General features: G+C 56.7%; 54 protein-coding genes (2 of these 54 only partly in view). 35 read left to right on the top strand and 19 right to left on the bottom strand.

Features of this window, described 5'->3' with window-relative positions:
• The 23 genes from ACIROW_RS11275 to ACIROW_RS11165 all read left to right on the top strand — a co-directional run.
• Positions 1 to 302, top strand: the final stretch of a protein-coding gene (locus tag ACIROW_RS11275) for a nucleotidyltransferase family protein (protein WP_402275298.1). Its footprint begins 793 nt before the window's first position; only the last 302 of its 1,095 coding nucleotides appear in the window; its start codon lies off the left edge, out of view; its stop codon occupies positions 300 to 302.
• Positions 299 to 1,015, top strand: a complete 717-nt coding sequence (locus ACIROW_RS11270; RefSeq protein ID WP_402275296.1) for an acylneuraminate cytidylyltransferase family protein — start codon at positions 299 to 301, stop codon at positions 1,013 to 1,015. The genes ACIROW_RS11275 and ACIROW_RS11270 overlap by 4 nt, the downstream gene beginning before the upstream one ends.
• Positions 1,012 to 2,013, top strand: coding sequence for a Gfo/Idh/MocA family protein (locus ACIROW_RS11265; protein ID WP_402275293.1), 1,002 nt, complete (start codon positions 1,012 to 1,014; stop codon positions 2,011 to 2,013). The genes ACIROW_RS11270 and ACIROW_RS11265 overlap by 4 nt, the downstream gene beginning before the upstream one ends.
• Positions 2,010 to 3,302, top strand: a complete 1,293-nt coding sequence (locus tag ACIROW_RS11260) for a glutamate-1-semialdehyde 2,1-aminomutase (RefSeq protein WP_402275290.1) — start codon at positions 2,010 to 2,012, stop codon at positions 3,300 to 3,302. Before ACIROW_RS11265 ends, ACIROW_RS11260 begins: the two co-directional genes overlap by 4 nt.
• 46 nt (positions 3,303 to 3,348) lie before the next feature.
• Positions 3,349 to 4,149, top strand: coding sequence for an SDR family oxidoreductase (locus ACIROW_RS11255; RefSeq protein ID WP_402275287.1), 801 nt, complete (start codon positions 3,349 to 3,351; stop codon positions 4,147 to 4,149).
• 9 nt (positions 4,150 to 4,158) lie between these two features.
• Positions 4,159 to 5,451, top strand: coding sequence for a hypothetical protein (locus ACIROW_RS11250; RefSeq protein WP_402275284.1), 1,293 nt, complete (start codon positions 4,159 to 4,161; stop codon positions 5,449 to 5,451).
• Positions 5,429 to 6,034: a class I SAM-dependent methyltransferase gene (locus ACIROW_RS11245; protein ID WP_402275281.1), complete on the top strand. Its 606-nt coding sequence runs from the start codon at positions 5,429 to 5,431 to the stop codon at positions 6,032 to 6,034. The genes ACIROW_RS11250 and ACIROW_RS11245 overlap by 23 nt, the downstream gene beginning before the upstream one ends.
• Before the next feature lie 7 nt (positions 6,035 to 6,041).
• Entirely contained in the window at positions 6,042 to 7,007 is a 966-nt protein-coding gene (locus ACIROW_RS11240; RefSeq protein WP_402275278.1) for an NAD-dependent epimerase/dehydratase family protein, read from the top strand.
• 2 nt (positions 7,008 to 7,009) lie between these two features.
• Entirely contained in the window at positions 7,010 to 8,266 is a 1,257-nt protein-coding gene (locus tag ACIROW_RS11235; RefSeq protein WP_402275275.1) for a glycosyltransferase family 4 protein, read from the top strand.
• On the top strand, positions 8,263 to 9,045 hold the full coding sequence (gene rfbF, locus ACIROW_RS11230) for a glucose-1-phosphate cytidylyltransferase (RefSeq protein WP_402275272.1): 783 nt from the start codon (positions 8,263 to 8,265) through the stop codon (positions 9,043 to 9,045). Before ACIROW_RS11235 ends, rfbF begins: the two co-directional genes overlap by 4 nt.
• Entirely contained in the window at positions 9,039 to 10,112 is a 1,074-nt protein-coding gene (gene rfbG / locus ACIROW_RS11225; protein ID WP_402275270.1) for a CDP-glucose 4,6-dehydratase, read from the top strand. Before rfbF ends, rfbG begins: the two co-directional genes overlap by 7 nt.
• Positions 10,109 to 10,558: a dTDP-4-dehydrorhamnose 3,5-epimerase family protein gene (locus ACIROW_RS11220; RefSeq protein ID WP_402275268.1), complete on the top strand. Its 450-nt coding sequence runs from the start codon at positions 10,109 to 10,111 to the stop codon at positions 10,556 to 10,558. The genes rfbG and ACIROW_RS11220 overlap by 4 nt, the downstream gene beginning before the upstream one ends.
• Positions 10,559 to 10,701: 143 nt before the next feature.
• Positions 10,702 to 11,661 (top strand): SDR family oxidoreductase, encoded by a 960-nt coding sequence (locus ACIROW_RS11215; protein WP_402275265.1) that lies wholly within the window; start codon positions 10,702 to 10,704, stop codon positions 11,659 to 11,661.
• Positions 11,658 to 12,554 (top strand): glycosyltransferase family 2 protein, encoded by an 897-nt coding sequence (locus ACIROW_RS11210; RefSeq protein ID WP_402275263.1) that lies wholly within the window; start codon positions 11,658 to 11,660, stop codon positions 12,552 to 12,554. The genes ACIROW_RS11215 and ACIROW_RS11210 overlap by 4 nt, the downstream gene beginning before the upstream one ends.
• 2 nt (positions 12,555 to 12,556) lie before the next feature.
• Positions 12,557 to 13,972 carry a hypothetical protein gene (locus ACIROW_RS11205; protein WP_402275261.1) on the top strand — a complete coding sequence of 472 codons (1,416 nt, stop codon included), beginning with the start codon at positions 12,557 to 12,559 and terminating at the stop codon, positions 13,970 to 13,972.
• On the top strand, positions 13,969 to 15,018 hold the full coding sequence (locus ACIROW_RS11200) for a glycosyltransferase (RefSeq protein WP_402275259.1): 1,050 nt from the start codon (positions 13,969 to 13,971) through the stop codon (positions 15,016 to 15,018). The genes ACIROW_RS11205 and ACIROW_RS11200 overlap by 4 nt, the downstream gene beginning before the upstream one ends.
• 8 nt (positions 15,019 to 15,026) lie before the next feature.
• Positions 15,027 to 16,244: a glycosyltransferase family 4 protein gene (locus ACIROW_RS11195; protein WP_402275955.1), complete on the top strand. Its 1,218-nt coding sequence runs from the start codon at positions 15,027 to 15,029 to the stop codon at positions 16,242 to 16,244.
• Positions 16,241 to 17,095, top strand: coding sequence for a dTDP-4-dehydrorhamnose reductase family protein (locus ACIROW_RS11190; RefSeq protein WP_402275256.1), 855 nt, complete (start codon positions 16,241 to 16,243; stop codon positions 17,093 to 17,095). Before ACIROW_RS11195 ends, ACIROW_RS11190 begins: the two co-directional genes overlap by 4 nt.
• Positions 17,096 to 17,103: 8 nt before the next feature.
• Positions 17,104 to 18,114 (top strand): polysaccharide biosynthesis protein, encoded by a 1,011-nt coding sequence (locus tag ACIROW_RS11185; protein WP_402275254.1) that lies wholly within the window; start codon positions 17,104 to 17,106, stop codon positions 18,112 to 18,114.
• On the top strand, positions 18,107 to 19,234 hold the full coding sequence (gene wecB / locus ACIROW_RS11180; protein ID WP_402275252.1) for a non-hydrolyzing UDP-N-acetylglucosamine 2-epimerase: 1,128 nt from the start codon (positions 18,107 to 18,109) through the stop codon (positions 19,232 to 19,234). Before ACIROW_RS11185 ends, wecB begins: the two co-directional genes overlap by 8 nt.
• Before the next feature lie 7 nt (positions 19,235 to 19,241).
• Positions 19,242 to 20,192: a UDP-glucose 4-epimerase family protein gene (locus tag ACIROW_RS11175; RefSeq protein ID WP_402275953.1), complete on the top strand. Its 951-nt coding sequence runs from the start codon at positions 19,242 to 19,244 to the stop codon at positions 20,190 to 20,192.
• Positions 20,189 to 20,749, top strand: coding sequence for a sugar transferase (locus tag ACIROW_RS11170; RefSeq protein WP_402275250.1), 561 nt, complete (start codon positions 20,189 to 20,191; stop codon positions 20,747 to 20,749). The genes ACIROW_RS11175 and ACIROW_RS11170 overlap by 4 nt, the downstream gene beginning before the upstream one ends.
• 42 nt (positions 20,750 to 20,791) lie before the next feature.
• A complete protein-coding gene (locus ACIROW_RS11165; protein ID WP_402275249.1) occupies positions 20,792 to 22,744 on the top strand; it encodes a polysaccharide biosynthesis protein in 1,953 nt (650 codons plus the stop codon).
• A gap of 344 nt (positions 22,745 to 23,088) precedes the next feature.
• Here the strand turns inward: ACIROW_RS11165 and ACIROW_RS11160 are convergent, their stop codons facing one another.
• Complete coding sequence (locus tag ACIROW_RS11160) at positions 23,089 to 23,682, bottom strand: formyltransferase family protein (protein WP_402275247.1); 594 nt, start codon at positions 23,680 to 23,682, stop codon at positions 23,089 to 23,091.
• Between the two features lie 3 nt (positions 23,683 to 23,685).
• Between ACIROW_RS11160 and ACIROW_RS11155 the strand changes: the two genes are divergently transcribed.
• On the top strand, positions 23,686 to 24,270 hold the full coding sequence (locus tag ACIROW_RS11155; RefSeq protein WP_402275245.1) for a YdcF family protein: 585 nt from the start codon (positions 23,686 to 23,688) through the stop codon (positions 24,268 to 24,270).
• A gap of 180 nt (positions 24,271 to 24,450) precedes the next feature.
• Here the strand turns inward: ACIROW_RS11155 and ACIROW_RS11150 are convergent, their stop codons facing one another.
• The 4 genes from ACIROW_RS11150 to ACIROW_RS11135 all read right to left on the bottom strand — a co-directional run bounded on the left by ACIROW_RS11150 (position 24,451) and on the right by ACIROW_RS11135 (position 31,295).
• Positions 24,451 to 25,272, bottom strand: a complete 822-nt coding sequence (locus ACIROW_RS11150) for a 2OG-Fe(II) oxygenase (RefSeq protein ID WP_402275242.1) — start codon at positions 25,270 to 25,272, stop codon at positions 24,451 to 24,453.
• Between the two features lie 182 nt (positions 25,273 to 25,454).
• Positions 25,455 to 26,903 (bottom strand): efflux transporter outer membrane subunit, encoded by a 1,449-nt coding sequence (locus ACIROW_RS11145; RefSeq protein ID WP_402275239.1) that lies wholly within the window; start codon positions 26,901 to 26,903, stop codon positions 25,455 to 25,457.
• On the bottom strand, positions 26,896 to 30,042 hold the full coding sequence (locus ACIROW_RS11140; RefSeq protein ID WP_402275237.1) for an efflux RND transporter permease subunit: 3,147 nt from the start codon (positions 30,040 to 30,042) through the stop codon (positions 26,896 to 26,898). Before ACIROW_RS11140 ends, ACIROW_RS11145 begins: the two co-directional genes overlap by 8 nt.
• Positions 30,043 to 30,053: 11 nt before the next feature.
• Complete coding sequence (locus ACIROW_RS11135; protein WP_402275235.1) at positions 30,054 to 31,295, bottom strand: efflux RND transporter periplasmic adaptor subunit; 1,242 nt, start codon at positions 31,293 to 31,295, stop codon at positions 30,054 to 30,056.
• A 509-nt stretch (positions 31,296 to 31,804) separates the two neighbouring features.
• Between ACIROW_RS11135 and ACIROW_RS11130 the strand changes: the two genes are divergently transcribed.
• A complete protein-coding gene (locus ACIROW_RS11130) occupies positions 31,805 to 32,437 on the top strand; it encodes a TetR family transcriptional regulator (protein WP_402275233.1) in 633 nt (210 codons plus the stop codon).
• 18 nt (positions 32,438 to 32,455) lie between these two features.
• Here ACIROW_RS11130 and ACIROW_RS11125 read toward each other — a convergent pair whose 3' ends face one another.
• The 6 genes from ACIROW_RS11125 to ACIROW_RS11100 all read right to left on the bottom strand — a co-directional run bounded on the left by ACIROW_RS11125 (position 32,456) and on the right by ACIROW_RS11100 (position 40,093).
• Positions 32,456 to 33,763, bottom strand: coding sequence for a TolC family outer membrane protein (locus tag ACIROW_RS11125; protein WP_402275231.1), 1,308 nt, complete (start codon positions 33,761 to 33,763; stop codon positions 32,456 to 32,458).
• Between the two features lie 149 nt (positions 33,764 to 33,912).
• The gene (locus ACIROW_RS11120; RefSeq protein ID WP_116436498.1) at positions 33,913 to 34,236 is read right to left on the bottom strand and encodes a rhodanese-like domain-containing protein; all 324 of its coding nucleotides are present in this window, start codon (positions 34,234 to 34,236) and stop codon (positions 33,913 to 33,915) included.
• Between the two features lie 9 nt (positions 34,237 to 34,245).
• Entirely contained in the window at positions 34,246 to 34,893 is a 648-nt protein-coding gene (locus tag ACIROW_RS11115; RefSeq protein ID WP_402275229.1) for a protein-L-isoaspartate O-methyltransferase, read from the bottom strand.
• A gap of 152 nt (positions 34,894 to 35,045) precedes the next feature.
• Positions 35,046 to 38,261: an efflux RND transporter permease subunit gene (locus tag ACIROW_RS11110; protein WP_402275227.1), complete on the bottom strand. Its 3,216-nt coding sequence runs from the start codon at positions 38,259 to 38,261 to the stop codon at positions 35,046 to 35,048.
• 3 nt (positions 38,262 to 38,264) lie between these two features.
• Positions 38,265 to 39,407, bottom strand: a complete 1,143-nt coding sequence (locus ACIROW_RS11105) for an efflux RND transporter periplasmic adaptor subunit (protein ID WP_402275225.1) — start codon at positions 39,405 to 39,407, stop codon at positions 38,265 to 38,267.
• Positions 39,407 to 40,093 carry a TetR/AcrR family transcriptional regulator gene (locus ACIROW_RS11100; RefSeq protein WP_402275223.1) on the bottom strand — a complete coding sequence of 229 codons (687 nt, stop codon included), beginning with the start codon at positions 40,091 to 40,093 and terminating at the stop codon, positions 39,407 to 39,409. Before ACIROW_RS11100 ends, ACIROW_RS11105 begins: the two co-directional genes overlap by 1 nt.
• Positions 40,094 to 40,431: 338 nt before the next feature.
• Between ACIROW_RS11100 and ACIROW_RS11095 the strand changes: the two genes are divergently transcribed.
• Entirely contained in the window at positions 40,432 to 41,103 is a 672-nt protein-coding gene (locus ACIROW_RS11095) for a hypothetical protein (RefSeq protein ID WP_402275221.1), read from the top strand.
• A 68-nt stretch (positions 41,104 to 41,171) separates the two neighbouring features.
• Here the strand turns inward: ACIROW_RS11095 and ACIROW_RS11090 are convergent, their stop codons facing one another.
• Positions 41,172 to 42,026: an IclR family transcriptional regulator gene (locus ACIROW_RS11090; RefSeq protein ID WP_402275218.1), complete on the bottom strand. Its 855-nt coding sequence runs from the start codon at positions 42,024 to 42,026 to the stop codon at positions 41,172 to 41,174.
• 130 nt (positions 42,027 to 42,156) lie between these two features.
• Complete coding sequence (locus ACIROW_RS11085) at positions 42,157 to 43,287, bottom strand: porin (protein WP_402275216.1); 1,131 nt, start codon at positions 43,285 to 43,287, stop codon at positions 42,157 to 42,159.
• Between the two features lie 524 nt (positions 43,288 to 43,811).
• Between ACIROW_RS11085 and ACIROW_RS11080 the strand changes: the two genes are divergently transcribed.
• From ACIROW_RS11080 to ACIROW_RS11050, 7 genes are all read left to right on the top strand, one after another.
• Positions 43,812 to 45,089, top strand: coding sequence for an L-fuconate dehydratase (locus ACIROW_RS11080; protein WP_402275214.1), 1,278 nt, complete (start codon positions 43,812 to 43,814; stop codon positions 45,087 to 45,089).
• A gap of 53 nt (positions 45,090 to 45,142) precedes the next feature.
• Positions 45,143 to 45,919: an SDR family oxidoreductase gene (locus ACIROW_RS11075; RefSeq protein ID WP_402275212.1), complete on the top strand. Its 777-nt coding sequence runs from the start codon at positions 45,143 to 45,145 to the stop codon at positions 45,917 to 45,919.
• 10 nt (positions 45,920 to 45,929) lie between these two features.
• Positions 45,930 to 46,268 (top strand): L-rhamnose mutarotase, encoded by a 339-nt coding sequence (locus tag ACIROW_RS11070; RefSeq protein ID WP_402275210.1) that lies wholly within the window; start codon positions 45,930 to 45,932, stop codon positions 46,266 to 46,268.
• 46 nt (positions 46,269 to 46,314) lie between these two features.
• Positions 46,315 to 47,883: a sugar ABC transporter ATP-binding protein gene (locus ACIROW_RS11065; RefSeq protein ID WP_402275208.1), complete on the top strand. Its 1,569-nt coding sequence runs from the start codon at positions 46,315 to 46,317 to the stop codon at positions 47,881 to 47,883.
• Positions 47,884 to 47,936: 53 nt separating this feature from the next.
• Entirely contained in the window at positions 47,937 to 48,947 is a 1,011-nt protein-coding gene (locus tag ACIROW_RS11060) for an ABC transporter permease (protein WP_402275951.1), read from the top strand.
• Positions 48,948 to 49,008: 61 nt separating this feature from the next.
• A complete protein-coding gene (locus ACIROW_RS11055; RefSeq protein ID WP_402275206.1) occupies positions 49,009 to 49,950 on the top strand; it encodes an ABC transporter substrate-binding protein in 942 nt (313 codons plus the stop codon).
• 104 nt (positions 49,951 to 50,054) lie between these two features.
• The gene (locus tag ACIROW_RS11050) at positions 50,055 to 50,942 is read left to right on the top strand and encodes an amidohydrolase family protein (protein ID WP_402275203.1); all 888 of its coding nucleotides are present in this window, start codon (positions 50,055 to 50,057) and stop codon (positions 50,940 to 50,942) included.
• Between the two features lie 16 nt (positions 50,943 to 50,958).
• Here the strand turns inward: ACIROW_RS11050 and ACIROW_RS11045 are convergent, their stop codons facing one another.
• Complete coding sequence (locus tag ACIROW_RS11045) at positions 50,959 to 51,297, bottom strand: hypothetical protein (RefSeq protein WP_402275200.1); 339 nt, start codon at positions 51,295 to 51,297, stop codon at positions 50,959 to 50,961.
• Positions 51,298 to 51,543: 246 nt separating this feature from the next.
• On the opposite strand from ACIROW_RS11045, the gene ACIROW_RS11040 reads away from it, so the two are divergent.
• Together ACIROW_RS11040 and ACIROW_RS11035 are read left to right on the top strand one after the other, a co-directional pair.
• Positions 51,544 to 51,897 (top strand): DUF3088 domain-containing protein, encoded by a 354-nt coding sequence (locus ACIROW_RS11040; protein ID WP_402275197.1) that lies wholly within the window; start codon positions 51,544 to 51,546, stop codon positions 51,895 to 51,897.
• A 70-nt stretch (positions 51,898 to 51,967) separates the two neighbouring features.
• Positions 51,968 to 53,317: an LLM class flavin-dependent oxidoreductase gene (locus tag ACIROW_RS11035; protein ID WP_402275194.1), complete on the top strand. Its 1,350-nt coding sequence runs from the start codon at positions 51,968 to 51,970 to the stop codon at positions 53,315 to 53,317.
• 12 nt (positions 53,318 to 53,329) lie between these two features.
• Here ACIROW_RS11035 and ACIROW_RS11030 read toward each other — a convergent pair whose 3' ends face one another.
• From ACIROW_RS11030 to ACIROW_RS11010, 5 genes are all read right to left on the bottom strand, one after another.
• Positions 53,330 to 53,986, bottom strand: a complete 657-nt coding sequence (locus ACIROW_RS11030) for a methionine ABC transporter permease (protein ID WP_116436482.1) — start codon at positions 53,984 to 53,986, stop codon at positions 53,330 to 53,332.
• Positions 53,967 to 55,139: a methionine ABC transporter ATP-binding protein gene (locus tag ACIROW_RS11025; RefSeq protein WP_402275949.1), complete on the bottom strand. Its 1,173-nt coding sequence runs from the start codon at positions 55,137 to 55,139 to the stop codon at positions 53,967 to 53,969. The genes ACIROW_RS11030 and ACIROW_RS11025 overlap by 20 nt, the downstream gene beginning before the upstream one ends.
• A gap of 2 nt (positions 55,140 to 55,141) precedes the next feature.
• Positions 55,142 to 55,900 carry a MetQ/NlpA family ABC transporter substrate-binding protein gene (locus tag ACIROW_RS11020; RefSeq protein WP_402275946.1) on the bottom strand — a complete coding sequence of 253 codons (759 nt, stop codon included), beginning with the start codon at positions 55,898 to 55,900 and terminating at the stop codon, positions 55,142 to 55,144.
• 117 nt (positions 55,901 to 56,017) lie between these two features.
• Positions 56,018 to 56,848: a MetQ/NlpA family ABC transporter substrate-binding protein gene (locus ACIROW_RS11015; RefSeq protein WP_402275191.1), complete on the bottom strand. Its 831-nt coding sequence runs from the start codon at positions 56,846 to 56,848 to the stop codon at positions 56,018 to 56,020.
• Positions 56,841 to 57,671, bottom strand: the 3' portion of a protein-coding gene (locus ACIROW_RS11010) for an acyl-CoA dehydrogenase family protein (RefSeq protein ID WP_402275189.1). The gene runs 387 nt beyond the window's last position; the window shows 831 of its 1,218 coding nt (coding positions 388-1,218); its start codon lies beyond the right edge, outside the window; the stop codon is at positions 56,841 to 56,843. The genes ACIROW_RS11015 and ACIROW_RS11010 overlap by 8 nt, the downstream gene beginning before the upstream one ends.

The following is a 57,671-nucleotide window of genomic DNA, read 5'->3' as shown; positions in this document are numbered from 1 at the left end:
ACGAGTGGCAGCATCCGTTTGGCGTAGTGCAAACTCAAGGTGTAGATATTGTCGGATTTGAGGAAAAACCGATTGCACGTACGCATATAAATGCGGGGGTCTATGCTCTCGATCCGCAGGCTCTGGAGGTACTCGATGCAGAACGGCGCTGTGACATGCCGACGCTGTTCGAAAGGCTTCAGAAGCTCAAGCAACGTACTGTCGCTTACCCGATGCACGAACCTTGGCTGGATGTCGGAAGGCCCCTTGACCTCCAACGCGCCAACAATGATTTCAGTACGACTCTAAAGGATGCCAATTGATCAATGGAAAAGCCGTTGTAGGAATCATTGCTGCGCGTGGCGGGAGCAAAGGGTTGCCGGGAAAGAATTGGCGCGAGATTTGTGGCAAGCCGCTGATCGCCTGGACTATCGAGAAGGCACTTAAATCGAGATACCTTGACGTGGTGATGGTGAGTACGGATAGCGAGGAAATCGCAGCGATTGCGGTCCAATATGGTGCCCAGGTTCCATTTCTGAGACCGCCTGAATTGGCCACGGATATGGCAAGTTCATATGACGTGATCCGGCATGTGCTAGCGCACTACGAGCAAGAAGGCGGGCGACAGTTCGGGTACACGATGCTGCTCGAACCTACCTCGCCATTGCGGGAAGATGACGATATCGACAAAGTCATTGAGGCGCTTGATGATAACAGCGAGGTCTTTGACTCCATAGTAACGCTGGGAGCAGTCGGAGAGCATCCTTCCATCATCAAACGATTTGCGGGGAGTGAAGTCGTGCCGTTTTGCCCTGAGCTAAAACAAACCACCCGCCGTCAAGATAATGAGACCGCTTACTTTCCTTTCGGCGTCGCCTATCTGGCCAAAACACCGGTGTTGTTAAGCGAAAATACGTTCTACACAAAGCGGTGCATGGGATTTGAAATCAAGCGTTATCAAAACTACGAGATTGATGATATTTACGATTTCCTTTGTGTAGAAACCATCATGAAACAGGAGTGGAAATTGAAATGAGATTTCTTGTCATTGGTCTGGGCTCAATGGGAAAACGTCGGGTCAGAAACTTACAAGCTTTGGGATATCGGGACGTTGCCGGATTTGACTTACGTGCGGATCGCCGTGAAGAAGCCAGAGTCAAATATGGAATTACGGTTTATGAGGATGTTGAGCAAGGGATTTCAGGGCATCGACCGGACGCGCTTGTGATCTCAACGTCGCCAGCACATCACATGACCTATGCTTGGCGCGGTCTTGATCTCTCCCTGCCTTGTTTCATAGAAGCTTCAGTGGTGGATGCAGACAGGATCTTGGCGTTATCCGAGGCCGCTGAAAAAAAGAACGTAGTTTTTGCGCCGTCCTGCACAATGCGCTATTTTCCCGGTCCGAAGCTCGTGAAGCGTTTGCTCGCAGAGCGGGTGATCGGTAAGCCTTTGAGCGTTCATTATCACACCGGCCAATATCTTCCTGATTGGCATCCATGGGAGAAAATTGAGGATTTCTATGTGTCGGATCGTGCCACTGGCGGTTGCCGCGAAATTGTTCCGTTTGAACTTACGTGGCTGGATGACGTATTTGGGGACTCGGAAGCGCTGGCTTGCGTGAAGGGTAAGCTGACGGACATGCCGGCAGATATCGACGACATCTACTATTGTTTGTTGCGTTATCCGGGTGGCGTGCTCGCCAACGTGACAGTGGATGTTATTTCTCGCCCGGTAGCTACCCGAGAATTAAGAATTCTGGGTAGCGCAGGTGAGCTGGTCATGAGCGCCGATGATAATTGCGTGCGCTACACCTCAGGCCTCAACACTGAGTGGACCAAAATAGATCTCGGCGGGGGGACGGTAGAAAGTGGCTATATCAATCCGGAAGAGCCGTATATCGCAGAAATGTCGGATTTCATCACGTCTGTGCGCGAAGCCGATCAGAGCCTGTTTCCTAACTCACTGAAAGATGACTGGCGTGTGTTGCAAACACTTTATTCTCTTGAAAAACTTGCCGAGACTGTAAATTGAACTATCAAGATAGATTGCTAAAAGCGATTCCGGGCGGTGCACATACATATTCGCGCGGATTCGATCAATACCCGGCCAATGCTCCGCAAATTCTGGTTGGCGGGAAGGCTGCGTACATTCACGACCCTGACGGGCGGAGATTTTTGGACTACGGAATGGCCTTGCGCGCGGTCAATCTTGGCTATGCGGAAGATGAGGTCGACAACGCTGCCATTGCGCAGATCCGCAATGGCAACAATCTGACGCGCCCTTCGATGGTCGAACTGGAGGCCGCAGAACTTCTGGTTGATCTGATCGATTCGGTCGATATGGTCAAGTTCACCAAAAATGGCTCCACTTCGGTCTCTGCGGCGGTAAAGTTGGCTCGCGCTTATACCGGCCGTGAGTTGGTTGCTCGATGCAGTGAGCATCCGTTCTTTTCATTTGACGATTGGTTCATCGGATCAACTCCGCTTACGCGGGGTATCACTCAGGACACCATCGAACAAACGAAGATGTTTCGTTACAACGATATCGCATCATTGGAAGCGTTGATTTCTCAATATCCTGGAAAATTGGCTTGCGTGGTGTTGGAGCCCGCCGCCACACAGGAACCGGAAGATGGATTCCTGAGCAAGGTCCAGGCGTTGTGCAACAAGCACGGCATCGTTTTCATTCTTGACGAGATGATTACGGGTTTTCGCTGGCACATGAAGGGCGCGCAGCATATGTATGGCGTCACCCCCGATCTGTGTACGTTCGGTAAGGCGATGGCAAACGGCTTCTCGGTTTCTTGTATCGCAGGTCGTCGTGAAATCATGGAACTCGGTGCTATCGAATTCGAAGGGCGCGAGCGTGTGTTCCTTCTATCGACCACGCATGGCGCTGAAATGGCCGGGTTGGGAGCGTTTATCGCAACGATGAATTTCATGAAGCGTGAAAACGTAGTCAAGCATCTCTGGGACTACGGACGCAAGTTGATTGATCTGATGCAGACCAAAGCCCGGGAGCATCAGGTTGAGCAGAGTTTTACCGCAGGTGGTATCGCGTGCTCTCCTTACTACCTGACGCGTGATGCGGCGGGAGAAAACTCTCTCGCTTTGCGTACTTTGTTTTCCCAGGAAATGATCAAGAACGGTGTTCTGATGCCGTGGATCGCATTGTCGTATCGCCATGGGGAGACTGAACTGAAGCTGACCGAACAGGCACTGGATAAGACATTGCCGGTTTATCGACGCGCGCTCGAAGAGGGGGTCGAAAAATATCTGGTGGGCCCTGCAATCAAACCGGTCTTTCGCAAATTCAATTGAGATGGCCTCGACTATGGCAACGCAGAAGAACGTTTCGGGACTGTAAATGAAAACGCTGAATGAGTTGATGGATCTGCGCGGCCGTGATGCCGTGATTACCGGCGCAATGGGTGGATTGGGGCGTGCAATGGCAGCCGCGCTAGCGGAAATGGGCGCAAATCTGGTGTTGGTAGATAGATCGGGAGATGGCTTCACTGAGTTGAAGGATGTGCTCAGCAAGTGGAACGTCGAGATAACTTTCATTTCTTGTGATCTTGAGCAAGAAGGGCAGCGCGCCGATCTCATTACGCAGATCAGGAAGGATCGATGCAGTCTGGACATCCTTGTCAATAACGCCGCCTTTGTCGGCACTTCTGATTTGCAGGGGTGGGCCGTTCCTTTTGAGCAGCAGAGCGTGGAGACATGGAAACGTGCTTTGGAAGTCAATCTCACAGCGGTGTTTGACCTTTGCCAAGGTCTTATGCCGCTGCTGAAACAATCTGCGGCCGCAAGTGTTGTCAACATTGGTTCTATTTACGGCGTGTTGGGGCCTGACTGGGGATTGTACGAAGGCACTCAAATGAGCAACCCCGCTGCTTATGGCGCGTCCAAAGGGGGGCTGCTTCAGCTTACCCGATGGCTGGCAACGACCGTCGCTCCACAGGTGCGTGTCAACGCCATATCGCCCGGAGGCATTGCTCGCCAGCAACCAGGGGCATTTGTTCGACGGTATGAGGAAAAAGTGCCGCTGCGTCGCATGGCGACGGAGGCGGATTTTTGCGGTGCAATTGCCTACTTGGCCAGCGACATGTCGCGCTATGTCACGGGTCAGAATTTAATTGTGGACGGTGGTTGGAGCGCTTGGTAAGTGACTGCCTTGAACGAATTCGCGGCATCGTCCGATATTGAACGAAAAGAAAAATTTCATTCCAGGATCGTCATTCTGCTGGGGGCGCCATTTACCGCACAAAATTTTGAGCGAACAGGTATCCCGTATCTTTCCGCTAATTTCGATGTTGCGGTGTTTGATTGTCTTAGCTGGCTGGGCCGGAGTGCAGAAGATGTTGCTCACCGCCAAATGCACTGGGATCAATACGAAAAAATTTCTTCGGCTGAGGAATTTTGCCAGGCCTTGAAAAAATTCCAACCTGCGTATGCAATCGACTTCATCGGGCTCGGGGGGGTGACGCGGGAACTCCAACGACATCTGGCAGACGCTGGAGTGCAATTCGTAGTGCAGAAAACCGGTGCTCTGCCAACTCCAGGGCTTCTTGTTCGTGCGATGTGGCGTCTCAGAATACGTCTGAGCAAGAGAGGAGTTGTGAAAGATCCGTCCTCGGAAGGCAACGTTGGCGCGGCGCCTTTGCCCGCGATTCGTGCAGGCCGGCTCGATTTGGTCAAACGCTTGTTAAAAGCGGTCTACTACAGAATGTCATTGTCATCCCCTGACATAAGCTTGCTTGCCGGACGGAAGTCTCAGAATTTCTTCACTCGTCGTTCAAAACGCTTGGTTTGGATAGCCTCCCAAGACTTTCACCGATATAGGCAGGTGCTTGCGGAACATTCTTCCGGAGGGGAACCGCGTACACCCTACATTCTTTTTGTGGACGACAATCTGCCATATGCAAGCGATTGGAAGTTACTGGGTTTGCCAGCGCCTGTTACTCCTGAGGTCTACTACCGGGCATTGGGCGTCTTCTTTACTGAGCTGGAGAAGTATTGGGGTATGCCAGTAGTGATTGCCGGCCATCCTTCGTCCGAGTTTCATCAGATCGTCAATGACAGTTTTGGTGGACGGACCATTGTTTATGGGCGAACAGCGCAATTGGTCATGGACTGCAAGCTTGTCCTCGTGCACGGAAGCACCGCTGCTTCTTTTGCAGTTTTGTCGGGAAAGCCAATCATGTTCATGACAACGGACGAGTTACAAAAGGCGCCGTATGGCTTGCATATTCAGACCATGGCACGCACTCTCACGGGGCGCAAAGCGCTAAATATAGATCGTTCTGTGGACGCAGCGTTTTTTGCAGAATCGCTGACGGAGCCCCACAAGAAAAAATATGAAAAATATGTGGTTGATTACCTGAGAACCGAGGAGTCGACAGAAACCCATCCGTGGCAAGCATTTTCTGAATTTATGATTGCCAATGAACGTCCTGCAACGCGATAATTCGGACAATTTCGGAAGCCTACCGCTCTCGCAGCAAAATATGGAGAAAGATTTGAAAATACTGGATTTCGGATGTGGTACGCGCAAGCGCGAAGGTGCGATAGGAATTGACGTTAATCCATTGACTCAGGCTGACGTTATTCATGATCTGAATTCGTTTCCTTACCCATTCGAGGATGATCTCTTTGACGAAGTCTATGCCGACAATGTTATCGAGCATCTTGATGATGTAGTGAAAGTCATGGAAGAGTTGTACCGAATATGTAAGGACGGTGCATTGGTCAAAATCATTGTTCCCTATTTTCGTTCGCGCTGGGCATTTATCGATCCGACGCATCGGCATTTTTTTACGGCGGATTCATTTTCGTACTTTGATCCTGCCAACCCCATATCGCAAATTTATCCTTATTCATCGGCACGTTTTAGTCAGCAAAAGCTGATTTTCAACGAAAATATCCATACCGGACAACCAAAATCGACCATCAAATGGATTGCAAATCGTTGGCCCGGAAGGTATGAGCGATATTTGGGACATCTGGTGCCGCTGGATGACCTGAGCTTCTATTTGCGTGTCGTGAAATAGGTAGCCGATGAATTTGCAAGTCGAAGGTTCTTTCTTGGTCAAGGGTTCAAGTGCCTATAGTGGGAAACGCGTCCTTCTGACAGGGGCAGACGGTTTCATCGGAAAGCACTTGAGTGCAGGATTGCGTGAGCAAGGTGCGCGGGTCGGTCACGTTGTCAGGAAAAGCGCTTCCCCGGAAAACTCCGTGGAGTCATTCATCGGAGATATCTGCGATCAGGACTTTTTGCCTGGGGTCATTGATAGCTGGCAACCTCAGATCATATTTCACCTGGCGGCCAGCAAAGTGCGGGCTCAGACACCAGATGCTTTTCGGGAAACCTTGAACGTTAATCTCATGGGAACGCTGGGTTTGTTGATGGCCAGTAGTCGCTCCAAGAGCCTGACAAATATCGTTTTGCTAGGGACCGGCGAGGAGTATGGCAAGAATCCCACACCTTTTAAAGAAGGCTCAAGGGAGGCCCCCGTAAGCGCCTACTCGCTTTCCAAACTGAGCGCCACGCATCTGGCCCAGATGATGGCTCGCTCGGGACTGCCGGTTTGTGTCCTGCGACCTTCGGTCGCGTACGGACCCGGGCAACAGGAAGACATGTTTATACCGGCATTGATTCGGACCTTGTTGCGCGGGGAAAAATTTCCTATGACCAAAGGTGCGCAGACGAGGGATTTTCTTTTCATTGCAGATCTCGTTCAGGCGTTGCTGCTTGCCGGGGTAGCGACGAATGTGGCGGGAGAAGTGATTAACATTGGCAGTGGCGACGAGGTTTGTATCGCAAAGCTCGTCGATTCCATCGAAGAATTGACAGGAGCACACGGTCACGCGCTCAGAGGTTCGCTTGATTACCGACAAGGTGAGGCGATGCATTATCAGCTCGATATTTCTAAGGCCAGGCATATACTCGGATGGAAACCGGAAATCGCACTGGCAGAAGGCCTGGCGAGAACCGTGCAATGGTATCGAGAGCGGCAGGTCTAGAAATGTCCTTTCATCTGCATTTCCACTCCGACTGCGATTTTTTTGCTGGTTGTGAGAATATGCTCGCCAATTTGCTCAACGACGAAAGCTTGCGTGCCAGATTCCTCGTTTCACTTAGCTACCGCTTTACCGAAGCGTACAGGGCGGGGCTAAAAAAACGCGTACATAGAGTGCCGCTCGAACAGCCTTTGCAATTGGTTTCCGACGCCGTAGCGGGGGCGTGGGCGCGGCGCTTGCCTTGGCCGCTGTCCAAGTTCACGCTCGCACTTCAAGGCGTCTTGCTTCTGCGCTATTGGATTCTATTGTGGAACACAATTATTCTTGTCAAGGCTTGGCGCAACAAGAAAATCGATATTTTACATATCAATAATGGTGGCTATCCAGGTGCCTCTTCGTCCCGAGCCGCTGTTATCGCCGCGCGTCTGTTGCGCATCCCTCATGTCATTATGGTGGTGAACAACATCGCGGTGAGGCCGCGCTTCCATGAACGTATCATAGAACACTGTTTGAGCCAGCTGCTGGTGAGTACGACGAGTGTGTTCATCACGGGTTCACGTTATGCGGGACGGGCGCTCATACAGCGACTGGGATTGCCGTCCGAGAAAAAATACAAGCAATTGCACAACGGAATTGGGGCGCGTCAGCCTGACGAATCAAGAGGGGAGACTCGCACGCGGCTGGCAATAGCTGAGGACGATCTGGTGTATTGCGTAGTTGCTTTGCTTGAACCTCGCAAAGGCCATCGAGTCTTGGTCGATGCGGTCGCCAAAATGCACGCAATGCTGCCGAGCCATTTGCGACCGCTCATTTTGATTGAAGGAACCGGCCCTGAAGAGCCTCAACTCCGGGAACTGGTCGCTCAACATCAGCTCGAAGATCGGGTGCGTTTTGTAGGGCAAGAGAAAAATGTTTTCAATTTGATGCAATGCGCCGATGTACTTGTGGTGCCGTCGATTGCCAATGAAGATTTCCCCAATGTCGTGCTAGAGGCGATGAGTCTTGGAAAGGCTGTCGTTGCAAGTGCTCTGGCAGGTATACCGGAGCAGATTGTCGATGGGGTTAATGGTTGGCTTGTACCACCTGGAGACGCGAATGCCTTGGCATGTTCTCTTGGTCATCTGGCTCAAAACAGAGAACAAATTGCTTGCGCCGGCGCTCGGGCGCGAAAAATGTTCGTGGAGACTTTCACTGCGGATCTGGCAGTGAAGCGTTATATGAATTTATATGATCGTTTTATCGAAAACAAGGAGTTAAATTGAAAGTCGTTATTCTGTGCGGTGGACAAGGAACACGTATCCGCGATGTGAGCGATAACCTGCCCAAACCAATGATTCCAGTGGGTGGTTTGCCGATACTTTGGCACATCATGAAATACTATGCGACATGGGGGCACAAGGATTTTGTTCTGTGTCTCGGCTACATGGGAAAGTCGATCAAGGACTTTTTTCTGAACTACGAGCAGAACACTCGTGATTTTTCCTTGGTGCTTGGCGGTGCGAAGTCTATCGAGTATCACACCGAGCACAAGGAAGCGGACTGGCGCGTCACTTTGGCCGAAACCGGTCTGGATGCACTGACCGGGGCACGCATCAAGCGTATTCGGAAATATATTGGTGACGATGAAAACTTCATGTTGACCTACGGTGATGGAGTTGGGGACATTAATATTGACGAACTATTGAAGTTCCATCAGGCGCACGGAAAAATATTGACCGTGACGGGGGTGCGTCCACCAGGCCGATTTGGTGAACTGATGCATGCGCCGGACGGACAGGTCACCGAGTTCAATGAGAAGCCGCAGGCTACTGGTGGACGTATTTCGGGAGGGTATTTCGTATGCCGTCGCGATATTTTTGACTACCTGGACGACCGCGAAGATCTTACTTTCGAAACGGATCCTATGCGAAAACTGGTTGCTGATGGCCAGATGATGGTATTCGAGCATGACGGGTTCTGGCAGCCGATGGATACCTACCGAGATTATTCCTACCTGAATAATGCTGTCGCGATCAACAAGGCTCCCTGGATCAAATGGTAGACATGACATCATTGGCGTCGGCATTTGCCGGGCGCAAGGTTCTGGTGACCGGGCATACTGGTTTCAAGGGTTCATGGTTGGCGCTATGGCTCAAACAGCTGGGCGCAGACGTGATGGGATACGCGTTGCCGCCTCAGGAAAGCAATAGCCATTTTTCGCAGTTAGGTCTTGACCGTGCGATCAGGCATGAGGTTGGCGACATTCGCGACTACGAACATGTCTTGAAATGTTTCACTGACTTTCAGCCGGAAGTGGTTTTCCACTTGGCGGCACAGCCGTTGGTTCGCTATTCGTATCGAGAGCCGAAAGAAACCTTTGATGTCAATGTCGCAGGTTCAGTCAACCTCCTTGAGGCGTGTCGAAACATCGACTCGATCCGGGCACTCGTATATGTTACGTCCGACAAATGCTATCGCAATAACGAGTGGATCTGGGGGTATCGTGAGAACGACGAATTGGGCGGACATGATCCTTACAGCGCCTCGAAAGCCGCCGCAGAGCTCGTTTTTTCGTCCTACGTTGACTCATTCTTCAAATTCCGGCCTCATTTTGGCGCCGCTAGTGTACGGGCCGGTAACGTCATTGGCGGCGGTGATTGGGCGGAAGATCGGATTGTTCCTGATTGTATTCGGGCGCTGACGACAGGACAGCCGATCCAGGTACGCAATCCTCATTCGACAAGGCCGTGGCAGCATGTGCTGGATCCATTGTCGGGCTACCTCTCAGTGGCGGCGCAACTACTAAGCGATCCCGCCAATTTTTCCGGGGCGTGGAATTTCGGGCCGAACACATCTTCGGTCAAGACTGTCGGCGAGCTCGCAAAGTTGATTATTGGCACTTGGGGAAGTGGAGAGATTGAGATCGCGCCGCAGGTCAATACGGTACACGAAGCTCGCTTGCTACATCTCAACTGCGACAAAGCCCATCAACTATTGAACTGGCAACCTCGTTGGGATGCGGAAACTGCGATTACAAAAACCGTTGAGTGGTATCGTGCGACCGCTTCCAAAGCTGACGCAATGAAAATATCCTCAGCACAAATTGAAAAATATATGGAGGCAAGATGATTGAAGGTGTGAAAGTAACCCCGCTTAAGCAGATACATGACGAGCGCGGCAAGGTCATGCATATGATGCGGCGTGAGGATCCTCATTTCGAGCAGTTTGGAGAAATCTACTTTTCCTGTGTTTATCCAGGTGCGATCAAGGGATGGCACATTCACAAGGAAATGACGCTCAACTATGCGGTGCCACATGGTCACATCAAATTCGTGCTCTACGATGATCGCGACACTAGTCCGACCAAGGGCGAACTGCAAGAGATTTTCATGGGGCCGGATAACTATTGTCTGGTGACTGTGCCTCCATTCGTCTGGAACGGTTTCAAAGGGATCGGCGCCGAAATGGCGATCGTTGCCAACTGCTCTAGTATTTCCCACAAGGCGGACGAGATTGATCGACTGGATCCGTTTGATAAGTCAATTCCGTACGATTGGAGTCTCAAGCATCGGTGAGCCAGTGTCTTTTGCAATCGACGTAGAGAAAATAACAAAGCGGTCTGGGGAATGTAGTGTATGACTTATAGCGGTCTGATCGTTAACGTTAGCGGCGGTGATATCGCCCGACAGAGACACTTTTCTACTATCCGGAGGATGGTATGAAAGTGCTCATCGCCGGGGGATTCGGTTATCTGGGAGCACGCATCGCAGCTCATCTTTGTCGGCAAAGCGGGTACCACGTGGCTCTCGGAACGCGGACCGTGCGACCATTGCCACAATGGTTGCCGACAGGTACCGTTTCCGTCTTGAACTGGGCCAGCACCTCGACGTTGGAGGAGGCTTGCAGCGATGTCGACGTCATCATTCATTGCGCCGGCATGAATGCGCAAGAGTGCGGGAAGGATCCCGTCGCAGCTCTGGAATTCAATGGCGTGGCTACTGGACGGCTGGTGCAGGCAGCCATCCGGAAAGGGGTGAGACGATTCTTTTATTTCTCGACAGCCCACGTGTATGGCAGTCCCTTGGATGGGTCGATTGTCGAAGAAGATTGTCCTCGCAACCTACATCCCTATGCAACTAGCCATCTGGCAGGCGAACAAATTCTGCTGGCCGCGGTTGCTTCAGGCAAGCTGGAAGGTGCGGTACTGCGGCTCTCCAATGCCTTTGGTGCACCAATGGAAGCGGACACGAATTGCTGGATGCTTCTGATAAATGATCTCTGCCGTCAGGCAGTTATGCATGGCCGCTTGACCTTGCATTCAAGCGGCATGCAGCTGAGGGACTTCATCACGATTGAAGATGTCTGCATGGTGTTGCAAAAGTACCTGCAATGTGCCGCCGGGGATTTGCCGGATCTGCTCAACCTGGGTTCGGGAAAAGCGCGTTCAGTGTTTGATATGGCGAGTTTGATCCAACAACGTTGCGTGACATCACTTGGCTTCGAGCCGGTGCTTCAACGTCCATCGCCCCGTCCAGGCGAGCAAACTGGCAATTTGGATTTCAGAATTGATCGATTGACCAATAGCGTGGGTGTTTTGCCAAATAACGATGTTGCCGAGATTGATCAACTGCTGGCGTTTTGCAAAGGCAACTTCTCTGTTGCACCTATTGGTCTATGAAAGCATCTCCACAACCACTGGTTTCGATAGTCATTCCTACCTATAACCATGCTCATCTCATCGGACGTGCGTTGGACTCTGTTTTAAAACAGACATACGCAAATTGGGAGGCGATCGTTGTAGATAATCATTCGCAAGATGGGACTAAGGCCGTCCTCGATGCTTACCGTGACGAGCGGATCAAGGTTTTGAAAATTCACAACCAAGGCATTATTGCCGCATCGAGAAATCTCGGTATTCGCTCTGCAAAAGGCGAGTGGATTGCATTTCTGGATTCAGATGATTGGTGGGAAAGCGACAAGCTGGCAGCTTCCATTGAAGCCGCAGGAGATGAATTCGACATGATTTATCACGACCTTCGAATAATTCGACGCATGGAGCAAAAATCATCGCGTCATCTATCCCGATCAAGAGCACTGGCGGTCCGGGCATACGATGATCTGGTATTAAATGGATGCGCGATGCCGAACTCCAGCGTGGTGCTTCGCAAGCAATTGCTCGACCGCACTGGTGCGCTATCTGAGGCAGTCGAAAACGTTGGCTGGGAGGATTACGACATGTGGCTGCGTGTGGCCGCAAATGGATGTCGTTTTGTACGGCTGGATCATGCCTACGGGTTCTATTGGATTGGTAGTGGTAGCGTTTCGAATCCGAGACGAACGCTTGCCAACATAGATGCATTCATTCAAGCCTATATTCTTACCGATAGCGCGTACACCGCGATACCTTGGTGGTGTCACTATTCGCGCGCAAAAAGTTATGAAGAGTTGGGTGACGTCGCAATGGCAGATGCATGTTTTAAAGAAGCATGGGAGGCGAGTCGTAAATTTAGTCAAATAGTGAGGACCGCGATTCGTTGGTCGTTATTCAAATGCAGACATAAAAGGACTTGACTTTGCGCTCTGAGATTTCGGGTGGATATTTTTCTTGGAAAAATTATCTGCTCCCCCTGTTTTTTTTGATAATTGCTTTTTCATGGCCCATGCAAGTACTGTCGCAATCCGCGCTTGTCGGGGGAGGGGCTTATTTGTTACTGGTGTTGACAGGCGCCTTGCTGTTTCGAGGCGAGACAGAGCGATTTATTCAGAAAGGAAGCTATTCCTGGATTGATATTGCGTTGTTGTTGGTTGGTGGCGTAGTGCTTATTCATTCGATTTTGCATGCTCTGTTAATACAGGAAAGCGCGTTCTACCAGCTAAAGTGGCTGATTATTTTCGGTGGGGCAGGCTACGTGTACTTTTACACCTCAAGATACGCGACTGAGGCGGCCATCAAGGCGACCCTGGCAAGCATTTTTCTGATTGCCATTTTCTTCTCGCTGTATTGGATCTACGAATCCTACTTGAAGACGGTATTGCAGCAGACTCATTGGTATGCCAATAGTGCGTTCGACTATATCAGGTCGCGCAACGGTTTTTCTATCGACGAAGTCAATCAGTCCATCATCAAGACCGAATATAGAGCTTATGGTCTGCAGGACAAGCACACAACGACGGCGAGCTTCATTGCAGTGGCTGCTTTCGCGGGAATGTCGTTGATATATTCGAAAGGTCTCAAATACAAGCTGGGGCTATATTTGCTGACCGTTCTTGTTCTGTTCGTCGGAATGGGGACGACGGCATTTCTCTTGTTCATGGCGTTGTTCCCGGTGGCCATCGCGCTTGCTTGCAGGACTTATCCGTTTCGAGCGATCGCTGCTACCGTGTTGTGCACGATTCTTTTTTTTGTTTGCATTTACGGCATCTCAAGATTCGATTTCGGGTTTGGATTGTTGCTCAAAAACAGACTGGATATTCTCACGTCCCAGTTGCATTTCCTGTTTAATTTTGCGGGTACTTATGTGACTACTTATGGGGGGGATCTCAATACCTCATTTCCGAATATATACAAAACAGAGGCAATGAGTTTTCGTGATTATCTTGCGGCTCATCCTCAGGTAGGAATAGTTGGTGAGGGTTTTGTCTCCTACCAAAAACCGGCATTCCCGCGCGGTGGCGATGTGGCAATAACAGAGCTTCTCGTTACGTTGGGGGCTCCGATTACCTTGTTTCTTTTCTTTAGTATTGCGACGGCAATTCTTGTGGCTTTGCGCCAATTACTGTTTTCCAAACAAGCTGCGTGTTCTGCTGCAATGTTGAGCTTTTCGATCATGGTGATTCTCTTCATGCTTTGCTCTCTAGGACACTACAACGTGTTGTTCAAGAAGGAGATTTTGCCGATATTCACTTTTGCGCTCGCTCTCCTAAGTCGATTTTCTTCCTCCTTCATTTCAGAGGAAGCCATGCACAGCGGACTTAAGCTGAGAACATGAAGGCCCGGCTTTTCATTCATGCACCGAATATCCATCAGGGGGGCGGGGCGGTGTTGCTTGGTGACTTGTTGCGTGCAACGGCGCCTGAGGACGACGTTTTCGTCACTGTAGACGAACGAATGGTGCTGTCGGACGAGATTGGCCGGCACATCAAAATCAAACGCGTCCATCCAAGTCTTTCTGCCCGTTTCATGGCAGAGCGCTGGTTGGCGTCGGCCGTGACGGCGGACGACGACGTGCTCTGCTTTGGCAATTTGCCGCCAATATTTAAACTGAAGGCGAAGGTGTCTGTATTTCTGCAAAATCGATATTTACTGGATAGGCCGGGGCGTATCCTAAAATTGACCTTGCAAGCCAAATTGCGATGGTTGATGGAACGAAGCTGGTTGTTCTTGTGCAAAAAGAACGTAGATCGATTTTTTGTTCAGACGCCAGAAATGAGTCGTTTGGCAAACCAGAAAATGTTAGGGAATGTGTCGTTATACCCGTTTGTTCCCGACGGGCCCCAGCAATCTCGCCATGTTGTAGACGCAAACGACCTTAAAAAAACGATTGATTTCGTCTATATAGCGTCCGGGGACGGACACAAAAATCATGTCGCGTTGCTCGAGGCATGGCGCTACTTGGGTGACGAAAATCTGTTTCCTAGCCTATCGCTTACCCTTAACAACGAAAGCTTCCCTGCTTTAGTCAAGCAAGTGGAGGACTACAGCGCGCATTACAAATTGAACATCATCAACCGGGGGAATATTTCGCACGACGAGGTGCTGGATTTGTATCGCCACGCACATGCGTTGATTTATCCATCGGAGTTCGAGTCGTTTGGCATACCACTGATTGAAGCGCGACAAGCTGGTTTGAAGGTGCTTGCGCCAGAACTAGACTATGTCAGGGACCTGCTGGACCCGGATCAGACCTTTGATCCTGCTTCCCCCTTATCTATTGCGCGTGCAGTGAAGCGATGCCTGGGAATCGAAGTTCCGCCGCTGGAGTTACTCGATGCCACGAGTTTTCTGAGGCATCTCCAAGCACGGGGAACGCAATGAGGGTTTTAGTGTTGAGCCAATATTATTGGCCGGAAAATTTCCGGATCAATGAACTGACCCAGTCCTTGTTGAGCCAAGGCATCGAAGTTGAGGTGCTGACCGGAAAGCCCAATTATCCAATGGGAGAGTGTTTTACAGGATACCGGGCGTGGGGATGCGTCAAGGAGCAGCATGGCGGGATTCCAGTATACAGAATGCCGCTTTTCCCGCGAGGAAAGGGGGCATGGCGGTTAGCTCTCAATTATCTTTCTTTCGTGGTATCCGGAATATTTTTTTCTCCATGGATGTTGCGTGGCAAGCATTACGACATCATTTTTGTTTTTGCTCCGTCGCCGATATTGCAGGCGATTCCCGCAATTTGGTTGGGATGGATCAAACGGTGTCCTAGCGTGCTATGGATTCAGGACCTCTGGCCTGAGAGTCTGTCCGCGACGGGTTATATCAAAGCAGCTTCCGTTCTCAATGGCGTAAGACACGTGGTCAGTTATATCTATAGGCGGATGGATTTGTTGCTAGTGCAGTCCAGAGCCTTCGTTCCCAAGGTGAGAGAACAGGCCGGGAAAACGCCGATTGAGTATTATCCGAATTCATTCACTGAAGTTGTTGGGCTAACAGAGGTCGCTGCACAGCCATTGCTCCCCCAGGGAGATGCGTTCACCATTTTATTTGCCGGGAACATTGGCACGGCACAAGCGGTTGAAATCATTATCGATGCAGCTGAATTGCTATTGCACGAGCCCAGGATCCAATTCGTAGTTGTCGGTGACGGCAGTCGGCGCGCATGGATGTTGAGTGAAGTCGAACGCAGGGGGCTGAGCAATGTAACGCTGCCAGGACGATTTCCTGTGGAGGCAATGCCATCAATCCTGAGCCAGGCCTCGGCCTTGCTGGTGACCTTGTCAGATAGCGAAGTATTCCGGCTTACTATTCCGAGCAAGATACAAGCATACATGGCAGCCGGGAAACCGATTTTGGCGAGTCTGAATGGTGAGGGGGCCACATTGGTCCTGGAGGCGGGCGCTGGTCTGGCATCTGCAGCCGGAGATGCGCAGGCTCTGGCAGATTCGGTGAGCCGGATGTATAAACTATCGAAATTTGAACGGGCGGCAATGGGAGAAAATGCCCGGGCCTATTTCTCGCAACATTTTTCCCATTCAAAATTGGTGGATCAATTGATTGATTGTTTGCATCAGGTAGTTAAGCGGAATAAAGAAACACGTATATGAGAATTTTGATACTAGGTGCCAGCGGTATGCTGGGAAATGCAATGCTGAAGGTGTTTGCCGAGAAAACCGAATGGGAGGTTTTTGGCACTCTTCGCAACAATAATCATAAATTGCGCTCGCTCGTGCCGGCTACAGTATGCCTGCTCGATGGCGTGCAAGTGGAACAAGACAGCTCGCTGATGAGCGCCTTTATTCAAGGCAGGCCAGATGTTGTCGTCAATTGTATCGGCTTGGTAAAGCAATTGGCCGATGCTGATGATCCGTTGCAGGCGGTGCCGATTAATACGCTGTTGCCGCATCGACTTGCCCGCCTATGCGAACTGTCGGGAGCCCGATTGATCCACATGAGCACCGACTGTGTTTTTTCCGGCATGCGTGGAAACTATAGTGAGTCAGATGTCCCCGATGCTCTCGATTTATATGGGCGCTCAAAATTGCTCGGAGAGTTGGACTATCCGCATACATTGACGCTGCGTACGTCCATTATCGGACACGAACTCAATAGTGCCCATGGTCTGGTCAACTGGTTTTTGTCTCAGCATGGACAATGCAAGGGATATCGCCGTTCGATTTTTTCTGGCTTGCCAACGGTGATATTGGCGCAGATGATCCGAGACATTGTGATCCCCCGCGGGGATCTGAACGGTATTTACCATGTCGCTGCAAATGTGATCTCCAAATATGATTTGCTTAAGCTGATTGCGGATGTTTATAAAAAAGACATCCGAATCGAACCGGATGACGAGGTAGCCATAGACCGGTCATTAAACGGGGCCCGTTTTCTGGAAACAACCGGTTACACGGCCCCCGGCTGGCGAAAAATGATTGAAACTATGCATACATATCAATAGGAATGAACATGTTCAAAGACAAGGTTTTGATGATCACCGGAGGGACGGGGTCTTTTGGAAATACCGTACTTAAGCGCTTCCTTTCAACCGAGGTGCGGGAAATTCGTATTTTCAGTCGGGATGAAAAAAAGCAGGAAGAAATGCGCATTGCGATGAACCATTCCAAGCTCAAGTTTTATATCGGCGATGTACGGAACTATGACAGTGTCTTCCATGCAATGAAGGGTGTCGATTACGTGTTTCACGCCGCTGCGCTTAAGCAGGTTCCTTCCTGTGAGTTCTATCCGATGGAGGCGGTGCGTACGAATGTACTGGGTTCTGAAAACGTGATGAATGCAGCGATTGCGCGTAATGTGTCGCGGCTGGTTATGCTAAGTACCGACAAGGCGGTCTATCCCATTAATGCCATGGGCATCTCCAAGGCCATGATGGAGAAATTTATGGTCGCCAAAGCCCGCATGCAGGGAGAAGGTGAGACAGTTTTGTGTGCTACTCGTTATGGCAATGTGATGGCGTCGCGAGGATCCGTCATACCGCTATTCGTCTCCCAATTGAAGGAAGGCAAGGAGTTGACGGTTACCGATCCAAACATGACGCGTTTTCTCATGTCTTTGGAAGACTCGGTTGATTTGGTTTTATACGCTTTTGAACATGGCAAGCAAGGCGATATCTTTGTCCAGAAGGCACCTGCTTCTACCGTCGAAGACCTTGCTGTGGCGATACGTGAACTGTTCTCGCTTAGCAGTCCGATACGTGTGATAGGCACTCGTCATGGAGAGAAACTCTACGAATCCCTGATTTCACGAGAGGAAATGGCGAAGGCGGAAGATCGCGGAGGATATTTCCGCATTCCAGCCGACAACCGAGATCTGAATTATTCGCAATACTTCAGTGAAGGTGAAGAAAAAATATCTCTATTGGACGACTACACCTCTCACAATACCGAACGCCTGAATGTCGAACAAGTAAAGGAATTGTTATTGAAGCTGGATTTCATTAAGGAACAGCTCCGTGCTTAAAGTGATGACCATTGTAGGCACGCGTCCTGAGCTCATCAAGATGAGTCGGGTCATCGCGGAATTCGACAAATTTACGGAACACGTGCTGGTCCACTCCGGACAAAATTTCGATTACGAACTCAATCAGGTTTTTTTTGAAGACTTGGGTATTCGCAAGCCGGACTACTTCCTGGATGCCGCCGGGGAAAATGCTGCAAAGACGATCGCGAACGTTATAGAAAAATCGGATGTCGTCATGGAGCAAGTCAAGCCGGACGCCATCCTTCTTTATGGCGATACGAACACTTGTCTGGCGGTGATTCCGGCAAAACGCCGCAAGATCCCGGTGTTCCATATGGAAGCGGGTAATCGTTGTTTTGATCAGCGCGTTCCGGAAGAGCTCAATCGGAAGGTGTTGGATCACCTCAGCGACATCAACATGGTTCTCACCGAACATGCCCGGCGTTATCTGCTTGCCGAGGGTATTCGTCCTGAGTCTATCATCAAGACCGGCTCGCATATGTGCGAAGTGCTTGCACACTACATGCCAAAAATTGAGGCTTCCGATGTGTTGAGTCGGATGGGCCTGCAAAGCGGTAAGTACTTCATCGTCAGCGCTCATAGGGAAGAAAATGTGGACTCTCAGGTCAACCTGACTGATCTGATGGAAACGCTGAATGCCCTCGCAGAAACTTATAAGATGCCAGTCATTGTCTCCACACATCCGCGGACGCAGAAAAGACTCAACGAGCTGGATCTTGGCGGAATGAGTTCATTGATTCAGTTTTTGAAACCCTTCGGTTTTTGCGATTACATTAAATTGCAAAAGGAAGCTTTTTGTGTGGTGTCTGATAGTGGCACTATTACAGAAGAGGCTTCGCTGCTGAATTTGCCGGCGATCACCATTCGCAATTCTCACGAGCGCCCGGAGGGCATGGATGCCGGCACATTAATAATGGCCGGACTAAAAAAGGAGCGCGTTCTGGATGCTGTCAGAGTCATCACCATGCAATACGACAAGCAAGTTCGTGCGACCGCAGCGGTGCCGGACTATGAGGCACACGCAGTGTCAAAACAGGTGATCCGCGTGGTTCTGAGCTATGTCGATTATATTAACCGGACCGTTTGGTCCAAGAGTTGATCCGGTGATGGTATCTCAAACCGGGGCTGTCCTGGTCACAGGTGCGAATGGCTTTGTAGGGGAAGCGTTGTGTGAGCAGTTGCGTGAACGCGGATATGCGATCAAGCGCGCTGTGCGTCTTGCCGACCGTGCAGATTCCATATCAATTGGCGACATTGCTTCGTCGACAGATTGGACATCGGCATTGCAAACCTGTCGTACGGTTGTTCATCTCGCTGCCAGGGTCCACATCATGCAGGATACGACATCCGACTCGCTGGCTGCATTTCGTGAAGTCAATACTGCCGGAACCCTGGCTTTCGCCGAGCAAGCTGCTAAGGCAGGCGTAGAGCGGTTTATTTTTTTAAGTTCCGTCAAAGTGAATGGTGAGGCGACTGGCGTCGGTTCGGCTTTTGATGCCTCGACTGACGTGGCGCCAAAAGATCCCTATGGTCTCTCCAAATTTGAAGCGGAACTGGGCTTGCGCCGCATTTCTGCGGCTACAGGCATGGAGATCGTGATCATCAGGCCGCCGCTCATTTATGGGCCAGGCGTAAAGGCCAATTTTCATGCCATGATGCGCTGGCTATATCGCGGGATTCCGCTTCCTTTGGGCGGCGTCAAAGCTAACCGTCGCAGTTTGCTAGCATTGGATAATTTGACGGATTTGCTGATCACATGTTTGAAGCACCCGGCAGCTGGAGGGCAGACCTTTATGGCCAGCGATGGGGACGATTTGTCTACAACTGATCTTCTGTCACGCATGGGCCTGGCGTTAGGGAAGCCCGCGCGACTTATCGTGGTGCCTCCAGCATTGCTGGCAGGAGCGGCCCGGATGATAGGTCGAGGCGATCTTGCTCAGCGGTTGCTTGGTAGTTTGCAAGTCGATATCCGCCATACCCGGGAAACTTTAGGCTGGACTCCGCCGATAGGTGTCGACGAAGCACTGTATCGAACGGCGAGGGCCTTCTTACCATGAAACGTTGCTTTGATTTTATGGCCGCTTTGTGCGCCTTACTGATGCTGGCGTTGCCTTTTGTATTGATTGCCATTTTTGTGAGTGTGACGTCGCGAGGACCAGTTCTATATTGGAGTGACCGCGTTGGTCGCCGCAATCGCATTTTCAAAATGCCAAAATTTCGCAGTATGAGGGTAAATACCCCAGCGGTGGCTACGCACTTACTTGCAAATCCTGATGTGTATCTAACACCGATAGGTTCTTTTCTGAGAAGAACAAGTCTCGATGAGTTGCCGCAACTATGGAGCATTCTGGTTGGAGATATGAGTTTTGTGGGGCCCCGGCCAGCGTTGTTCAACCAAGAAGACTTGATCGAATTGCGTACCCGATATGGGGTTGACGCACTGGTTCCTGGTCTCACCGGTTGGGCTCAGGTGAACGGGCGGGACGAGCTTTCTATTGCGGAAAAAGTGAAGCTGGACTCGGAATATCTGGAGCGTCTGTCTTTTTCTTTTGATTTGCAGATATTGTGGAGGACCTTTCTAAAGGTTGTTCGCAGCGAAGGAGTTGTACATTGATCCATTGCGATCGCGTTCCTGAGTTTAGAAGGCTTGCACAACATGATTAAACCATTCACGAATCTGGTGTTGCCCATTCTGGCGCTGCCCCGTTTCGCCAAACGGATCGTTGCGCTGCTGTCCGATACCAGTCTCTGCGTTTTGTGTGCCTGGCTGGCATTTTATTTGCGGTTAGGGGATTTCGTCTCTCTGTCGGGCCATTCCTTGTGGGCGGCATTTGCATCTGTAGCCTTGGCATTACCCATCTTCATCGTCTTTGGCCTATATCGCGCCATTTTCAGGTATAGCGGCTGGCCGGCATTGATGTCGGTCGCTAGAGCCGTCGGCATCTATGGTTTGGTCTACGCGACTATCTTTACGGCTATTGGCATTCCTGAAGTGCCTCGAACAATTGGGCTGATACAGCCTATCTTACTGTTGCTCGCGGTAGGGGCCTCGCGTGGCTTGGCGCGCTTCTGGTTGGGAGGGCAGTACCAGAGTCAACTGAAGCAAGCATCCCTGCCTAAAGTATTCATTTACGGGGCAGGAACTGCTGGGCGCCAATTGGCCGCTGCCATGGCCAATAGTCATGAAATGCGTGTGATCGGTTTTCTGGATGATGATGATCGTCTGCATGGTCATGTATTGAATGGATTAGCCATTTACAATCCAACCGACCTTGCCGAACTAGTGCTGTCGCTCCGAATCAATAGTGTGTTGCTAGCGTTGCCGTCGGTGAGCCGGAAGCGGCGAAATGAGATTCTTGCGCAGATGCGCCAAGCTAAAGTCTTGGTTCGGACCTTGCCAAGCGTGATTGAGCTGGCGCAGGGGAAGGTCGGAATTTCCGATTTACGAGAATTGGATATTGACGATTTGCTTGGACGGGAGCCAGTGGTCCCCAATCATATTCTGTTGACTAAAAACGTTGCCAAAAAGGTGGTGTTGGTGACTGGGGCAGGCGGTTCGATTGGTAGCGAGTTATGCCGTCAGATATTGAAGCTTGGCCCCGCTTTGCTTTTACTGATCGAGCAGAGCGAGTTTGCGCTCTATCATGTTCACCAAGAACTGCAGACGGGGCTATTGGACTCAGATATGAAGCTCCTACCCCTGTTAGCATCAGTTCGCGATCAGGAGCGGATGCGGGAAATTATGGCAACCTGGCGACCGGATACGGTGTATCACGCCGCCGCATACAAGCATGTTCCCTTGGTCGAGCATAATCCGGCAGAAGGAATAAAAAATAATGTTCTGGGTACGCAGATCGCTGCCCAGGCGGCCATGGAACAGGGTGTGTCCGATTTTGTGCTTATCAGCACCGACAAGGCGGTACGCCCTACCAATATCATGGGGGCAAGCAAGCGCCTTGCCGAAATGGTCTTGCAGGCCTTGGCAGAAGTATCTTCTGGAACTCAATTTACCATGGTGCGTTTCGGCAATGTATTGGGATCATCCGGCTCAGTGGTCCCCAAATTTCGTCAGCAAATTCGAGATGGCGGCCCTATCACCCTGACACATCCTGATATAACCCGCTATTTCATGACGATTCCGGAGGCTGCGCAGCTAGTGATTCAGGCCGGTGCCATGGCCAAGGGAGGAGACGTTTTTGTCCTGGATATGGGGCAGCCCGTCAAAATTATCGATTTAGCTCGACGCATGATCGAGTTATCCGGTTTGACGGTAAAAGATGATGATTATCCCGAGGGCGACATTGAAATAGAGATTTCAGGATTACGTCCAGGTGAAAAATTGTATGAAGAACTGTTGATCGGAGACAATCCGAAAGTCACTACTCACCCACGTATTATGAGAGCCAATGAAGACTTCCTGTCTTGGCCGGTATTGGAAGAAAAGCTGCATGCACTTGAGTTGGCGTTGAACGTCAACGATGTGGGAGTAGTGCGGTTGATGTTGAAGCAATTGGTATCCGGTTATGCTCCCAGCGGCGACATTGTTGATTGGGTACATATGGAACAAGAGGCCGAGGCTGACGCTCTGGATGAGGCTGGCGCAAAATAGGCTGAGTTTACGTTGCTGAACTCCATATTTTTTGAATCGACCAAGTAAAGTTGCGACAATTACGGGCTTATAGAGCTGAGTTGCATATTGCATAGAATTCAGCCACCCCTGTTTCGACGTTGACGCGATCATGCCTATGCCGATGAACGCTTTCGCACAGAACGAATTTTCACCGAAAGCGTATGTGGCGGTGACACTGTCTGGCTACGCAGTTTTCCTGTTCGTCGTGATTCGCACTGTTTCGAACCTCGTTAATTTCCCTCTCGGTAGGAGCATTATTGAATGCTTCTTGGCAGAAGGTCATGAGGCAATCAGACATGGTGCTTCACATTCAAATTCTGGCCTCACTTTGGTAAATCACGATAGCGATCCTTCATGTCGTTTATCTTGGTATTCCAGCCCTCATCTTTAAATAATTTTTCTTTGAGTAAAGAAAATTCTTTCATTTTGTGCTGTGTTCCCGATCCAATCTGATCTGTGGGCCGGATGGCCGATGTTTTGATGGCAGCCCAGTTCTCGCGAAATAGTTGTTGTATGTTTGAATGAAGTGCGGCGTAACTACTTCCTATTGTCTCGAGGTGTTCGTCAAACGATACGGGGCGCTGAACCAGAATTGGCCCTGTATCCAAGCCTTCGTCGATAAGATGAATTGAAACACCCTTTGGAGTATCATCCAAAAACGACCAAGCATTTGGATCTGCGCCCCGGTTCCAGGGAAGCAAGGAAATATGCAGATTCACAAATTTGCCAGGCAGCATGTCCAGAACCGGCTTGCGTAAAATATGGCGATATGAATAACTCACTACAAAATCTGGTTTAATGGTTTCCATATCCTCTACGGATAATGGCTTTTCCCACTGCACAACTTCATCTTCAGCAGCGATAAATTGAATAAGGATTTCGCTGATCGGATTATTTGTTAAGAATAGTATTTTCATTTTATGAGTTTTTTTGAATTCGATGCCACGATAGTACTTGCGAATCTAATGGACCAGTATGGGGTGTTGAATGATGAAACACGCTCACGATTGGAAAAAGGATGCCTCACAATCACTGAGAGGCGGTCTCCCGTACTGATCACGTGCGGCTGGAATTATCGTCCTGATTCGGTAATATGTATTGCCGATGCCATGAGGACTCATGCTGTTGAGAAACTAAATCTTTCCGGCGATAAGATTCTTACTGAAAAAACCTCAAGAGACACGGTTGGTGATGCGGTTTTTACAAAAAAGAATTTCGCGCTTCCCCAAAATTGGCGTCGTATATTGGTTGTCACAAGCGCATATCACGCCAGTCGGACTCAGCAGATATTTGAGTTTATCTATGGGGGTCAATATAAAATTCAAACCCTATCGGCACCCAGTGAGATGAATGAAAAATTGAAGCTCTCTGAAGCGGCTTCTCTTTCGGCATTTATGGACACATTTCATGGGGTGAGTCCTGGCGATGATGCTGGAATATTTGATCGCCTCGTCACTGCTCATCCATTTTATAACGGGCAGATATACTCAAAAATCGACACTTAAACGTTTTCAAGGTGTCTGCATTGTTGACTGCAACTTCGTCCTTGGTTGCACAACAGTTAGATGTTCTCTTGAAATACAAATGCCCGATGCAATACATCGGGCATTTTTTTAACTGCAGTCAAACTATTTTAAGCTGGACCCCGGCGCGCCGCGTACAAGGCGGATCAGCAAAAAATAGCATTATTTCTTGGATTTATTCACCAGATGCTTACCGCGGCCAATTTTCAATGTCTTGGAGACGAAATTTCTCAAGCCGTTATCAAAAATGCCGATGATACGTTTCAGCTTTTGATCCGGTCGTCCCGAAAACGAGGTGACATGAAAGTAATCTGAATCATCAGGCGAAATGGTTGAAAAATAGTAATTCGAAACACAACAACGGGGACGGGTTGCATTTACCTGGCTAACGGAGTGCCAACTAATTTTATTAGTCTCCATTACCACGAGGCGATTGAAATGTGACGTCAAGGTTTTTGGCGTTGTACGTGCGTCATCCCAAAGCTCAAAATTTCCACCATTCTCGAGCGACCAATCCGGCGAAACATAGTAGAGGAGGTTCAAGCGACGGTACCGTTCTCGATTTGCATCGTGGCTGTTATCAATATGTGGATTCAGGTAGTCACCTTCAAACATCATTGACAAGCCACCTGCATACAACTTCGGATCAGGTTCTATTTTTTTCAAGCCAACAATATCGGCGACCAAGTTGACGACTTTCTCATCCTGAAAAGCGTGTGTAATGGCACCGAGTATCGGATCATAAGCATCGAGATTGGCGGAGGTGCGTTTTTTTTCACGGAAAGACTCGCGATTGAAAAAGCCATCACCATTACGCGGAAACGCACTGTAAATCTTCTCGCACAAATCGACGGGCAACAACTGATCGAGGACAAAATGTCGAGTTGAGGTACCTTCGGGTCGGTGCCACTGAGCTTGGATATGCTCCTTGTTCTTGTTCAATGCATCCGAGATCAACTCAACAAACGTATCTTTGTCCGACATGATTTTTCCTGAAAGTGTCCGGGCATGATACCTATCCTGTTTCCAGCTGTACAGCCATCCATACTTGAGGGAGGGCTCTGCTAGGTTTTGATAGCTGAAAATACTGTCTGTATAAACGTATTCCGCACAAAAAAGCCACTCGTCGAAACGAGTGGCAAACTAGATAATGGACAGCCCGTTAGTTACTTGTTGTTCGCCGGCGCCACCGCCACCGTTGTTTCATTCAATCCCCCACCCAGCGCACGATACAAATCAATCGCATTATTCAGACGCAGTTGACGCGCCTGGATCAGGGCCTGCTGCGCCGAGAACAGATCGCGTTGCGCATCGAGCTGGTCGAGCGAGGAGGCGATGCCGTTCTTGTAGCGCAGGTCGGTCAGGTTCAGACGTTCCTGTTGCGCTTTCAGGAAGGCTTCCTGGGCTTCGATCTGTTCATCCAGCGTGCCACGCGCCACCAGTGCGTCGGCAACTTCGCGGAACGCCGTTTGAATGGTTTTCTCGTACGTTACGATCGCCTGGTTCTTGCGTACTTCCGCCACATCCAGATTGGCGCTGTTGCGGCCGAAGTCGAAGATCGGCAGGCTCAACTGCGGACCGTAGGACCAGGCGCCCGAGCCGGAATCGAACAAGCCGCCCAGCGAGCTGCTGGCGCTGCCGAAGGAGCCGGTCAGGCTGATGCGCGGGAAGAACGCGGCACGGGCCGCGCCGATGTTGGCGTTGGCGGCAAGCAGCTTTTGCTCGGCCGAACGGATGTCCGGACGACGCGCCAGCAGATCCGACGGCACGCCGGCAGGAATGTCGGTGACGATGTTCTGCAGCGACAGATCCTGGCCTGCAGGCAGGTCCTTGACGTTGGTGCCGACCAGCAGCGTCAGGGCGTTTTCCGCCTGGGCGCGCTGGCGCAGCAGTGTCGCCACCGACGTGCGGGCGGACTGCACCAGCGTGTCGGACAGACGCAGGTCAAGTGCCGAGGAGGCGCCGACGTCGAAACGCTTCTGCGCCAGGCCGAGGTTGGACTGACGGCTTTCCAGCGTCTGCTGGGCCAGCTTCAGTTGCTCGGCATAGGAACGCTCGGTCAGGTAAGCCTGGGCCACTTGCGACACCAGGCTGATTTGCACCGATTGCCTGGCTTCTTCAGTCGACAGATAAGTCGACAGCGCGGCATCCTTCAGGCTGCGTACGCGGCCAAAGAAGTCCAGTTCATATGCGGGAATCGCCAGGCCGACCTGGTAGCTCTTGGTGATCATCGGAGCACCGGTGACCGACTGGCTGGAGGATAAGCGGGTGCGTGACTCGCTGCCGGTGGCGTTCAGCGTCGGCAACAGGTCGGCACGGGCGATCTGGTACTGCGCGCGGGCTTCTTCGATGTTCAGGGCGGCGGTGCGCAGGTCACGGTTGTTTACCAGCGCGGCCGCGATCAGCGCCTGCAGGCGCTGGTCAGGGAAGAACTGGCGCCAGCCCAGGGTGGCGGCGTCATACGCCGCCTGGCCCTTGGCGTCGGCCGGATAGCTGCCTTCGACCGGCGCTTGCGGGCGCTCGTAGGTCGGCGCCAGCGTGCAGCCGGACAATACGCCGACCACCAGCATGGCTGCGCTCAACTGCTTCAGGCGCAGGGTGGGAAACTTAAACATTCTTATCCTCCACATCGATATTGTGATGGGCAGCATCCGGCTTGGCTTGGCTGCCTTTGAAGATCTTGCGCACGACGACGAAGAAGATCGGGACCAGGAACACGGCCAGTACGGTCGCCGTGATCATCCCACCCATCACGCCGGTACCGATGGCGCGTTGGCTGGCGGAGCCGGCGCCGCTGGCGATGACCAGCGGCAGTACGCCGAGGATGAACGCCAGCGAGGTCATGATGATCGGGCGGAAGCGCAGGTGCACCGCTTCCAGCGTCGCTTCGATCAGGCCCATGCCTTGCGCTTGCAGATCCTTGGCGAACTCGATGATCAGAATCGCGTTCTTCGCCGACAAACCGACCACCGCAATCATGCCGACCTTGAAGTACACGTCGTTAGGCATGCCGCGCAGCGTCACGCCCAGCAATGCGCCGAGAATACCCAGCGGCACCACCAGCATCACCGCCAGCGGGATCGAGGTACTTTCGTACAGCGCCGCCAGCACGAGGAACACGGCGATCAGCGACAGCGCGTACAGCGCCGGCGCTTGCGAACCCGAGGTCTTTTCTTCCAGCGACTGGCCGGTCCATTCGAAACCGAAGCCGGGAGGCAGCTTGGCGACGTAGGATTCCATTTCCGCCATTGCTTCACCGGTACTGCGGCCAGGTGCTGCACCGCCGGCGATCTTCATTGCCGGATAGCCGTTGTAGCGGATCAGCTGCACGGGACCGTTGATCCACTTCGAGGTGGTGAAGGCCGAGAACGGCACCATGGTTCCACCGCTGTTGCGGGCATACAGGCCGGCCAGGTCTTCCGGTTGCAGACGACGTTTGGCATCGGCCTGGACGATCACACGCTGTTGACGACCCTGGTTCGGGAAGTCGTTGACGTAAGACGAACCCAACGCCGTCGACAGCACGCTGTTGATGGTCGAGAACGGTACGCCCAGGGCGTTGGCCTTGTCGCGGTCGATGTCCAGTTGCAGCTGCGGCGCATCTTCCAGACCTTCAGGACGCACGCCTGCCAGCACCTTGCTTTGCGAAGCCATGCCGAGGATCTGGTTGCGCGCCTGCACCAGGGCGTTGTGGCCCAGGCCTGCACGATCCTGCAGACGGAAGGTGAAGCCGGTCGCGTTACCCAGTTCAGGGATAGGCGGCGGGTTCAGCGGGAACACGATTGCATCCTTGATCTGCGAGAAGGCGCCGAAAGCACGGCCTGCAACTGCATCCGCCGATTGCGTCTTGTCGCGCTCGCCCCAATCCTTCAGCGGGGTAAACACCAGACCGGCATTCTGACCGTTACCCGAGAAGCTGAAGCCGGCAATCGCCACGACGTGCTCGACCGCAGGTTGCTTGAGGTAATAGTTTTCGATGGTCTTGATCACTTCCAGCGTACGGCCGGTGCTCGCGCCTGGCGGCAACTGCACGTTGGTGATGATGTAGCCCTGGTCTTCGTTCGGCAGGAACGAAGCCGGCAGGCGCACATACAGCAAGCCCACGCAGACCACGATCAGCGCGTACACGATCATGTAGCGGCCGGACTTGGCCAGCATCTTGCCGATGAAGCCCTGATAACCGGAGGCAGTCTTGTTGAAACGGCGATTGAACCAGCCGAAGAAGCCGCGCTTCTCGTGATGATGGCCCTTCTCGACCGGCAGCAGGATGGTTGCGCACAATGCCGGTGTCAGCGTGAACGCCATCAAAACGGAGAACACCATCGACGCCACCATCGCCAGCGAGAACTGGCGATAAATCGCGCCGACCGCACCACCGAAGAAGGCCATTGGGATGAACACCGCGATCAGCACCAGCGTGATGCCGATCAGCGCGCCGGTGATCTGGCCCATCGCCTTGCGGGTTGCTTCTTTGGGCGACAAGCCTTCTTCGCTCATGATGCGTTCGACGTTTTCCACCACCACGATCGCATCATCGACCAGGATACCGATCGCCAGCACCATGCCGAACATGGTCAGCACGTTGATCGAGAAGCCGAAGACAAACAAGGTTGCAAACGTACCCATCAGCGCCACCGGCACGACAATCGTCGGGATGATGGTGTAGCGGATGTTTTGCAGGAACAGGAACATCACCAGGAACACCAGCACGATCGCTTCGATCAGGGTCTTGACCACTTCTTCGATCGAGATCTTGACGAACTTGGAGGTGTCGTAAGGGATGGTGTACTTCACGCCGGCCGGGAAATACTTGGACAGCTCTTCCATCTTTTTGTGCACGGCGGTTGCGGTGCCCAGCGCGTTGGCGGTCGGCGACAACTGCACGCCGATGAACGAGCTTGGCTTGCCGTCGAGGCGGCCGGAGGTGTCGTACGATTGGCCGCCGACTTCAATACGGGCGACGTCGCGCATGCGCACCGACGAACCGTCTGCATTGGCGCGCAGGACGATGTTGCCGAACTGTTCCGGACTGGTCAGCTGGCCGTTCACGACGACGGTCGCAGAAATCTGCTGCGAAGTCGGGCTCGGCAAGGCGCCCAGTGTACCGCCAGCGACCAGCGCATTTTGTGCGGTGATGGCGGCAGTCACGTCGGCCGGCGTCAGGTTCAGGCCGATCAGCTTGTTCGGATCGATCCAGATGCGCATCGCGCGTTCGGTGCCGAACAACTGTGCCTGGCCGACGCCGGGAACGCGTTTGACTTCGTTCAGGACGTTACGCGACAGATAGTCGCCCAGCGCCACCGGATCGAGTTTGCCGTCGGTCGACGACAAGCCGATGAACAGCAGGAAGTTGCTGCGCGACTTGGTGACCTGCACACCTTGTTGCGTCACGGCTGCCGGCAGACGCGCTTCGACGCGTTTCAGGCGGTTCTGCACGTCCACCGCGGCCAGGTCGGCATTGGTGGCGGGCGAGAAGGTCACCGTGATCTGCACCTGGCCGTTGGCCTGGCTTTGCGACTCCATGTATTGCAAGCCGTCGGCGCCGTTCATTTCCTGTTCGATCAGGCTGGTCACCGAATCGTCGAGGGTTTGCGCGGTTGCGCCCGGATACGTCGCCGTGATCACGATGGTCGGCGGCGCAATGCTCGGATACTGGGAGACGGGCAGGCCGGTAATGGCCAGCGCGCCCGCCAGTATGATAAAGATTGCTAGCACCCACGCAAATACGGGGCGATCAATAAAGAACTTTCCCATCTGACAGCCTCTTAGTTAGCTTTGGTTGCGGCGTCCTGCTTGGCTGGCGCCGCTGCAGGTGCAGCGGATGCATTGGCCGGCGCAGCGCCGGCAGCGCCAGCATCTGCGGCAGGACCTTTCCATGGCACCGGCTTGACCGGTGCGCCCGGCTTGGCCTTCTGAAGACCCTCGACGATCACGCGATCGCCGGCTTTCAGGCCGTCCGTGATGACCCAGCTGTTGCCTTGCGCCGAGCCGGTCTTGACCGGACGCGCCGCGACCTTGTTGTCGTCGCCGACCACCAATACCGAGGAACCGTTCAGGTCGCGCATGACCGCTTGTTGCGGCACCACGATGGCCGATTCGTTGACTGCCTGCTCAAGTTGCGCGCGCACATACATGCCCGGCAACAGGGTGCGGTTCGGATTCGGGAATTCGGCACGGATAGTCACCGCGCCGGTGGTGGCGTCCACACTGATGTCCGAGAACAGCAGCTTGCCCGGCAGCGGATAAGGACGGCCGTCGTCGGTCACCAGCGTGACCTTGGCCTTGTCCTTGCCGACCGTCTTCAACTGGCCGCTGGACATGGCTTGCTGCAGCTTGAGCAGGTCGGTGCTCGATTGCGTCAGGTTGACATAGATCGGGTCGAGTTGCTGCACCACGGCCAATTGCGTTGCATCGCCCTGGCCGACCAGCGCGCCTTCCGTCACCAGTGCGCGGCCGATGCGGCCCGAGATCGGCGACGTGACGGTGGCATAGCCCAGGCTCAGGCCGGCGGTCTGCACGGCTGCCTTGCCGGCGGCGACATCGGCTTCCGCTTGCTTCTGCGAGGCGACGGCGTCGTCATATTCCTGCTTGCTGACGGCGTTGACTTCGACCAGCGGCTTGTAGCGTTGCGCCTTCAGCGAGGCTTGTGTCAGCGAGGCCTGGCTCTTTGCCAACGTAGCTTGCGCGCTGTCGTAGTTGGCTTTGAAGGTGGCGGGATCGATGCGGTAGAGCACTTCGCCGGCCTTGACTTCGCTGCCTTCGCGGAACGTGCGCTTGAGAATGATGCCGGCCACGCGAGCGCGGACTTCGGCAATGCGCGTGGCTTCCAGGCGGCCCGGCAGTTCGTTGCTGATGGTGATGCGCTCAGGCGCGATGGTGACGACCGACACTTCGCCTGGCGGCATGCCTGCGCCGGCCGGGGCGTTCGGTTTTTGACCGCAGGCTGCGAGAGCGGCTGCGGCGACAACGGTAAGGGTAAGGCGCGTGAAACGACTAACTGAGCTCATAAATATCTCGCACGGTAGGTAGAGTTGAAGCTGCACATGCAGCTGGTGATTCGAATACGGTAATTAAATTGCTGAATTTAAATTACTGACATTGCTGAATATAGCTTTGGAACAATTACGGAGTAATTACGGAATGAATACAGAAACGCGATTGAAATAACGGGTGCTGCGGCAGAACCAAGAAGATAACGCAAAAATTGTTGCGGTGCAGAAAAGACAGCAGACAGGTGAAACAAAAGAAAGCAATCGTAAAAACGCCCAAGCGGCCATTGAAATCCGGTGCTATTATACATACATTCTTGTATGTATGTATCTGATTGATGTATCGCAATATATCTATAAATGAATCGGCGATACTTTCAGAAACATGCAAAACATGCAGATTTTCGCGAAACCGTCTCTTTGTCAAAGAGAACTGCGGCAGTCTGTCTTTATCGCACAACGAAGGTGCACGGAGATTGCAATGAGCCCAACATTTATGTCCATTCCATCCTACGCGGTCTGCTGATATGGCCCGCTCGACCAAGGAAGAAGCTCTCGAAACCCGCTCGCGCATCCTGGATGCCGCCGAGCAAGTTTTTTACGAGCGCGGCGTGTCGCATACCTCGCTGGCCGACGTCGCCAAGGCCGCCGACGTCACGCGCGGCGCAATCTACTGGCATTTCAAGAACAAGAGCGACCTGTTCGACGCCATGTGCGAGCGCGTGCGCCTGCCGATGGAAGCCATCATGGAAGCGAACGCCGACGAGCGCGTCACCGATCCGCTCGGCGAGTTCATCAAGGGCGGCGTCTACGTGCTCAAGCAGGCTGCGACCGATCCACGTTGCCGCAAGGTCTTCGACATCATTTTCAACAAGTGCGAATTCGTCGACCACAACGATCCCATCCTGATGCGCCAGCGCGAATGCAAGATGCAAGGCATGCTGCGCATGGAGCAAATTCTCGCCAACTCAATCTCTCGCGGCCAGTTGCCGCCCAACCTGAATATCCGTCGCGCCTGCCTGATGGCGCATGCCATGTTCAGCGGCTTGCTGGCCGACTGGTTCTTTTCGCCAGACAGTTTCGATCTGGAGCTGGAGGCGGAAAGCGTGCTTACCGCCTGCATCCACGCCATCAAGACGGCGCCGACCCTGCTCAGCTAAGGCAGCACAACCGCGCTGTCAGGGAGAGGGCGCGCCCAACAGCAGGTTGATCTGCGCGAGGTCTTCTTCCTTCAGGCTGCCGGCTGCCGACTTCAGTTTCAATCCATTCATCAGCGTGTCGTAACGCGCCCGGGCCAGGTCGCGCCGGGTTGAAAACAGCTGCTGCTGCGCGTTCAGAACGTCGATGTTGATGCGTACGCCGACCTGGTAGCCGAGACGATTGGACTCCAGCGCCGACAGGCTCGAGACTTCCGCCGCTTCATACGCCTTCACCTGCGACAAACCGTTGCTCACGCCGAGATAGGCCTGGCGTGCATTGAGCACGGCAGTGCGGCGCGCATTCTCCAGATCCGAGCGAGCCTTGTCGGCCAGCGCGATCGATTCATCCACTTTGCTGCTGACGCTGAAACCCGAGAACAGCGGGATATTCCATTGCACGCCGATCGAGTTGGCGTAGCCGCGCCCATTGGTGTACGGCGTCAACTGGCTGTTCTGGTTGGTGTAATTGCGGCCGGCCACGAGGTCGACCGTGGGCGTATGGCCGGCGCGGTTGCGGCGGATTTCGCTCTGGGCGATTTCCAGCGATACCTGCTGCGCCACCACGCTGTAATTCTGCTGTTCGGCGCTGGCGATCCAGGGATCGATCATGGCCGGCTGCGGCAGGCTCAGTTGCACGTTCGGGCGCAGCGCCGACAGCGGCGTCGGCGGCTGGCCGATGATCTGCTGCAGTTTGCTCAGCGCTACTTCGAGGTCGTTCTGCGCGGCGATTTCCTGGGCGCCTGCGAGGTCGTAGCGCGCCTGCGCTTCATTGGTGTCGGTAATGGTGGCGGTGCCGACCTCGAAGTTGCGTTTGGCCGAGGCCAGTTGCTCCGAGATGGCGATTCTCTGCGCGCGCAGGAAACCCAGCGCATCCTGCGCCGCCAGCACATCGAAGTAGGCCTGGCCGACGCGCAGGATCAGGTCTTGCTGGGCCTGGGCGAATTGCGCTTCGCTCACGGCCACCGACAGTTTTCCCTGCTGGTAGGTTTCCCAGTTGGCCCAGCGCAGCAGCGGTTGGGTCAGCTGCAGCGTATAGGTGTTGGACGAATTCTGCATGGTGTCGCCGGAGCGCGTATAGCTGCCGCCCACGCCGACGGTCGGCAGGATGGCGGCGCGGCCTTGCGTGATCTTTTCTTCACCGGCGCGCAGCGCATAGCGCGCACTCTGGTAGACGGGATCATTTGCCAGCGCTTGCTGATAGACCTGCACCAGATCGGCGGCGGCGGCGTGCGCCGAAGCACCCAGCAGGGCGGCTGTCAGCAGCGGGACGAGTAGGACTTGACGCATACGTTGAATTCTCTGGAGAAGAAGTGAAACTCCCTGCTTGCGCCACCGCGGCGCAGCGGCGGAAATGATCCGACGCTGCGCACGGTGGACCGCGTGACGCGCGAAACGACCATATTGCTGCGGCCTGGCGCTGCTTGACAGGGGTTGGATCAGTACGTCGGCATCGCCGTGTCGACCTGCTTGGCCCAGGCGTGGATGCCGCCGGTCAGGTTGGTCACATTGGCAAAACCCTGACGTTCCAGGAACGCGGCAACTTGCATGCTGCGGGCGCCGTGGTGGCAGATGCACACCACGGGCTGTTCTTCGTCCAGTTCGGAAAAGCGGCCGGGAATCGTGTTCATCGGCATCAACTGGGCAGCATCGATGCGACAGGTCTCGAATTCCCACGGCTCGCGCACATCAAGCAGCAGGGGTGTCGGGCGGTCCGGGTCGGCGATCCAGGCGGCCAGTTCCGGTGCGGTGATGTGCTCCATGCAGATATCCTAGAAAGTGAAGTGAGAGTGCTCGCTGGCCGCATGCAGAGGCTTGGCCATCAGTTCAAATACATCGACGGTGTCGTAGACCTGGTCGGACGTGCGGGTGATCACCTGCAGCGACATGACCGGCGCTTCGCCGATGATCGCCAGGACGCGGCCGCCGACCTTGATTTGCTTCAGGAAAGCGTCCGGCAGGAACGGCAGCGCGCCGGAAATCACGATCACGTCGTACTCGCCTTGCCAGCCTTGGGCGCCGTTGCCGAGCTCGACGCTGACGTTGGTCACGCCATAACCGGACAGATTCTGTTCAGCCAGCGCCTTGAGCGCAGGGTCGATCTCGACGGTGGTCACGTGACGCGCCTTCGAGGCCAGCAGCGCCGCCATATAGCCGGAGCCGGCGCCGATTTCCAGCACTTGCTCGTGCTTCTTGACGCTGGCTTCCTGCAGGATGCGCGCTTCGACCTTCGGCGCCAGCATGCTTTCGCCGCCCGGCAACGGGATCTCGGTATCGAAGAACGCCAGGCTGCGATGTGCGGCCGGGACGAATTCCTCGCGCCGGACCACGGTCAGAAGGTCCAGTACATCTTGCGCCAGCACATTCCAAGGGCGGATTTGCTGTTCGATCATGTTGAAGCGGGCTTGTTCGATATTCATGGCAGTGGGCTCAATAGCGACGTAAAAGCAGCATTTTATCAAACCCGGAGGCCGCGAGACAGCCGCAGCGTGTTGCTTTCCGGGGCTTAACGGGGAATTCAGCGAATTTATCGCTTGCCGATTCCGCCGCCATGCTTGCAAAACGGAAATAGTCAGGGCGCATGCTCGTCCTCCGCGTTGTCCTCCGCCTCGTCCGCTACTGCTGCGGCACCGAACCATTTGCGCTTGACCCAGGCGCCGAGGTCGTCGAGGTAGGTGTACGCCACCGGCACCACCACCAGCGTCAGCAGCGACGAGGTAATGATCCCGCCGATCACCGCCTGGCCCATAGGCGCGCGCTGTTCCGAGCCCTCGGCGATGCCGAAGGCCAGCGGCACCATGCCGAACACCATCGCCAGCGTGGTCATCAAAATCGGCCGCAGGCGCACATGGGCGGCTTCCAGCAGCGCTGCCCCGCGCTCCATGCCTTCCCTGCGCGCCTGGTTGGCGAAGTCCACCAGCAGGATCGCGTTCTTGGTCACCAGGCCCATCAGCATGATGAAGCCGATGATGGAAAACATGTTCAGCGTCGAGCGGAAAAACATCAGCGCCAGGAACACGCCGATCAGCGTCAGCGGCAGCGACGACATGATGGCGATCGGCTGCAGGAAGCTGGCGAATTGCGAGGCCAGGATCATGTAGATGAACACCACCGCCAACGCCAGCGCACCCAATGCGTAGCCGAAGGATTCGTTCATGCTTTTGGTCGACCCGCCGATCTGGTAGCGATAGCCGGGCGGCCAGTTGACCTTGTCCAGCATGACCTTGATGTCGGCATTAACCTGGCCGGCGGAGCGGCCGGCGGCGTTGGCCGACAACTCCACCTCACGGTTGAGGTCGCGCCGGTTGATCTGGTTGGCGCCGACCGTATTGCGGATGTCGGCCACCTGGCGCAGCGGTACCATGCGCGGCGTACCGTCGGTATTGCTGAAGCTGCTGGCCAGCATCATGCGCGACAGATCGTCGACCGTATTGCGATCGGTCGGCGCCAGGCGCACGTTGACGTCGTAGTTCTCATCGTCGGGCGCGCGCCAGCTGCTGGCGGCTTCACCAGCCAGCAAGGGGCGCAGGGCGTTGCCGATCTGCGCCACGCCGACGCCGAGGTCGGAGCCGATGTCGCGCTTCGGTTCGATCGAGATGGTTGGCTTTTGCGGCTTCAGGCTGGAGTCGAGATCGGCCACGCCGGGGATCGCGCGCAACCTGGTCTGGACTTCTTCCGACAAGCGGCCGAGCTGATCCAGGTCCGGCCCCAGCAGGCTGAAGCGCACCTGCTTGTTGTCGCCGCCGACGCCGTCGAGCGTGCCGATGTGCGTGACCGTGATGCCGGCCACGCGCGTGAGACGTTCACGCAATTGCGGCGCCAGTTGCGAAGTGCTCAGTTGGCGTTCCTTGCGCGGCTTGAGACGGATGAATACGGTCGCGTAATTCTTGCCCTGAGAATTGCCGGTGTTGACGGTGCTGTAGGTGTCGACCACTTCGGGGAACTGGCGCAGCACGGTTTCGACCTGGTGCACCTTGGATTCGGTCAGTTCCAGCGACGAGCCCACCGGCGTATAGAAGGTCACGCCGCTCTCCGAATAATCGGCCTGCGGCACGAACTCGGAACCGATCAGTCCCGCCGCCGGCAACGCCAGGCCCGCAATGAAACTCAGCAGCGCCAGCACCAGCGTCAGGATGCGGTGCCGCAGCGACCACTTGAGCAGTTTCTGGTAACTGTCGGACAGCCATTGCACCAGGCGTTCGAACTGGTCCAGCACGCGGCCGATGGTCTTGGCGTACCAGCCGTCCTTGCGTTTTTCTCCATGCACGTCGGGGTCAGGCCAGATCGACGACAGCATCGGGTCCAGCGTGAACGACACGAACATCGAGATCAGCACCGCCGCCGTTACCGTGATGCCGAACTGGTGGAAGAAGCGGCCGATGATGCCGCCCATGAAGCCCACCGGCAGGAATACGGCAACAATCGAGAAGGTCGTCGCCAGCACCGCCAGGCCGATTTCCGCGGTGCCTTCCAGCGCCGCCATCTTGTGCGTCTTGAACTTGCCGTGCACCTTCATGCCGGCGTGGCGCACGATGTTTTCCCGCACCACGATCGCATCGTCGATCAGCAGGCCCACGCACAGCGACAGCGCCATCAGCGTGATCATGTTGATGGTGAAGCCGAACATGTACATGAACAGGAAAGTACCGATCAGCGCCACCGGTAAGGTCAGTCCGGTGATCACCGTCGAGCGCCAGGAATTGAGGAACAGGAACACGATCAGCACCGTCAGCGCGGCGCCTTCGAGCAGTGTGCGGCGCACGTTCTCGACGCCGGTGCGGATCTGGCGCGAGCTGTCCTTGATGACTTGCAGGCGCACGCCGGGATACAGTTTCTGCAGGTTCGGTTCCATGTCCTTGATGGCCTGCTTGAGGCCGTCGGCGACATCGATGGTGTTCTGGCCCTGCGCCTTCAGGATGTCCAGCGCAAGCGTGCGCTGGCCGTTGTAGAGCGCCAGCGTTTCCTGTTCTTCCTGGCCGTCGACCACGGTGGCGATCTGTTCCAGCGTGACCGGCTGGCTGCCGCGCCGCGCCACGATGATGCGCTTGAAGTCTTCCGGATTCTTGCCCCGGCCCTGCACCTGCACCACCTTCTCGGCGTCGGCCATGCGAATCGCGCCGGTCGGCAACTCCTGGTTCTCGTTCTTGACGGCGGTGATGACCTGATCGACGCCGATACCGAGCGCTTCCATCTCGTTGGGTTTGACGTAGATATTGATCTGGCGCTTGACGCCGCCCACCAGTGTCACCGAACCGACGCCGCGCACGTTCTCCAGCCGTTTCTTGACGACCTGGTCGGAAATCGTGGTCAGCTCGCGCAGCGTGCGCGGACGGGTGTTGGGCGCCTTCGGATCATTGGTGACCGAGATCGAGAAGATCGGCTGGTCGGCCGGGTCGTAGCGTGTGATGCGCGGCTGATCAACTTCCTTGCGGAAGGCCGCCTGCACCAGCGCCACTTTTTCGCGCACGTCCTGCGCGCCCTGCGCCGGATCGACGGTGAGGTCGAACTCGACGATCACCACCGACAGGCCTTCATACGAATGCGAAGTCAGGCTGTTGATGCCGTTGATGGTGTTGACCGTTTCTTCGATCTTGCGCGTGACGTCGGACTCGACGTTCTCGGGTGAGGCGCCGGGGTAAGTGGTCTGCACCACCACCACCGGAAAGGTGATGTCGGGAAACTGGTCGACGCGCAGACGCTGGTAGGAGAACAGGCCGAGCACCACGAACGCCATCATCATCATGGTGGCGAGCACGGGGTTGCCGATGCTGATGCGGGTGAACCACATGCGCTATTCCTTCGCCGCCGGCAGGATCTTGACCGGTGTGCCGGCGTTCAGGTTGCCCAGGTTGGCCTTGACGATGCGTGCGCCGTCCTGCAGGCCGCTGCTGATTTCCACCGCGTTGCCTTTGCTGTCGACACCGCGCAACCCGGCGACGACATTGCGCCGCGCCAGCTTGCCGTCCTCGATGGTGTACACGTAGGCCTTGTCGCCTTCGTTCTGAATCGCGGTGGTCGGCACGGTCAGCACGGCGTCGCGCTTGTCCAGCGTAAGGCTGGCGTCGGCGAACATGCCGGCGCGCAGGAGATTGTCGGGATTGTCGATGCGCACATACACCATGATCGAGCGCGAGCCCGACTGCGTGGCCGGATTGATGCGCACCACCTTGCCGGCGACGGCGTCCGGCAAGCCTTCCACGCGCACCAGCACTTCCTGGCCGAGTTTTACCTTGAGGATGTCGGCGGTCGGCACCGGCGCTTCCAGTTCCATCTGGCGCAGGTCGACCACGTCGAGCAGCTTGTTGTCGACCGACACCTTCTCGCCGGGCTCGATGGTGCGGGTGCTGACCAGGCCGGCCATCGGCGCCTTGATGATGGTGTCGTTGAGCGCCTTTTGCGCCACGTCGAGCGCGCCGCGCGCGGTGTCGACGTTGGCCTTGGCGATGTCGAACTGGCTGGCGGCGTTGTCGAAGGCGTTGCGCGAAATGAAGCCCTTGTCCAGCAGCGCCAGGTTGTTGTCGCGCGATTTAGTGGCGATGTCGAGCTGGCCGCGCGAAGCGACCAGCGAGCCTTTGGCCTGCTCGACCTTGGCCTGGTATTCGCTGGTGTCCATGCGGATCAGGACCTGGCCGAGGGTGACTGCCTCACCGGCGCGCACAAGCACTTCCTTGACCTCGCCTGCGACCTTGGCCTTGACCGCAACCTGGTTGAGCGCGCGCAATGCGCCCGACATCGGCAATACCTGGCGCAAGGCTTCGACCTGGGCCACGGCGATGTCGCCCGGCAGGAATTCCAGCACCTGGGCTGGCTTTTCGACCACGGCCATAGCTGCGGGCGCGGCCGGGCGCTTGCGTAGCGCCATGAAGGCGATCAGCAGCACCAGCACAAGCAATACGATCAGGACCGAGCGGCGTTTAAAGAAGGAAAGTGTCATCAGGGTTTGGTCAGCAGGCCGTTCAGGCAAAGGTCGATGAAATTGTCGAGATAGGCGCCGGGCTCCACCGGCTCGATGGCGCACGGGCCGAACGACTGGCTCCACAGCATCAGCATCAGCACCGGCGCGACGATCACGCGCTTCATGTGCTCGGCATCGATGGCGCGGAATTCACCGCGCCGGATGCCGCGCTCGAGCATGCGCACGATGGTGGCGTTGCAGCGCGTGATGACTTCGGCATGGTAGAACTGCGCGAGTTCGGGGAAGTTGCCGGATTCTGCCATCATCAGTTTGGAAATACCGTTTAATTTTGTATCCGCCACCGAGGCCCACCAGCCCAGGATCAGGTCGCGCAGCAAGTCGGCGCTATGGCCTTCGTAGCGGTCAACCATGTCTTCGGCCTCTTCCAGCAGCGGCAGCATGTTGGTGCGCACGACCGACTTGAACAGGCTTTCCTTGCTGTCGAAATAGAGATAGAGCGTGCCTTTGGAGACGCCGGCGCGGGCGGCGACGTCTTCCAGCCGCGCAGCCGCGAAGCCGCGTTCGACGAAGATGTCCAGCGCAGCGGCCAGCAATTCCTGCGGGCGCGCTTCCTTGCGACGCTCCCAGCGCGGTCCGCGTGGGGAAACGTCTGGGGCGGTGCGAGAGGCTTTTGGGACGGGCGGGAATTTTGAGGGCTGAGCCATGGCGAAGCGGCGGCGCCGCCAGTAAGTTACCGGTGAGTCAGCAATGTAAGTGGCAACCGTCATATCGTCAAGAAGCGCGCCGGGGTAGAGTGAGTAAAGCAGGGTAAAGGTGCGCCGGCCCTGCCGACAGCGGTTTGCGACGAAACGCCGGATTCGGGGAATAAAGCGGTGAATGCGGCGGTGTCCTTGCAAACGGAACAGACAAAAGGCTCTTACAATAGGAAAATCAGGCAGGTATTGCCAAAAAATCGGACGAAATTGTCAATCCGGCAACGTATTGGCAACTTACAGGCAGCCGGGCGGCAGCAGCGGTCCCGGCAATCCGTAGGAGAGCGGCAATGGACAGCATCAACAACCAGTTTTTCATCAACAACACGGCGTCGCCGACATCGGCGAAGGCGTACGCCAAAAACGACGACATCGGTTTCGCCCAGATGATGGCCACGCGCGGCAGCGTCGACGGCCTCAGCGGCGCCGCCAAGGCCGACGTCAGCCCGGCGCTGACGATGGCGCTGGGCGGCCTGATCGGCCGCTACGGCATCAACGTGCCGCCGAAGCTGCGCATCCTGCCGACCAAGAAAAAATACGTGCTGGAAGAAGGCGACGACCGCAGCGGCAAGTTCGACATGCTCATCACCGACAATCCCGGCGTGAGCGAATTGCTGACCCAGGCGCACACCAAGGCGCTGACCGATCGCGACGCGGCGATGGAGTCAGCCATCGACACCTTCATGCGCGGCAAGGGCGGCTATGACATGCGCGGCTTCCTGACCGAGTTCAAGGAAGAGCAGAAGCCGCGCGCCGTCAGCGTGGTCTACGATGGCCTCGGCAGCTACGTGGAAGAGCAGGACGCCCGCGGCGCCTGGCGGCTGGTCAAGGGCGAGTCGGATTTCATGGACGATCTGATGAAGGCCTACACGCGTTACAACCTCACCAACGCGGCGGTGGAATACAACAAGGGCAAGAGCTTGCCGACGCTCAATCGCGATCAGGTGTCGCAGGGCGGTTGAACGCTGCATGCATCAAACAAAAAGCCAGGCCGCGATGCCTGGCTTTTTTATTGGCGCGGACCGGAAGTCTACGTGCCGAAGCTGCTGCTGCCCATGAGCTTTGATAGTCGAGCCGAGATTTCCTGCACGATGTTCTGCACTTCATCGAGGCTGGGATTGACCTTCTTGTCGATGCGTTCGATGTAGGGCACGTTGAGCGCCGCCAGCATGCGGTCATTGGCGCCCAGCACCGGATACGAGAGATTCACCACGCCGCGGATCTGGCGGCTTTCCATGCGCGAGTAGCCGCGCTCCTGGGTTTCGGCGATCTGGCGCAACAGTTGCGCGTGGTCGATTTCCTGCTCGCCGTCCATGCGCACGTGCGCCGCCAGCATGCGGCCGCGCTCCGCTTCGTCGCGGAACGACAGCAGCACGTGGCCCGATGCGGTGTCGGTCAGGCTGACCAGCGCGCCGACCTTCAGGCCGAAGGCCCAGCGTTCCGGGCTGTCTACCTGCGCCACCACGATCACGCGGCCGGCTTCATAGACGGTCAGATGGGTCGATTGCATGGTGCGGTTGGCCAGCTCGCGCATGTGCGGCAGCGCCGTGCTCACCAGCGAACGGATCGGCTGGTTGTTGTGCGCCAGTTCGAACAGCTTGAGTGACAGGCGGTACTGGTCGTTGTCGGCGATCAGGTAGCCGCGCTGCTCCAGCGTCACCACCATGCGGAAAATTTCATTGACGCTACGCCCCAGCTGCCTGGAGATCTGGTTCAGCGTCAACATCTGCTCGGACTTGCTGAGCAGCTCCAGAATGTCCAGCCCCTTGTCCAGCGCCGGCGCGGCATAGCGCGCCTTGCCGGTATCGGCGGCGCTGTCGTTGGCGGAAGCCTCGGCGACGGCTTCCAAGTCTGCGTCAGGGACGATTTTCTTGGTTCTTGGCATGGGCAGGCTGAATGAGGAAAAGGATTGCGGATGTTTGTCGTTTTGCGCAAATCCGTCTTGTTGCGCATTTTATCCCTGAAACCGGCATTCATGCGGCTTTACCGGTTTCAGGGAGTTACGCCCGACTAACTTAGAACGAATGGCTGATGCCGGCGTAGGCGCCGTTCTGGTTCTGGCCCGGCAACGGATTGTTGTTGGTGGCCTCGACCGAGAAGTTGGCGGTGCTGCTGTTGCGGACCGTGCCAGCGCCCACATACAGCAAGGTGCGCTTGGACAGCGAATAGTTGGCGCCGGCCATGAACAGGTTGGCGTTGCCGCCGCCGTTGTTGACGTTCACGCGGAACACCGAGCCGATCAGCGTCAACGCAGGCGTGACCTGGTAGTTCGCACCCAGCCAGTAATGATTGACCTTGTCCGGCGAACCCGGGGCAACGTCCGGTGCGCGCAGGTTTTCGTAGCCGAGGAACAGCTTGAGTTTGTCGATGGTGTAGGTGCCGCCCAGGATCAGTTCTTTCGAGGTATCGAAGACCGTATTGCGGGTGCCATCAGAGTTGAGGCCGCTGCCGTACTTGCCGTTGCTGTCGCGGATCAGATCATAGATCGCGCGCAGCTCAAGTCCCTGGTTTTGATACACCAGCGAGACGCCGTCCTTGCGCTTGTTCTTGATCGAGCCGGCCTGTTCGCCGAGCGCGGTCTGGAACGTGGCATTGAAGCCGCCCCAGGTCGGCGTCTGGTATTCGATCACATTGTCAGCGCCTTGCCAGTTGCGGCCGCGCACCAAGGTGGCGGTGCCGATGAATTGCTGGCCGGTCGGATCGAGGAACCAGACGTCATTGTCGATGAACAGGTTCTTACCGAACTTCAGCGAGCCGGCGCTGCCGGACAGGCCGACGTAGGAGCGGCGGTTGAACAGCGCCGTACCGTTGGTGGAGCCCTTGGTGGCGTCGAAGCCGGACTCGAGCAGGAAGAAGGCATTCAGTCCCGAGCCCAGGTCTTCCGTGCCCTTGAAGCCGATCATGCTGGTGCCCCACTGGTTGCCGGAGGCGCGCCACAGGCTGCCGCTGCCGCCGCCGGCTGTGGCGACGTTGGATTGATAGTCTACGCCGGCGTCGACACGGCCGTAGACCGTGACCGCCGATTGCGCCTGCACTGCGCCGGCCAGGCCGAGCAGCGCGCCGGCGACGGCGGCGAGCTTGAATGAGGATGCGCCGCGCGGTGCGCGGTTGCCGCTGGTCGCGACGATGGATGTGATTGTCTGCATGAGGATCTCCGTATGTGTCTTCATTTATGGTTGTTGGTGACTGCGTGTTCGTGTTTCGTCCGTACTGCGTACAGTTTTCCGGGACCTGGCGTTGCCGCAAGGGAAATGCGTGGGTTTCTCTGGCCTCCTTCCTTGTTTTATTTTTATTTGTAAAATTTAATTTTAATAAAATATCAAAGAAATATTGCCTGGGAGCTATCTATGTTTTGATATCTCTCCACTATCTATTGGTTATCACTCGGCGGTACGTGATTCCGTTGTAGTCTCCGGCGAAGCGATAGTAGCAAAGTAAACTCAAATATAAAATAGAATTTTATTGATGAATTTTAAGCTGCGTGCAATAATCGCCACATTTCATGACCTGCCAAGGGCAGCTTCGGCCCGGCAAGGTCAGGTGCAATAAAGGCGATGCGAATGCGTTGCGGAGACAGGAGAAGGGCCGCGCGGCAAGAAAGCGCAAGCCTGCTCGTATCTACAGGCTTCACTGACATTTGTTCTTAACATCCCATTTATCTACAGAGACGATGACCACCATCACTTCCATGCGCGTACTGGATGTACGTTTCCCGACCTCGAAGACGCTCGACGGCTCCGACGCCATGAATCCGGATCCGGATTACTCCGCCGCCTACGTGATCCTGGAAACCGACCAGTCCGGCCTCGAAGGCCACGGCCTGACCTTCACCATCGGTCGCGGCAACGAGATCTGCTGCGCCGCCATCAAGGCGATGGAGCATCTGGTGGTCGGCCTCGACCTGGCCTGGGTCAGTGCAGACATGGGACGCTTCTGGCGCTATATCACCTCCGACAGCCAGCTGCGCTGGATCGGCCCGGACAAGGGCGCGATCCATCTCGCCACCGGCGCCGTCGTCAATGCGGTCTGGGATCTGTGGGCCAAGGCTGAAGGCAAGCCGCTGTGGAAACTGGTGTCCGACATGTCGCCGGAAGAACTGGTGCGCAGCATCGACTTCCGCTACATCACCGACTGCATCACGCCCGACGAAGCGCTGGCGCTGCTGCGCGCACAGGCGCCCGGCAAGGCCGAACGCATCCGCCTGCTGGAGCAGAACGGTTATCCCTGCTACACCACCTCGGCCGGCTGGCTGGGTTATGACGACGCCAAGCTGCGCCGGCTTTGCAAAGAAGCCATCGACGGCGGCTTCAACCACATCAAGCTCAAAGTCGGTCGCGACCTCGCCGACGACAAGCGCCGCGTTACCATCGCGCGTGAAGTCATCGGCCCGGATCGTCACCTGATGATCGACGCCAACCAGGTGTGGGAAGTCGACCAGGCAATCGAATGGGTCAATGAGCTGGCCTTCGTCAAGCCATGGTTTATCGAAGAGCCGACCAGCCCGGACGACGTCGAAGGCCATCGCAAGATCCGCGAAGGCATCGGCGCCGTCAAGGTCGCCACCGGCGAGATGTGCCAGAACCGCGTGCTGTTCAAGCAATTCATCATGCGCGGCGCCATCGACGTGGTGCAGATCGATTCCTGCCGACTCGGCGGCGTCAACGAAATCCTGGCAGTGCTGCTGATGGCGGCCAAGTACAAGCTGCCGGTCTGCCCGCACGCCGGCGGCGTCGGCCTGTGCGAATACGTGCAGCATCTGTCGATGATCGACTACGTCTGCATTTCCGGCACTACCGAAGGACGCGTGACCGAATACGTCGATCACCTGCATGAGCACTTTATCGATGCCTGCGTGGTCAAAGGGGCTGCCTACATGCCGCCGGCCGCGCCGGGATTCTCGATTACGATGAAGCCCGAATCGCTGGAGCAATATCGCTTTCGCGGCTGATTAAAAAACAAGACAACAATAGCGATCGACACAATCGCAACACGGAGACAAACGTGGATTTACATCTCAAAGACAAGGTCGTGATCGTCACCGGCGGCGCCTCGGGCATCGGCGGCGCGATCTCGCTGCAACTGGCCGCAGAAGGCGCGATTCCCGTGATATTCGGCAAAAGCGAGCCGAACGAAGCGTTTCGGGAAAAATTGCTGAAACTGCAACCGCAGGCACGCTTCTTCCTGCTCGACCTGACCGATGAAGGGAAGTGTGAGCAAGCAGTGGCCGAGACTTTGCGCGCATTCGGCCATCTCGACGGACTCGTCAACAACGCCGGCATCAACGACAGCGTCGGCCTCGACGCCGGCCGCGCCGCATTCATGCAATCGCTGGAAAAAAACCTGATCCACTACTACGTCATGGCGCACTACTGCGTACCGCACCTCAAGGCCACGCGCGGCGCCATCGTCAACGTGTCGTCCAAGACCGCCGTCACCGGCCAGGGCAACACCAGCGGCTATTGCGCATCGAAGGGCGCGCAACTGTCGCTCACGCGCGAATGGGCGGCCGCGCTGGCCAACGACGGCGTGCGCGTCAATGCGCTGATCCCGGCCGAAGTCATGACGCCGCTGTACGAAAAATGGATTTCCAGTTTCGACAATCCGGAGGAGAAGCTGGCCTCGATCACGAGCAAGATTCCGTTCGGCAAGCGCTTCACGACCTCGGAAGAGATGGCCGACACGGCGGTCTTCCTGTTGTCGGATCGCGCGGCGCACACTACCGGGCAATGGGTATTTGTCGATGGCGGCTACACCCACCTCGACCGCGCGCTGAGCTGAGGAGCGAGCCATGCGTTACTGCCTCGCCCTCGACCTGAAAGACGACGCGGCGCTGATCGCGCGCTACGAAGAACATCATCGTCGCATCTGGCCGGAGATCGCCGCGCACCTGAGCGTGCACGGCGTGACCGGCATGGAGATCTACCGGCTCGGCACGCGCATGACGATGATCATGGACACCGACGACGCCGTCTATGATGCAGCGGCGATGGCGCGGGCAATGCAAAGCAACCCCAAGGTACAGGAATGGGAAACGCTGATGTGGCAGTTCCAGGCGCCGACGCCGTGGACGCCGCAAGGAGAGAAATGGGTGCCGATGGCGAAGATATTCGACCTGACGGCGCAGTGAGGGTAACCCGCAAAGACGGATAACCGACTTGCATCAAGAGGCAGGCATGCAATCAGAACAAACAGAGACCGCAAACGAATCGGGATACCTGATTTCTCTGCGCAACGTAACCAAACGCTTCCCCGGCGTGCTGGCGCTGGACAATTGTCAGCTCGACCTGTTGCCGGGCGAAGTGCACGCGCTCATGGGCGAAAACGGCGCCGGCAAATCGACGCTGATGAAGATCCTGTCAGGCGTGTACCAGAAAGACGAAGGCAGCATCTTCGTCGACGGCAAGGAAGTCGACATCGACGGCCCGCGTGCGGCGCAGGAGCTCGGCATCGGCATCATCCATCAGGAGCTCAACCTGATGAACCACCTGAGCGCCGCGCAAAACATCTTCATCGGCCGTGAGCCGCGCGGACGGTTCGGCATGTTTCTCGACGAAGAGACGCTCAATCGCCAGACCGCCGAAATCTTCGATCGCATGCGCCTGAAGCTCGATCCGCGCACCCAGGTCGGCGAGCTGACCGTGGCCAAGCAGCAGATGGTGGAAATCGCCAAGGCGCTGTCCTTCAACTCGCGCGTGCTGATCATGGACGAGCCGACCGCCGCGCTCAACAACGCCGAGATCGACGAACTGTTCCGCATCATCCGCGACCTGCAAACGCAGGGCGTCGGCATCGTCTATATCTCGCACAAGATGGACGAGCTGCGCCGCATCTCCAATCGCGTCACCGTCATGCGCGACGGCAAATACATCGCTACCGTGCCCACCGAAGAGACGCCGATCGACACCATCATCAGCATGATGGTCGGCCGTCAGCTCGACGGTGCGCGTCCGGTCATCGCCAACGCCGGCGACAACAAGATCGTGCTGGAGGTCAAGGGTCTGACGCGCGGCCATGCGATCCGCGACGTCAGCTTCCAGTTGCGCAAGGGCGAGATCCTCGGCTTTGCAGGTCTGATGGGCGCCGGTCGAACCGAAGTCGCGCGCGCCATCTTCGGCGCCGATCCGCTCGACGCCGGCGAAATCTTCATCCATGGCGGCAAGGCCGTGATCAAGTCGCCGTCCGACGCCGTCGCCCACGGCATCGGCTATCTGTCGGAAGACCGCAAGCACTTCGGCCTGGCCACCGGTCTCGACGTCAAGGCCAACGTGGTCATGTCGAGCATGAACCGCTTCCTGAAAAAGGGTCTGTTCCTCGACCAGGCCGCGATCCGCAGCACGGCGCAAAGCTATGTACGCCAGCTCTCGATCAAGACGCCATCCATTGACCAGCCGGCGCGCCTCCTGTCCGGCGGCAACCAGCAAAAGATCGTGATCGCCAAGTGGCTGCTGCGCGACTGCGACATCCTGTTTTTCGACGAACCGACGCGCGGCATCGACATCGGCGCCAAGAGCGAAATCTACAAGCTGCTCAACACCCTGGCAGAACAAGGCAAGGCCATCGTGATGATTTCCTCCGAGCTGCCGGAAGTCCTGCGCATGAGCCACCGTGTGCTGGTCATGTGCGAAGGCCGCATCACCGGCGAACTCAGCGCCGCCGAAGCCTCGCAGGAAAAGATCATGCAACTGGCCACGCAGCGTCCCTCCGCCGTCGCTGCCTCGACCGCCGCTACCACCACACATTGAAGAAGACGATCATGGCAACTACTCCCAATCCACTGTCGCAAACGAACCTGACCATGACACCAACAACCGATTCCCAAGCCGGCGCCGGCAGCCTGCGCGAGCGCCTGTTCCACCCGTCGACGCGGCAAAAGCTGCTGGCCTTTGCCAGCCTGCTGGCGCTGATGGTGTTCTTCAGCGTCGCCAACGACAACTTCCTGCAGGTCGACAACCTCGTCAGCATCCTGCAATCGACTGCGGTCAACGGCGTGCTGGCGATCGCCTGCACCTTCGTCATCATCACCGCCGGCATTGACCTGTCGGTGGGCACCATGATGACGTTCTGTTCCGTGATGGCGGGCGTGTTCCTGACCTACTGGGGTCTGCCGATCTACTTCGGCATCTTTGCGGCGATCTTCTTCGGCGCGCTGTGCGGCTGGACCTCCGGCATGCTGATCGCCAAGCTCAAGGTGCCGCCATTCATCGCCACGCTGGGCATGATGATGTTGCTCAAGGGCCTGTCGCTGGTGATCTCCGGCACCAAGCCGATCTACTTCAACGACACGCCGTCGTTCCCGCAGATTTCGCAGGAGTCGCTGATCGGGGACCTGATCCCGGCGCTGCCGATTCCCAACGCCGTGCTGATCCTGTTCCTGGTGGCGATCGCCGCCGGCGTCATCCTCAACAAGACCGTGTTCGGCCGCTACACCTTCGCGCTGGGCAGCAACGAAGAAGCGCTGCGCCTGTCCGGCGTCAAGGTGGATTTCTGGAAGGTCACCGTCTACACCGTCAGCGGCGCCATCTGCGGCATCGCCGGCCTGCTGATCGCCTCGCGCCTGAATTCCGCGCAACCGGCGCTGGGGCAGGGCTATGAGCTCGACGCCATCGCCGCCGTGGTGATCGGTGGCACCTCGCTGTCGGGCGGCACCGGCACCATCCTCGGCACCATCATCGGCGCCTTCATCATGAGCGTGCTGATCAACGGCCTGCGCATCATGTCGGTGGCGCAGGAATGGCAGACCGTGGTCACCGGCGTGATCATCATCCTGGCGGTGTACATGGACATCCTGCGTCGCCGTCGTCAATAAAAGTAAAACAAGAAAATTGCCTTACCCCCGCTGTTTTTACATTCATCAAGGAGACTTAAAAATGATAAAGAGAAGAGCCCTCAACATCGCCCTCGGCCTCAGTTTTGCATTCGGTGCAAGCGGCATCGCACAAGCGCAGGAAGTCTATATTCCGCTGATCTCGAAGGGCTTCCAGCACCAATTCTGGCAAGCGGTAAAGGCCGGCGCCAACCAGGCCGCGACCGACTACAAGGTCAAGGTGACCTTCGAAGGACCGGAAACCGAAGCCATGGTCGACAAGCAGATCGACATGCTGTCCGCTGCACTGGCCAAGAAGCCGCAGGCGATCGGTTTCGCCGCTCTCGACAGCAAGGCTGCGCTGCCGCTGCTGAAGAAGGCGCAAGCCGCGAAGATTCCGGTGGTCGCATTTGACTCCGGCGTCGACAGCGACATCCCGGTCACCACCGCCACCACCGACAACAAGGCCGCCGCCGCGCTGGCTGCCGACAAGATGGCCGAGCTGATCGGCAAGGAAGGCGAAGTCGCCGTGGTCGCGCATGATCAGACCAGCCGCACCGGCATCGACCGCCGCGATGGCTTCGTCGATCGCATCAAGTCGGCCTATCCGAAGATCAAGATCGTCAGCATCCAGTACGGCGCGGGCGACCAGCTGAAGTCGACTGAAGTCACCAAGTCCATCCTGCAGGCCTATCCGAAACTCAAGGGCGCCTTCGGCACCAATGAAGGTTCGGCCATCGGCGTGCTCAACGGCGCCAAGGAAATGAAGCGCAAGGTCGTTATCGTCGGCTTCGACTCGGGCAAGCAACAGAAGGATGCGATCCGCGACGGCCAGATGGCAGGCGCGATCACGCAAAATCCTGTCGGCATCGGCTACAAGACCGTCGAAGCTGCAGTGAAGGCGCTCAAGGGCGAGAAGCTGCCGAAGATCATCGATACCGGTTTCTACTGGTACGACAAGAGCAACATCGCCGATCCGAAGATCGCAGCCGTGCTGTACGACTGATCGTCTGATCATTTGATCTGAGGATCCGATGCCGGCGGCATTCGCACCAAGCGGATGCGCCGGCATTCTCGTTTGATTTTTTCAATTTTTACTTTGATCAGACCATGACCATGCGCATCGATGCACATCAACATTTCTGGCGCTATCGCGCGGAAGATTACCCATGGATAGGGGCCGGCATGGGCGTGCTGGCGCAGGACAAGCTGCCTGCCGATTTGCTCCCGTTGTTGCGCGCACATCAGGTGGATGCCTCGATTGCCGTGCAGGCGCGTTCGGGCCGCGACGAGACGCGCTTCCTGCTTGGACTGGCGCAGGAGAATGATTTCATCGCCGGTGTGGTCGGCTGGGAAAACCTCGCCGTACCCGATCTCGGCGAGCGCCTCGATGAATGGCATGGCGGCGACAAGCTGCTGGGATTTCGTCATCAGGTGCAGGACGAAGCCGACGCGCGCGCCTTCCTCGAACATGCCGATTTCAATCGCGGCGTGGCGCTGCTGCAAGAGCGCGACTACGTCTACGACGTGCTGGTGTTTGAGCGCCAACTGGCCGACACGCAGGCATTCTGCGCGCGCCATGACAAGCACTGGCTGGTGCTGGACCATCTCGGCAAGCCGGCGCTGCGCGAGTTTGGCAAAAACGGCGGCAAAAGCGACGACGCCCTGTGGCGCTGGGAAAAGGAATTGCTGGCGCTGGGTGAATTGCCGCACGTGGTCTGCAAGCTGTCCGGACTGGTCACCGAAGCCGACTGGCAGCACGGCCTGCAGCCGGCCGACTACCAGCACATCCGCATCTGTCTCGATACCGCGCTGGAAGCCTTCGGTCCGCAGCGCCTGATGTTCGGCTCGGACTGGCCGGTGTGTTTGCTGGCTGACTCTTACGACAAGGTGGCCGATCTGGTCGCCGACTGGGCCGCGAGCAATCTCAGCAAAGACGAGCAGGCTGCGCTATGGGGCGGGACGGCGGCGCGTTGCTACGGCATCAAAGTCGGATAGCCCGGACGGTTATTTTTCATTTGCCCTGCACCAGTTGCAAGGGCGTTGCCATCACGGCGTTCAGTTCGCGCATGTTGGCCGGTCGCTGTGCCACCAGCGTCAGCACCCATTCCTGCAGATAGGTCGCGCCCGGCGTGTTCTTGCCGGTGCGATCATTCAGAACGCGCTGCCAGCCGCGCACGATCATGCCGTCGGCATGCATGCTCAGCAATTGCGGTTCATACAGCGGCGACAGCAACAATACCGTCGCTCCTTCCGCATTGTCCGCACCTTCGGGTGCGCTCAGCGTCATCTGGCGCGTGGTGCCGGCCATGCTCATCGTCACGATGCCGGCGAAACCGGCGTCGGCAGCCACTTCCGCCTCAGTGCGGCGGATTCCCTCATGTCTTAGTTGTCGAATTATACTGTACATAAATCCAGTATATTCCAAAATTGTCCCTCGGCGCAATACGAGTTCTTGCTTTCAAATCCGTCTTCGGATGTGCCGGCGCGAGCCCCATCCAAGACTGCACGCGGTATATGAATATGCGGATATATTCGTGGCGGCGGCGTGGCGCGCGCCAGAGAATCAAGGATTGATTTTCTCTTTCCGGAGTGCGCCATGAGCCGAGATTTGCTGTTGTTGCTGGAAGCAGGATTTACCGACCCGAACCACCCTGGTGAGCGTTTCATCTGCCCCGACGGCGCGCCCATCGAGGGCCTGCTGGCCGGTGATCCGGAACATGCCGGACGCCTCGACATCGAGCGCCTGCCGTTCGCCAAGCCGCGCCAGAAGGTGGTCGCCGCGCTCGATGCCGATCACCAGAGCCTGCCGGTACTGATCCTCGGCGACGAACAGCCGCTGCCGGCCGATAGCACGCACGTGCAGCAACTCGGCGACAAGCGCTTTGTCACCGACACGCGCCGCATCCTCGACTTGCTGGCCGAACGCCACGGCTTTTTCAAAGTGCATTGATGCACGGTAGTCTCGCGCCGGCAACGGCGCGGGCGCATCCGATCTGCCCTGACCCCACCGGAGTTTACTCATGAGCGACACGTCCGTGCGCCCGCGCCAGCTGCATCTCAACATCAACGTCCTGCATTCCGGTTTCGTGCCCTCGGCCTGGCGCCTGCCCGACGCCGATCCCCATGCCTTCATCGACGTTGGTCATTACATCCGCGTGGCGCAGATCGCCGAAGCGGCGAAGTTCGATGCCGTCTTCCTGGCCGACAACGCCTCCATCATCGAGCAGATCGACTTCCGGCCCATTACCGCGCTGGAACCGACCGTGCTGCTGGCCAGCGTCGCCGCAGCGACCACCCACATCGGCGTCATCGGCACGGCCTCGACCAGCTACAACGAGCCGTACAACATCGCGCGCCGCTTCGCCACGCTGGACCACGTCAGCAAGGGCCGCGCCGGCTGGAACGTGGTCACCACCGCCGATCTTGGCTCGGCGCGCAACTTCGGCCGTGACGCCGTGCCGAACCACGCTGAGCGCTATGCGCGCGCGGCCGAGTTCACTGATGTGGTCAAGGCCTTGTGGGACAGCTGGGAAGACGATGCGGTCATCGGCGACAAGGTCGGCGGCCGCTTCATCGACACCGCCAAGGTGCAGCCGATCGCGCATCGCGGCACACATTTTTCCGTACACGGTCCGCTCAACCTGCCGCGCACGCCGCAAGGCCATCCGGTGCTGGTGCAGGCGGGCGGTTCCGCCGACGGCCGCGATCTCGCGGCGCGCCATGCCGAGGCAGTGTTCTCGGCGTCGCAGTCGTTCGAGGAATCGTTGGCTTACGGACGCGAGCTCAATGCGCGCGCAGCCGCCTACGGACGCGGTCCGCATGCGGTCAAGATCCTGGCCGGACTGACCACCATCATCGGCGCCACCGAGGCCGATGCGATCCGCCGGCGCGACGAGCTGATCGACATGATCCCGTGGAGTTACAACATCAATCGTCTGGCCGGCATCCTCGGCGTAGCGCCGGAACGCATCAAACTCGATGAGCGTCTGCCCGACGACATTGCCTTGCCCAATAACGGCAACGGCAATCACACCTTCTTTAACGCCACGCTGGCTCAGGCGCGGCAGCACGGCTATACCGCGCGACAACTCGTCTATGCATTGGCGGGCGGCGGCGGTCACCGTGTCGTGGTCGGCACGCCGGAGCAGATTGCCGACGACATCGAGTACTGGTTCAAGGGCGGCGCGGCCGACGGCTTCAACCTGATGCCGGATGCGCTGCCGAGCGGTCTGCAGGACTTTACTGACGGCGTCGTGCCTATCCTGCAGAAACGCGGCATCTTCCGTCGCGACTATGAAGGCACGACCTTGCGTGAACATCTGGGACTGGCGCGTCCGGGCGGACGCAACAGCATCGCCGACGCTGCCTGATCAGCTGCTTGATCAATGGCGGTGGTCGAAGCGGCGTGACACCCGCTCGCCCACCAGCTGGATGACGGATACCAGCGCAATCAAAATCACGATGACTTCAAACATCACCCGCGTTTCATAGCGCTCGTAGCCGTAACGAATCGCCAGGTCGCCCAGTCCGCCGGCGCCGACTGCGCCGGCCATAGCGGAGGCGTTGATCATCGCGATCACGCTGACCGTCATGCCGCCGACGATGCCAGGCAAGGCTTCCGGCAACAGCACGTGGCGGATGATATGGCGGCGCCGGCAACCCATGGCGCGCGCCGCTTCGACCAGTCCGGGATCGACGTCGTTGAGGCTGACCTGCGCAATGCGCGCATAAAACGGAATCAGGTTGACCGTCAGCGGCACCACTGCGGCCCAGGTGCCAAGTGTGGTGCCGACCAGGAAGCGCGTCACCGGCAACAGCGCCACCAGCATGATGATGAACGGCACCGCACGGAAGATGTTGACCGTCACCGACAAGCCGCGATGCAGGCGCGGCTTCGGATACAGGCTGCTTTTGGCGGTCACCGTCAGCACGATCGCCAGCAGCAGGCCCAGGCCGATGGCGATCAGCGCCGAGGCGCTCACCATCAACAGGGTTTCAAAAAACGCCTGGAAATATTTGTTAAGCGGTGGCAGGGACATAGCCGAGAACCTCAATGAAATCGGCGCCGTGCTTTTGTCCAAAGTTCTGCCCGAATACGCCGTTGGTTTTTATTGATTGCCACGATGCGATCGGCAACGACACCAGCAAGCTTCCCTGTGCATGGCCGCGGATGCGATCGAGACCGCCGTGGATCAGCGTGGCGTCGGGACCAAGCAAAGCCAGTTGTTGCAGGCTGACGCCCTGCGGCTGCGCCGCGCCGTTGAAGCGCAGGCTGAGCAGCGCATTGCCGGGGCGGCCGTCGAGGTCGTCGACTAATTGCGCCGCCAGGTCGGCCGGCAAGCCGTGCTGCAGCGGACGCAGCAGCGCGCGCGTGGCGGGCGCCTGCGGGTCGCCGAACACGCGCCACACTTCACCCTGTTCAACCACCTGGCCATGGTCGAGCACCAGCACGCGGTCGCAGATTTCACGGATCACCGCCATGTCGTGCGTGATCAGCACCACGGTCAGATCCATCTTGCTGCTGATGTCGCGCAGCAAAGCCAGGATGGCTTGCGTCGACTCGGGGTCGAGCGCCGAGGTCGCCTCATCGCACAGCAGGATTTCCGGATCGTGCACCAGCGCTCGCGCAATGCCGACGCGTTGTTTCTGGCCACCCGAGAGTTTGGCCGGATACACCTCGGCCTTGTCGCTCAGGCCGACCAGTTCAAGCAGGGCGTCGACGCGCCTGCGCACCACGTCGGGTTTGACGCCGGCCACGCGCAGCGGCAGCCCGACGTTGTCGCGCACGGTCTTGGCCGACAACAAATTGAAATGCTGGAAGATCATGCCGACGCGGCGGCGCAGGTGCACCAGCCCGTCCTCGTCGAGTCCGCCGACTTGCAGGCCGTCGATGGCGATGCCGCCGGCATCGGGCAGCTCCAGCGCATTGATGGTGCGCAGCAAGGTCGACTTGCCGGCGCCGCTGCGGCCGATGATGCCGAAGATCTCTCCGCGCGCGACCGTGAACGAGACCTCGCGCAGCGCGTGCACGATGCCGCTCGGCGCCGGATATTGTTTGGAAACCTTGGAAAAACTCAGATGCACGTCGCCGGCTGCTGTCGCAGCAGGTGACGGCAGCGGCGTCGCTGAAGCTACGGGCGCCGCCGGCGTCGGCTGTCCAGCCTCAGCGCCGGCGCCGATCAATGCCGCGATACTCAAAATACCGGCACCACCGAGCCGCCGTATTGCTTCTGGATGAACTGGCGCACTTCTTCCGATTGATAGGCCTTCACCAGCGGCGCCACCCACGCGGCGTTCTTGTCCTGCTCGCGCACCACGATGATGTTGACGTAGGGATTGTTTTCTCGCTTCTCGACGGCGATGCCGTCGCGCGTGGCGATCAGGCCGGCCTGATAGGCGAAGGTGTTGACGATGGCGGCCGTGTCGACGTCTTCCAGCGAACGCGCCAGCACCACCGAGGCGGCTTCGGTCAGGGTGATCTTCTTCTTGTACGCCGTGATGTCATTGATCGATACCGTCCCGGTGAACGGATCGAAGCCGTCGCGCAGCGTGATCAGGCCGGCGTCGCGCAATACCACCAGTGCGCGCGTCTGGTTGCTCGGGTCGTTGGGGATGGCGACTTTGGCGCCGTCAGGCAGGTCCTTGATCGATTTGTACTTCTTCGAATAGAACGCGATTGGCGAGATGTAGGTGTTGCCGACCACGCTCAGCTTGTAGCCGCGTTGCTTGATCTGGTCGCGCAGGAAGGGAATGTGCTGGAACGAGTTGGCGTCGAGGTCGCCGTTGTTGAGCGCTTCGTTCGGGCTGGCTGCGCCCGAGATGACCACCGCTTCGACGTTCAGGCCGTTCTTCCTGGCGACCTTGGTGACGACTTCCCAGATCTGTTCGTCGGTGCCGCCGCGCACGCCGACGCGCAGGGTCTTGTCGGCGGCCTGGACTTGGGCGAGGCCCATGACGGAGATCAGTGCGGCGGCGACGATGGCGTGCACGCGGAATCGGTAAGACAGGTTCATGCTGGTTCCTCTGATGTTTTTATGAGCAGGGTAGTGATGCGGGAGAAGTGATCAGGCTTACTTGGTCTTGAAATAGTCGGGCAGGCGGAAGCCGTCGTAGAAGCGATCGGCGCGGATCGCGTTCTGGAAGGTGTCGGAGCGATAGGCCTCGACGATGTCGCGTGCATATTGTTCGGTCTGCTTCGTTTTCTTGACCGCCAGCACGTTGATGTAGGCCGGCGTCATGTCTTCCAGGATGAAGGCTTCCGACAGCTTGAGCTTGGCGAAGATGGCGAAGTTGCCCTGGATCGCGGCGAAGTCGGCATCGTCCAGTGCGCGCGGACCCTGGGCATTTTCCAGCAGCACCAGTTTCAGGCCGGCCTTGTTCTCGACCACGTCGAGTTCGGTGACGTCGACCGGATTGGCGTTTTCCTTGATCCTGATCCAGCCCAGGCGCTGCAAGATCCACAGGGCGCGTTGCAGATTGACCGGATCGTTCGGCACGGCGACGGTAAAGCCTTTCTTGAGGCCGTCGAGACTGCGGTGCTTCTTCGAATACAGGCCCATCGGCGGCGTCGGCACCTGCACGATGCCGACCAGGTCGGTCTTGTTGCGCTCGTTGTATGACTTCAGGAACACCGAGTGCTGCATCACGTTAGCGTCGATGTCGCCCTTGAAGACTGCGCTGTTGGCTTCCAGTCCGGTGCTGAATTCGTAGTACTTGATCTTGTAGCCTTTCTTCTCCAGCTCGGGCTGCACGCCGACCTTGAACTCGTCGATGTAAGGACCGGGCACGAAGCCCACGCGCAGCTCGGGCCTTTGCGGCGCTGCCGATGCCTGTGCGGCGAACAGTGCAATGCTGCCCAACGCGAGCGCAGCGAAGAGACGATAGAAAATATTCTTACGCATACGACACCCCGAAGCGTTCGTTGGGCGGATTGTCGTTGAGGTGGTAGTCGCCGATGGCGGCTTCGCGCTGCGTCGCCGGATTGTGCGAGGCCAGCGTGCGCGCATTGCGCCAGTGGCGATCGAGGCGGCGCTTGTCGCTGGTGGCCGAGGCGCCGCCGACTTCGAACAGCAGCGTGGCGGCTTCCAGCACCTGACCGATGACGACCTGCTGGGCCTGGAAGGTCTGCACGTCGAGCGCGATGTAGTCCTCCGGTTTGGCGGTGCCGGCCAGGCGCGCCTGATGGACGTTTTCGATGGCATTGGCGACGGCGTTGACCAGTTGTTCCACCGACCACGCCAGGCTGGCGAGGCGACCGACCACGCGATGCACCAGCGGGTTTTCGCGCGGGCTCGATTGACCCGGCACGCCGAAGGTGCGCGTGCGTGCCTGGGTGAATGCCACCGCATCGCGTTGCACGGCGCGTGCGATGCCGGCCAGCGTGGCCAGGTGCACGGTCTGGTAGAACGCAGTGATGATGGTGTTGCGACGCGGTTGCGAGACGTGATAGCGATCGAGGATCTGCTGCTGCGTGATCAAGACCTTCTCGAAGCGCGTGGTGCCGCTGCCGGTCAGGCGCTGGCCGAAGCCGTCCCAGTCGTCCACGCGCGTCACGCCGGGCGTGTTGCTGCGAATCAGCACGTTGAGATCGGACTCGTCGTCGTGCGCGCGCACCAGGATCCAGTCGGCGTACAGCGTGCCGGTTGAATAATATTTTTCGCCGTTCAGCAGGAAGTGATCGGGACGTTTGTCCGGATCCGGCGCAACAGTGACCGAGTTGCCGGT

The organism is Herbaspirillum sp. NPDC101397 (assembly GCF_044767325.1).
Classification (GTDB): domain Bacteria; phylum Pseudomonadota; class Gammaproteobacteria; order Burkholderiales; family Burkholderiaceae_D; genus Herbaspirillum.
This window is presented reverse-complemented; position numbering and strand designations above follow the sequence as displayed.

Excerpts from the sequence above, each read along its gene's own strand:
- ACIROW_RS11255 (WP_402275287.1), top strand. The coding sequence starts at position 3,349 with ATGAAAACGCTGAATGAGTTGATGGATCTGCGCGGCCGTGATGCCGTG.
- ACIROW_RS11160 (WP_402275247.1), bottom strand. The coding sequence starts at position 23,682 with ATGAAAATACTATTCTTAACAAATAATCCGATCAGCGAAATCCTTATT.
- ACIROW_RS11040 (WP_402275197.1), top strand. The coding sequence starts at position 51,544 with ATGAGCCGAGATTTGCTGTTGTTGCTGGAAGCAGGATTTACCGACCCG.
- ACIROW_RS11175 (WP_402275953.1), top strand. The coding sequence starts at position 19,242 with ATGGTATCTCAAACCGGGGCTGTCCTGGTCACAGGTGCGAATGGCTTT.
- ACIROW_RS11190 (WP_402275256.1), top strand. The coding sequence starts at position 16,241 with ATGAGAATTTTGATACTAGGTGCCAGCGGTATGCTGGGAAATGCAATG.
- ACIROW_RS11265 (WP_402275293.1), top strand. The coding sequence starts at position 1,012 with ATGAGATTTCTTGTCATTGGTCTGGGCTCAATGGGAAAACGTCGGGTC.
- ACIROW_RS11240 (WP_402275278.1), top strand. The coding sequence starts at position 6,042 with ATGAATTTGCAAGTCGAAGGTTCTTTCTTGGTCAAGGGTTCAAGTGCC.
- ACIROW_RS11020 (WP_402275946.1), bottom strand. The coding sequence starts at position 55,900 with ATGGGCCTCGCCCAAGTCCAGGCCGCCGACAAGACCCTGCGCGTCGGC.
- ACIROW_RS11030 (WP_116436482.1), bottom strand. The coding sequence starts at position 53,986 with ATGTCCCTGCCACCGCTTAACAAATATTTCCAGGCGTTTTTTGAAACC.
- ACIROW_RS11090 (WP_402275218.1), bottom strand. The coding sequence starts at position 42,026 with ATGCCAAGAACCAAGAAAATCGTCCCTGACGCAGACTTGGAAGCCGTC.
- ACIROW_RS11015 (WP_402275191.1), bottom strand. The coding sequence starts at position 56,848 with ATGCGTAAGAATATTTTCTATCGTCTCTTCGCTGCGCTCGCGTTGGGC.
- ACIROW_RS11150 (WP_402275242.1), bottom strand. The coding sequence starts at position 25,272 with ATGTCGGACAAAGATACGTTTGTTGAGTTGATCTCGGATGCATTGAAC.
- ACIROW_RS11050 (WP_402275203.1), top strand. The coding sequence starts at position 50,055 with ATGACCATGCGCATCGATGCACATCAACATTTCTGGCGCTATCGCGCG.
- ACIROW_RS11115 (WP_402275229.1), bottom strand. The coding sequence starts at position 34,893 with ATGAATATCGAACAAGCCCGCTTCAACATGATCGAACAGCAAATCCGC.
- ACIROW_RS11035 (WP_402275194.1), top strand. The coding sequence starts at position 51,968 with ATGAGCGACACGTCCGTGCGCCCGCGCCAGCTGCATCTCAACATCAAC.
- ACIROW_RS11135 (WP_402275235.1), bottom strand. The coding sequence starts at position 31,295 with ATGAGCTCAGTTAGTCGTTTCACGCGCCTTACCCTTACCGTTGTCGCC.
- ACIROW_RS11105 (WP_402275225.1), bottom strand. The coding sequence starts at position 39,407 with ATGACACTTTCCTTCTTTAAACGCCGCTCGGTCCTGATCGTATTGCTT.
- ACIROW_RS11235 (WP_402275275.1), top strand. The coding sequence starts at position 7,010 with ATGTCCTTTCATCTGCATTTCCACTCCGACTGCGATTTTTTTGCTGGT.
- ACIROW_RS11170 (WP_402275250.1), top strand. The coding sequence starts at position 20,189 with ATGAAACGTTGCTTTGATTTTATGGCCGCTTTGTGCGCCTTACTGATG.
- ACIROW_RS11120 (WP_116436498.1), bottom strand. The coding sequence starts at position 34,236 with ATGGAGCACATCACCGCACCGGAACTGGCCGCCTGGATCGCCGACCCG.
- ACIROW_RS11080 (WP_402275214.1), top strand. The coding sequence starts at position 43,812 with ATGACCACCATCACTTCCATGCGCGTACTGGATGTACGTTTCCCGACC.
- ACIROW_RS11165 (WP_402275249.1), top strand. The coding sequence starts at position 20,792 with ATGATTAAACCATTCACGAATCTGGTGTTGCCCATTCTGGCGCTGCCC.
- ACIROW_RS11065 (WP_402275208.1), top strand. The coding sequence starts at position 46,315 with ATGCAATCAGAACAAACAGAGACCGCAAACGAATCGGGATACCTGATT.
- ACIROW_RS11200 (WP_402275259.1), top strand. The coding sequence starts at position 13,969 with ATGAAGGCCCGGCTTTTCATTCATGCACCGAATATCCATCAGGGGGGC.
- ACIROW_RS11095 (WP_402275221.1), top strand. The coding sequence starts at position 40,432 with ATGGACAGCATCAACAACCAGTTTTTCATCAACAACACGGCGTCGCCG.
- rfbG (WP_402275270.1), top strand. The coding sequence starts at position 9,039 with ATGGTAGACATGACATCATTGGCGTCGGCATTTGCCGGGCGCAAGGTT.
- ACIROW_RS11245 (WP_402275281.1), top strand. The coding sequence starts at position 5,429 with ATGAACGTCCTGCAACGCGATAATTCGGACAATTTCGGAAGCCTACCG.
- ACIROW_RS11185 (WP_402275254.1), top strand. The coding sequence starts at position 17,104 with ATGTTCAAAGACAAGGTTTTGATGATCACCGGAGGGACGGGGTCTTTT.
- ACIROW_RS11125 (WP_402275231.1), bottom strand. The coding sequence starts at position 33,763 with ATGCGTCAAGTCCTACTCGTCCCGCTGCTGACAGCCGCCCTGCTGGGT.
- ACIROW_RS11055 (WP_402275206.1), top strand. The coding sequence starts at position 49,009 with ATGATAAAGAGAAGAGCCCTCAACATCGCCCTCGGCCTCAGTTTTGCA.
- ACIROW_RS11110 (WP_402275227.1), bottom strand. The coding sequence starts at position 38,261 with ATGTGGTTCACCCGCATCAGCATCGGCAACCCCGTGCTCGCCACCATG.
- ACIROW_RS11155 (WP_402275245.1), top strand. The coding sequence starts at position 23,686 with ATGAGTTTTTTTGAATTCGATGCCACGATAGTACTTGCGAATCTAATG.
- ACIROW_RS11210 (WP_402275263.1), top strand. The coding sequence starts at position 11,658 with ATGAAAGCATCTCCACAACCACTGGTTTCGATAGTCATTCCTACCTAT.
- ACIROW_RS11100 (WP_402275223.1), bottom strand. The coding sequence starts at position 40,093 with ATGGCTCAGCCCTCAAAATTCCCGCCCGTCCCAAAAGCCTCTCGCACC.
- ACIROW_RS11215 (WP_402275265.1), top strand. The coding sequence starts at position 10,702 with ATGAAAGTGCTCATCGCCGGGGGATTCGGTTATCTGGGAGCACGCATC.
- ACIROW_RS11140 (WP_402275237.1), bottom strand. The coding sequence starts at position 30,042 with ATGGGAAAGTTCTTTATTGATCGCCCCGTATTTGCGTGGGTGCTAGCA.
- ACIROW_RS11085 (WP_402275216.1), bottom strand. The coding sequence starts at position 43,287 with ATGCAGACAATCACATCCATCGTCGCGACCAGCGGCAACCGCGCACCG.
- ACIROW_RS11130 (WP_402275233.1), top strand. The coding sequence starts at position 31,805 with ATGGCCCGCTCGACCAAGGAAGAAGCTCTCGAAACCCGCTCGCGCATC.
- ACIROW_RS11220 (WP_402275268.1), top strand. The coding sequence starts at position 10,109 with ATGATTGAAGGTGTGAAAGTAACCCCGCTTAAGCAGATACATGACGAG.
- ACIROW_RS11070 (WP_402275210.1), top strand. The coding sequence starts at position 45,930 with ATGCGTTACTGCCTCGCCCTCGACCTGAAAGACGACGCGGCGCTGATC.
- ACIROW_RS11060 (WP_402275951.1), top strand. The coding sequence starts at position 47,937 with ATGACACCAACAACCGATTCCCAAGCCGGCGCCGGCAGCCTGCGCGAG.
- ACIROW_RS11145 (WP_402275239.1), bottom strand. The coding sequence starts at position 26,903 with ATGTTTAAGTTTCCCACCCTGCGCCTGAAGCAGTTGAGCGCAGCCATG.